The sequence below is a fragment of the Nonomuraea sp. NPDC059023 genome, assembly GCF_042740095.1.
Classification (GTDB): Bacteria; Actinomycetota; Actinomycetes; order Streptosporangiales; family Streptosporangiaceae; genus Nonomuraea.
On record NZ_JBHYIO010000051.1, the window covers coordinates 1 to 55,918 of the forward strand.

The window sequence follows — 55,918 nt, forward strand, 5'->3', positions numbered from 1 at the left end:
TAAGAGAGAGCCTCGCGGCGCCCGCGGCTTTCGCGCAAGCGGCGCCTGTCCCCCGGGCACGGGGAACAGGCGCCGGTAGTGACGGACCCTGGGGGTGGGGCCCGCCACCGGTCTTCCACCCCCGCCCCCGGCGGTGTGGCCGTCAAGGGCGGCGGAGGCCTAGAAGAGCAGGCCGGGCAGGTGCAGCAGGGAGTGCAGCGCCACGCGCCGCCCCAGCTGCGCGCCGGCGTCGTCGGCGTTGCGGGTGTGGATGCCCGACCAGACGCGGGCGTCCAGGTTCTCCTGGGTGAACTGCCGCCAGGAAGTGTAGGTGCGGTCCGCCCCGGGCGCCACCACGCTGGAGGCGGTGACGGGCCGCGCCGGGCGGGGACCGGTCAGCGCGGTGAGGACCTGCTCGGCGGCGCCGGCGTAGGCGGCGTGGCCGCTGACGTAGTCGGGGTGGGGCGGGGTCTCGTGCAGCGGCGTCCAGCCGGTGTACCCGGCGGCGCGCAGCGCGGTCACCGGCCGCCAGCGCACGTGCGCGTACTTGGCGTCGGAGACGGCGATCTGCGTGTCGACGGAGGCCACGTGGAAGGCGGCCACCAGGCCGGCGCGGGCCGCCAGCGGCCACGACGCCTTCTGCTCCAGCGCCCCCCGCAGCACCTGGGTGAAGATCGGCAGCGGGGTGGTGGCCCAGAACTGCGCCACCGCGGTCTGCTCGGGCGTGCGGGCGGTGGAGTCGGCGGCGCCGTAGAGGCGTACTTCCTCCATGTCGCGGCGGTAGCGCTCGGAGTCGAGGGGGTCGGGCGTGGGCCGGAACTGGCTGCCGCCGGCCAGCAGGAACGGCTTGGCCCGGCGCAGGCCGTACTGGATGCCGGGGGTGTGGGACGGAGGGGTGGGCTGCCAGACGCCCGGCGCGCCCGGCCGCGGGTGGTAGGGGGCGTCGACGGACGCCGGGTCCAGGCCGTCGCCGGCGCGCTCGGCCAGCAGGGCGGCGGTGGCGGCCTTGCCGGCGGCGATCCCGCGCTCCTTGTCCTGTCCCTCGGGGATGCGCGCCAGCGTGCCGGCCAGGACCGCGTCCAGCTGCGGCTTTCCGGGCGGCGCGAAGTCGAGCAGGGCCGCGTGCACGGCCGAGGCCAGCGCGGCCTGCTGGTAGGCGGCCGGGGCCAGCGGCTGGCGCACCAGCGCCCGGGTGGCCGCGGTCCAGCCGATCGCCCACACGCGCGAGTTGGTCGCCGCGGCGGAGGCGCCGCCGAGCTTGACGGTCAGGGCGGAGGCGTCGTACCACTCCAGGGCGACGTCGACCGCGCCGGCGGTGCGCGCGGCCGCGGAGGTCGAGGTGAGGGTGGTCGGCAGTACGGCCAGCACGAGCACGGCCGCTATGCGGGATAAGCGCGACATCGAGCCGGTGGTCCTTTCTGTGGGAGTGCCTGGGCGTAACGCTCGTGCCGGCGCCGATCAACGGCAACCCCTACCCGCGCCTTGGCCTGCGGCTCTGGGGTGTCGCAGGGGGTAAATCGGTGGACATGGTCGTTAGCGTGGCGGGCATGGACGTCATCGATATCGAGCGTTTCGCCGCGGACGGTTTCGCCAAAGTGGAGGCGGTCGTCGAGCCGCAGGTGGCCGATGAGGCCCGCATGCTGCTGTGGCGCCAGATCGGCCTGTCGCCCGACGAGCCGGCCTCCTGGCGCGAGCCGGTCGTGTGGGCGATGGACACCACGGGAGCGGGCCCGTTCGGGCAGATCATGAGGAACCCGCGGCTGCACGCGGCCTACGACGCCGTGGCCGGGCCGGGCGGCTGGCTGCCGCGCGGGGCGCTGGGCATGGTGCCCGTGCGCTTCCCGCGCCTGCCGCCGGCCGAGGACCGCGGCTGGCACATCGACGCCAACACCCAGCGTCGCGACGGCAGCTGGGGCGTCAGCGGCCGTTCGCAGACGATGTTGCTGCTGGTGCTGCTGTCGCACGTGAGGCCGGACGACGCGCCGACGCGGGTGCGGGTGGGTTCACACCGCGACGCCTTCGCCGTGCTGGGCGAGGAGGCGATGGACGCGATGGTGGCGGGGCCGCTGGTGGATGAGGCCAGCGCGCACCGGCCGACGGCGTATGCGACGGGGGCGCCGGGGGATGTGTACCTGCTGCACCCCTACACCGTGCACGCCGCCGACGAGCACCGCGGCGAGGAGCCCCGGTTCATGTCGCAGGGGCCCATCATGCTGAAGGAACCGGTCGACGGGCGGGGGGCGAACGTGCTGGCGCGGGCGCTGTCGGCGTCCTGAACGCCGGGAGGCTTTTGTTGGGTCCCCACAAGATGGGGGCCTCACCATGCGCGATGCGGACATTGGTATACCCGGCGGTGATCGAGCAGGGTATGGGGACAGGGTGCAGGCGACGCTCCGGGTTTCGGACGTCGCCTTCTGTGCGTGACGTCTTGGGGAGGCTCAGCCGGTGTTCAGTCGTGTGGCCATCGTCAACCGGGGAGAGGCCGCGATGCGGCTCATTCACGCGGTGCGGGATCTTTCAGCGGAGACCGGGCAGCGGATCGAGACGGTCGCCCTGTTCACCGACGCCGACCGCGGCGCGACCTTCGTGCGGGAGGCCGATCTGGCGGTGCCGCTGGGGCCCGCCTCGGCGCGGCCCTACCTCGACCATGCCGTGCTGGAGCGGGCGCTGGCCGCGTGCGGCGCCGACGCCGCGTGGGTGGGGTGGGGGTTCGTCGCCGAGGACCCGGCCTTCGCCGAGCTGTGCGAGAAGCTCGGCGTCACCTTCATCGGGCCCAGTGCCGAGGCGATGCGCAGGCTCGGCGACAAGATCGGCGCCAAGCTCCTGGCCGAGCAGGTGGGTGTGCCGGTGGCGCCGTGGAGCCGGGGCGAGGTCGCCACGCCGGCCGAGGCGCTGGCCGCCGGGCAGGAGATCGGCTACCCGCTGATGCTCAAGGCGAGCGCGGGCGGCGGCGGGCGCGGCATCCGCAAGGTCGCCTCCAGCCAGGAGCTGGCCGAGGCCTTTGAGCGCACCAGCCAGGAGGCGCTGCGCGCGTTCGGCTCCGGCGTGGTCTTCCTGGAGCGGCTGGTCACCGGCGCCCGGCACGTCGAGGTCCAGGTGATCGCCGACGGTCAGGGCGTGGCCTGGGCGCTGGGCGTGCGCGACTGCTCGGTGCAGCGCCGCAACCAGAAGATCATCGAGGAGTCGGCCTCGCCGGTGCTGTCGGCCGCGCAGAGCGCCGAGCTGAAGGCCTCGGCCGAACGGCTGGCCGTGGCCGTCGGCTACCGCGGCGCGTGCACGGTGGAGTTCCTCTACCACCCGGGTGAGAAGCTGTTCGCCTTCCTGGAGGTCAACACCCGGCTGCAGGTCGAGCACCCGATCACCGAGGTCACCACCGGTACCGACCTGGTCCGCCTGCAGTTGCACGTGGCCGCGGGCGGGCGGCTGGAAGGCGGGCAGCCGGCCGAGATCGGGCACGCCGTCGAGGCGCGGCTCAACGCCGAGGACCCCGACCGTGACTTCGCGCCCGCGCCCGGCCGCATCGCCCGCCTGGTGCTGCCGTCGGGGCCCGGCATCCGGGTCGACACCGGCGTCAGCGAGGGCGACACCATCCCCGCCGACTTCGACTCCATGATCGCGAAGATCATCGCCTACGGCAGCGACCGCGAGCAGGCGCTGGGCCGGTTGCGCCGCGCGATGGCCGACACCACGGTGATCATCGAGGGTGGCGCCACCAACAAGAGCTTCGTCCTGGACCTGCTGGAGCGGCCCGAGGTCGTCCAGGCCAGCGCCGACACCGGCTGGATCGACCGCGTGCGCGCCGAAGGCGGCCTGGTCAGCCACCGCCACTCCGCCATCGCCCTGGCCGCGGCCGCCATCGAGGCCTACCAGGATGAGGAGGAGGTCAGCCGGCAGCGGCTGCTGTCGACCGCCCACGGCGGCCGGCCCCAGGTCCAGCACGACCCAGGCCGTCCGCTGGACCTCAAACTGCGCGGCGTCGGCTACCGGGTGAGCGTCGCCCGCGTCGGGCACAACCGCTTCCGCGTCGCCGTGTCCGGGGGCGGCCGGCCGTACCCGGCCGACGTCGAGGTCGAGCGCTTCGACGAGCACTGCGGCCAGATCGTCGTCAACGGCCGCCGCTTCCGCCTGGTCTCGGCCACCCACGGCCCCATCCACCTGGTCGAGGTCGACGGCGTCACCCACCGCGTCAGCCGCGACGAGGGCGGCGTCGTGCGCTCGCCGGCGCCCGCGCTGGTCGTGGCCACGCCGCTGGCCGTCGGTGACGAGGTCGAGGCCGGGGCGCCGCTGCTGGTGCTGGAGAGCATGAAGATGGAGACCGTGCTGCGCGCGCCGTTCCGCGCCCGCGTGCGCGAATGCCCGGTCTCGGTCGGCAGCCAGGTCGAGACCGCCGCGCCGCTCATGCGGCTCGAACCGCTGTCGGACGACGCTCCCGGCCAGGAGCAGGCCGCCGGCGCCGACGTGGAGATCGAACTGCCCGCCGAGCCCGCCCCCGCCTCCCCCGCCGAGCGCGTCGAGCGCGGCCTGCAGGACCTGCGCAGCCTGCTGCTCGGCTTCGACGTCGACCCCCACGACGGCCAGCGGGTCCTGTCGGCCTACCTGTCGGCGCGCGCCGAGCTCGGCGGCCGGCTGCTGGAGGGCGAGCTGAACCTGCTCACCCTGTTCGCCGACCTGTGCGAGCTCAGCCGTAACAAGCCCGGTGTCGAACTCGACGCCGAACCCGACAGCGCCGTGCACAGCCCGCGCGAGTTCTTCCACAGCTACCTGCAAAGCCTCGACGCCGAACGCGCCGGCCTCACCGAGAGCTTCCAGGCCAAGCTCGCCACCGTCCTGGCCCACTACGGCATCACCGGCCTGGACCGCACCCCGGAGCTGGAGGCCGCGGTCTTCCGTATCTTCCTGGCCCAGCAGCGCATCAGCACCGACGTCGCCATCGTCTCGGAACTGCTGCGCCAGTGGCTGGGCGGCACGCCCCCGCTGGAGTCGCTGTACGAGCGGGCCGGGCTGGCCCTGGAGCACCTGGTCGAGGCCACCCAGGTGCGTTTCCCCACCGTCTCCGACCTGGCCCGCGGCGTGGTCTTCCGCTGGTTCGCCCAGCCGTTGCTGCGCCGCAACCGCGCCAAGGTGTACGCCGCCGTCCGCGACGAGCTGCGCTACCTCGACCACAACCCCGAGGCGCCCGACCGCGCCGACCGCATCCAGGTCATGGTCGCCAGCGCCGAGCCGCTGGTGCGCCTGATCGGCCAGCGCATGCGCCGCCCGGGACGCGACCACGCCCCCCTGCTGGAGGTGCTGACCCGCCGCTACTACGGCAACCGCGCCCTGTCGCAGGTGGGCCTCAGCCAGGCCGGCGGCAGCCGGTTCGTCACCGCCGAGCACAGCGGCCCCAACGGCCTGGCCCGCGTGGTCACCACCGCCGTCGACATCGCCGCCCTGCCCGGCGCCGTCACCGCGCTGGCCGCCTTCACCGAACCCGACACCGGCCAGGAGCAGGGCCTGCGGCGCGAACTGGTCGCCGACCTCTACCTCACCTGGGAGGACCAGCCCGACGCCGAGGCCATGGCGCAGCGGCTCGGCCGCGTCCTGGCCGAGCACGCCCGCCCCCACGGCGTGCGCCGCATCACCACCACCGTCGCCGGCACCGGCGGCGCCGTGATGCACCACCACTTCACCTTCCGGCCCGACGGCGCCGGCGGCTTCACCGAGGACCGGCTGATCCGCGGCCTGCACCCGCAGATCGCCCAGCGCCTGCAGCTGCAGCGCCTGCGCGCCTTCGACCTGACCCGGCTGCCGTCGGCCGACGAGGAGGTCTACCTGTTCAAGGCCGTGGCCAAGAGCAACCCGGCCGACGAACGGCTCATCGCCATGGGCCAGGTCCGCGACCTGACCCCGCTGCGCGAGGCCGACGGCCGCCTGGTGGCGCTGCCCGCGGTCGAGGACGCCATCACCGCCGGCCTGGACGCCATCCGCAACATCCAGGCCCAGCGCCCCCAGAACAAGCGCTTCGACACCAACCGCATCATGATGTACGTCTGGCCTTCGACGGAGATCTCCACCGACGAGCTCAACATGCTGGTCCAGCGCATTCTGCCCACCACCGCCGGCGCCGGGCTGGAGGAGGTCCAGTTCGTGGCCCGCCAGCGCACCGCCTCCGGCGAGCTGGCCGAGGTGTCGGTGCGCATCACGCTGGACGCCGGACGCGGCGCCCACGTGCACGTCGGCAAGCCCTCCACCGAGCCGCTACAGCCGCTGGACGACTACCGGCAGAAGGTCCTGCGCGCCGCCCGCCGCGGCACCGTCTACCCCTATGAGCTGACCGGCCTGCTGGCCGGGCCGCGCGGCGCCTTCACCGAGCACGACCTCGACGAGCACGGCGCGCTCGTGCCCGTGCGCCGGCCCCCGGGCAAGAACGCCGCGGCGCTCGTGGCGGGCGTGGTCACCACGATCACCGAGCGTCACCCCGAGGGCGTCACCCGCGTCGTCCTGCTGGGCGATCCGACCAAGGCGCTGGGCGCGCTGTCGGAGCCGGAGTGCGCGCGCGTCATCGCCGCCCTCGACCTGGCCGAGCGCATGCGGGTGCCGCTGGAGTGGTTCGCGCTGTCGGCCGGGGCGCGCATCTCGATGACGTCCGGCACCGAGAACATGGACTGGGTCGCGGCCGCGCTCAAGCGCATCGTCACCTTCACCCAGGCCGGCGGTGAGATCAACATCGTGGTCGCCGGGATCACCGTCGGGGCGCAGCCGTACTGGAACGCCGAGGCGACGATGCTCATGCACACCAAGGGCATCCTGGTGATGACGCCGGACTCGGCGATGGTGCTGACCGGCAAGCAGTCGCTCGACTTCTCCGGCGGCGTCTCGGCCGAGGACAACTTCGGCATCGGCGGCTACGACCGGGTGATGGGGCCCAACGGGCAGGCGCAGTACTGGGCGCCGAACCTGGCCGCGGCCCGCGAGGTGCTCATGGCGCACTACGACCACACCTATGTCGTGCCCGGCGAAAGCGGGCCGCGGCGGGCGTCCACGATCGACCCGGCGGGGCGCGACGTGCGCGCCTACCCGCACCAGATCGCCGGCAGCGACTTCACCACCGTCGGCGAGATCTTCTCCGCCGAGCACAACCCCGACCGCAAGAAGCCGTTCGACATCCGCACCGTGATGCGCGCGGTCTCCGACCAGGACCACCCGGTGCTGGAGCGGTGGGCGGGCATGGCCGACGCCGAGACCTCCGCCGTGCAGGACGCCCACATCGGCGGGTTCCCCGTCTGCCTGATCGGCATCGAGTCGCGCTCGGTGCCGCGGCGCGGCTTCCCGCCCACCGACGGCCCCGACACCTACACCGCCGGCACGCTGTTCCCGCGCTCGTCGAAGAAGACCGCGCGCGCGATCAACGCCGCCTCCGGCAACCGGCCGCTGGTGGTCCTGGCCAACCTGTCCGGCTTCGACGGCTCACCCGAATCGATGCGCAAGCTGCAACTGGAGTACGGGGCGGAGATCGGCCGGGCGATCGTCAACTTCGACGGCCCGATCGTGTTCTGCGTCATCTCCCGCTACCACGGCGGCGCGTTCGTGGTCTTCTCCAAGGCGCTCAACCCGAACATGACGGTGCTGGCGCTGGAGGGCTCGTTCGCCTCGGTGCTCGGCGGCGCCCCGGCGGCGGCCGTGGTCTTCTCCGGCGAGGTCAACAACCGCACCGCGACCGACCCGCGGGTCACCGAGCTGCAGGCGCGGGTCTCGGCGGCCAGCGGAGCCGAACGGGCGGCGCTGAACGCCCAGCTCGCCGAGGTGGCCTCCGCGGTGCGGGCGGAAAAGCTCGGCGAGGTCGCCGCGGAGTTCGACCGGGTGCACAGCATCCAGCGAGCCGTCGAGGTGGGGTCGGTCGATGCCATCATCGGCGCCGCCGAGCTGCGCCCGCGCATCATCGCCGCCATCGAGCAGGCCGCGACGCGGTGAGAGCTCACGCGTCGCCGCGGCCGAGGCGGCGCGCGCCCAGGGCGAGCGCGAGCGCGGTGTAGGCGGACAGCACCGCCAGCCCGGCCCAGCCCGGCAGCGGGAAGTAGCCCTCCTGCGGCAGCGCGCTACCCGGCACGTGCGGGTAGGCGGGGACGCTCTGCTGGACGGCGAAGCCGGCCGCCGGGCTCACCCGCAGCAGCCACTGCCCCACCGGCGGCGGCAGCAGCGAGGTGGTGGCCAGCACGTACGGCAGGACGACGGCCGCCACGGCGAGGATGACGGCCGGGGCGGCCCGGCGCAGCCACGCGCCGAGCCCCACCGCCAGCACCGCCGTCAACGCCACCAGCGCCGCCGTGCCGGCCAGCACCCCCGCCTGGGTGAGGGCGGGCACCGGCAGGACGAGGTTGCCGTTGGCGCGCAGCAGCGGCACGGCGACCAGCGCGCTCGCGACCAGCACCGCCAGCGCGCCGGCGAAGGTGACCGTGCCGGCGACCACGGCCTTGGCCGCCAGCACCCGGCCGCGGCGCGGGCTGGCCAGCAGGCTGACGGCGATCAGGCCGCGCCGGTACTCGGCGGTGACGAACACGGTGGCCACCACGATGACGGCGATGAGCGCCAGCACGACCCCGGTCAGCAGCTGCTGGAGCGTCGCGCCGCCGTGGGCGCCGACGGGGGCGATGTCGCCGCCGCCGCTCACCGTGTACACGCCCGCGGCCTCGGTCACGGCGCCCCCGTCCGGAGGGGTCCACGCCTGCCCGGGAGCATCCCCGTGCAGGGTGAGATGGTCGAAGACGCCGGTCGCCGCCGCCCCGCCCGGATCGGCCCCCTCCGGCGGCTGCTCCGGCGAGGCGACGAACATCCCCACCCGCACCCGCGCGCCGAGCCCCGCCGGACGGACGGTGCCGAGCGTGCGCCACTGGCGGCCGTCGGCGGACTCGGCGCCGGTCACGTCCTGGCCGGTGCGGGTCAGGCGCAGCCACCGGGGCGCCGCGCCGGGGCCGCCGGCGAGATCCTCGGTGAAGTCGTGCTGCAGGCGCACCCCGTGCCCGGCCGTCACCATCACCGCCGCGTACGACGCCCCCGGCCGCGTGCCGTCCTTGACCAGCAGGCCCGCCTTGGCCCACGGCGCCGCCCCGCGCAGCGAGGCCACCCGCACGGTGATGCTGCCGTCGCCGCGCAGTTCCCGGTGGACGAAGGAGGGCAGGTCCCGCACCGCCTGCCCGCCCGGCCCGATCGGCGGCGCCGGGCAGGCCACCACGGTGTCGTTCATCCCGCAGCTGGTCGTGCTGGCCGCCGCCGTCGCCACCGCCAGCGCGACGATGGCCAGCAGCCCGGCGGCCAGCCCCGCCGTCCAGGCGCGCACGGTGCGCAGCTTCGTCCACTCCGCCCGCACCATCCGGCCGAACGCCACGCTCACCGGGTCAGCTCCATGTAGGCCTCCTCCAGCGTGGCCCGATGGGCGGCGATCTCGGTGTACGGCACGGCGGCGCCGTCCAGCACCCGCGCCACCCGCTCGCGCCCGTCGAGCCCGCGGACGGTGAGACCCTCTGGCCCGCTGACCGCCACCGTCGCGCCCGCGCCCGCCAACGCCGCCATGGCCGCCTCCCGCGCGCCGGTGCGCACGGTGAAGCGCCCGCGTGAGGCGCCGGCGAGGAGCTCGTCCACGCCCAGATCGGCCACCACCCGCCCCCGCCCGGCCACGACCAGATGCCCGGCGGTGTCCTGCATCCGGCTCATCAGGCGGCCGGCGACCAGCACCGCGCGCCCTTGGCCGGCCAGGTCCCGCAGCATCCCGCCCATCCACCCGGCCTCCCGCTGGTCCAGGCCGGTGAACGGCTCGTCCAGCACCAGAATCGGCGGATCGCCCAGCAGCGCCGCCGCCAGCCCGAGCCGTTGCCGTTGCCCTTGCGCCAGCGTGCCCGCCCGCCGCCGGATCGCCGCCCCCAGCCCCACCAACTCGGCCACCTCATCCACCCGCCGCGCCCCGGCGCCCTGCGCGTGGGCCAGCCACAGCAGGTGGTCGCGGGCCGTGCGGCCCGGGTGCGGCGCGCCGGTGTCCAGCAGCGCGCCGACGTGCCGCAACGGCTCCCCCAGGCTCCGATACGGCCGGCCGCCCACCAGCGCCGTGCCCTCCTGCGCGACGTCCAGCCCGAGCACCACCCGCAACGTCGTGGACTTGCCCGCGCCGCCGGGGCCGACGAACCCGGTGACCCGCCCCGGCCGGGCGGTGAACGACATGCCGTCCAGTGCCGCCACCGCGCCGAACCGTTTGCGCAACCCGTCGACCTCGATACTCGCCTCCATGTCCGGCAGCGTAGGCGGCCCGGCCCGGTGGGTCGTCCCGCACACGAGCGATCCTCCCTGCCCGGGTGACTCCCTCCCAGGAGGGATGCCGGGCGCTCGGCGGGCAGGCCACAATGGCTAGCGTGAAACAGGGCGATGACCAGCGCCGACAGGGCGGCGGTGGGTGGTGGACGCGGGAGCGGGCGCAGCTGGCGGCGGGCGTGGCATTGGCGGTGCTGGCCGTGGGCGAGGCGCTGCTGCGGGCGCGTGGCCTGCCGGTGGACGGGTGGGGGCCGGTGAGCGACATCACCCCGGCCGGAACCCGCCCGCCCGCCGGCATGGGCCCGCCAGACCTGGGCCCCCCGGAGCTGGGCCCGGGCGGTCATGGGCTGGGCGGTCGGGGGCCGGGTGGGCCGGGGCTGGGTGGGCCGGAGCTGGGCGGTCTGGGGCCGGGATTGTCGCGGCTGGTTCCGCCGTTGCTGGCGCTGGCCACCACCGCGCCGCTCGTGCTGCTGCGCGGTCAGCGGGTGGCGGGCGCGGCGCTGGTGAGCGCCTCGGTGGTGCTGTCGCTGCTGGCCTTCCAGACGCTGACCGCCGCCGGGGCCGGGGCGCTGCTGCTGGCCTGCTACCTGGCCGGACGGGCCGGGCCCCCGGTGGCGGCCGTGGCGGTGGCGGCGCCGTACCCGGTGATGGCGATCATCGGCACGGCCGGCGCGGCCACCGCGACGCACACGCTCGTGCTGGCCTGCCTGGCGCCCGCCACGGCGCTGGCCGCCGTCGCCCGCCGCGCCCGCGCCGAGGCGCGCGAGCACACCGAGGCCCGGCAGGTCATCGCCGACTCGCTGCTGGAGCACACCGCGCGCGGTGAACGCGCCCGCATCGCCCGCGAACTGCACGACGTGGTCGCCCACCACATCTCCATGGTCGCCGTGCAGGCCGAGACCGCCCGCGTCAGCATCGCCGGAATGCCGCCCGCCGGGGCGCAGCGGCTGTCGGCCATCGGCGACACCGCCCGCGCGGCGCTGACCGAGATGCGGCGCCTGCTCGGGGTGCTGCGCGAGGACGCCGGAGCGAGCGCCGCGGCCCGCCGGCCACAGCCGGGGCTCGGCCTGGGCGAACTCAACGAGCTGCTGGACGAGGCCCGCCAGGCCTCCGGCACCGGCATGCGGCTCATCCTGCGGGGCACACCGGCGGCGCTGGACCCGGGGGTGGAGCTGGCGGCGTACCGGATCATCCAGGAGGCCCTCACCAACGCCCGCCGCCACGCGCCCGGCGCCGCCGTCGACGTGCGCCTGGACTACAGCGGCCAGGGCCTGCACCTGAGCGTGCGCGACAACGGACCGGGCCCCTCCGGCGGCGGCGACGGGCACGGGCTGGCGGGCATGCGCGAGCGTGCCGTCGCCGTCGGCGGACGCCTCAGCACCGCGGCCGCCCACGGCGGCGGCTTCCTCATCGAAGCCCACCTGCCCGGAAAGCAGACGCCATGAGCCAGGTGCGCATCGTGGTCGCCGACGACCATCCGGTCGTGCGCACCGGCTACGCGGAGATGCTCGGCACCCAGCCCGGCTTCACCGTCGTCGCCACCGCCGCCGACGGCGCCGAGGCGGTGCGGGTCTGCCGCGAGCACGCGCCGGACGTGGTCCTCATGGACGTGCGCATGCCCGGCATGGACGGCATCGAGGCCACCCGCCGCCTGGCCGCCGCCGGTGCGGGCCCGCGCGTGCTGATCCTGACGACGTTCGATCTCGACGAGTACGTCTACGACGCGCTGCGGGCCGGAGCCAGCGGCTTCCTGCTGAAGGACGTCACCGCCGAGCGCCTGTTCGAGGCGGTACGCGTCATCGCGGCCGGTGACGCCCTGCTGGCCCCGGCGGTCACCCGGCGCCTGATCAGCGAGTTCGCCCAGCTACGCCCCCAACAGGACCCGTCGGCCGCGGCGTCGCTGCGCGCGCTGACGCCACGCGAGACCGAGGTGCTGCGCCTGCTGGCCGAGGGCCTGTCCAACCCGGAGATCGCGCTGCGCCTGACGGTCACCGAGGAAACCGTCAAAACCCACGTCAGCCGCATCCTGACCAAGCTCGGCCTGCGCGACCGCACCCAGGCCGTGGTCACCGCCTACGAAAGCGGCCTGGTCATCCCCGGCACCCGCCCCAGCTAGCACAAAGCGCCTGGACACGGCTCTAGAACGTGAACCCGCCCGGCCGGCCGTTGCGGTCGGCGATCAGCCCGGCCAGGGTGGCCACGGCGATCTCCGGCGGCGTCTGGGAGCCGATGTTCAGGCCGATCGGCCGGTGCACGCGGGCGATCTGCGCGTCCTGCACGCCGAGCTCACGCAGCGCGCGCACGTGCGGGCCGGTGTGGCGGGGGCTGCCCATGATGCCGATCCAGCGCGCCGGTGTGGCCAGCAGGTCGCGCAGGAGCGGGCCGATCTCCTCGCGGTGATGGTCGGTGAGCACCACGTCGGTGCCGGCGTCGAGGTAGGGGCCGGGTGCGCGCTCGGCCGGGTGGCCGGGCAGGACGCGGGCGGGGTCGGGCTCCAGCAGGACCGTGCGGTAGCCGAGCTCGGCGCCGTAGCGCAGCAGGCAATCGGCCACCGGTGAGGCGAAGACCGCCACCAGGGTGCGCGCCTGCCGCTCGGCCGGGGCGTGGCCGTGGGCGGCCTCGCACGCCGGGTCGTGGTCGTGACCGTGCGTCATGACGGCAGTCTGCGTGGTGCGGGCGCCTCATGACAAGCGGCAGGTGACCTCCTGGGCCATCCCGTTCTGCGGCTGCTCGGCGACGGCGTTGCGGCCCGGGTACTTCCACTGGCAGACCGTCGAGGCGGAGATCTTGGCGTTCGAACCGCCCATGCACCACAGGTTGGCCCAGCCGCCGCCGGCCATGCTCGCGCCCTGCGTCTTGCAGTAGGCGTGGGCGTCGTCGAGGGTGATCGGCGCTTGGGAGGGCGCGGCCGGCTCGCTGCTCTTGGTGGGCGTGGGCTTCTGCGTGGGCTTCTGTGTGGGTTTGCGGGTGGGCGCGGCGTCGGTCGGCTCGACGGGCGCCTGGGTGCGGGGCGCCTTGCGGGTGGCGCTCGGGGTGGCGCGGTGCGGGGAAGTGCTGGGTGTGGGTACGGCCTTGGCCGACTGCGAGCGTTTCGTGGCCCCGGGCGCCGGGGTGCCGTGGACGGCCGGGGTGGCGCCCACGTGCGTGGACGGCGCGGGCGTGGACGACGGGAGCGTGGAGGGCGCGGGGGTGGAGCCGGGTGTGGAGGGTCCGGCGGCCGGGACGGAGGCCTTCGCGGCGGCCGGGGTGGTCAGGGCGGTGTGGTTGCCAGCGGCGCCCGGCGCCAGCACGAAGTAGCCGGTGACCGCGGCGGCCAGCAGGACGGCGCCCGCCGTACCGAGGACCAGGCCGCGGCGCGCCCCCGCCCGCGCCGGCGCGACGGCCACCGGCGTCGTGGGGGCGCCCGCGGCGGCGGGAAGGCCGGGAACGTCGGGGGCGGCGAAGCCGGTGGCGGCGGTGCGGCGGACCGGGACGGTGTCCCACGCGGGCGGCGGCAGCGCCCGCAGACGCTCGATCACCTGGGCCGCGGTGGGCCGCCGCGCGGGCTCCTTGGCCAGGCACTCCCCCAGCAGCAGGCGCAGCGGGCCGTCCAGCTCGCCGAGGTCGGGATCGCCCTGCAGGATGAGGTGCAGGATGCCCGGGATGGAGTCGCCGACGAAGGCCCGCTGGCCGGTGGCGGCGTAGACCATGGTCGCGCCCCAGGCGAAGATGTCGGCGGCGGCGCCGATGTCGCCGCCGGCGATCTGCTCGGGCGCCATGTAGGCGGGGCTGCCGATGGGCTGGCTGCTGACCACCGACTGGCTGAGGTCCAGGGCGCGGGCGATGCCGAAGTCGATGACGACGGGCCCGTCGGGTCCCAGCAGCACGTTGCCGGGCTTGAAGTCGCGGTGCACGACCCCGGCCTCGTGGATGGCGGCCAGCGCGGTCGCGGTGTTGACGGCCAGGCGCTGCAGCGCGGCGGCGCCGCGGGCGCCGTTGTCGCGCACGGAGGCCTGCAGCGACGGCCCCTGGACGTACTCGCTGACGATGTACGGCCGCGCCCCCACGAACCCGGAGTCCAGCACGTGCGCGGTGCAGAAGGGCGCCACCCGCTTGGCGGTCTCCACCTCGCGCAGGAAGCGCTGCTGTTCGCGCAGGTCGGCGATCAGATGCGGGTGCAGCAGCTTGATCGCGACCGGTGCGCCTTTGCCGGTGCGCCCGATGTAGACGGTGCCCTGCCCGCCCGCGCCCAGCCGCCCTTCCAGGCGGTAGGGCCCCACCGCCCGGGGGTCCTCGTCCAACAGGGCTAACACCTCGGGCACCCAGCCTCCAGCCAGTAACGTGGGCCAAGATCGTACCAAAGCAGGAGCGATGCCAGTTGAGGGACGAGTCAGAGCGTTAAGCAACCCAGGTTGCTCAATCTGGCTTAGTCAACTACAGTTGCTCGCATGTCCGCTGAAGAGATCCCTGCTCCCTCCGACCCCGCCGACGGCCTGGCCGCGGTGGCGGCCCTGCGGCGGCTGGCCGACCAGCTGGAGGACTCCGCCGTCGAGCAGGCGATGCGGGCGGGCTGGAGCTGGCCGCAGGTCGCCGAGGCACTCGGAGTGACGCGCCAGGCGGTCCACAAGAAGCACGCCAAGCGGCTCATCGCCGCGGGCGTCCAGCTGAGGAGGCGCTGAGCCGTGACCCCCTTCGACCACTACTTCCACACGATCATGACCCAGGGAGAATACGAGGCCCACCAGGACCACTCGGCCACCGTCGAGGCCCACCACCTGCTGCTGGCCATCGCCGGCTACGAGGGCACCACCGCCCACCGGCTCCTGACCGAGGTGGGCCTGGACCGCGGCGGCGTTCGCGCGGCGCTGGATCGCGAGTTCGAGCACAGCCTCAACGCCGTCGGCATCTCCGCCGCCGCCTACCACCTGCCCCCGGCCGGCGGGGCGCCCAAGTCCCCGGGCATGGGCGCCTCGGCCAAACTCGCGCTCGAGCGCGCCTTCACCACCGTCCGCAAGAAGGACCTCGACTCCGCCCACCTGCTCGCCGGCATCCTGCGGGCGCAGGTCGGCACGGTGCCGCGCGCCCTGGCCCTGGCCGGCGTCGACCGCGAGGCCCTGCTGAACCGCGCCCAGGCCCTCTGACCCGGACCCATCTGACCCGGACGATCCAACCCGGTCCCGTCTGACCCGCGGCCCGCCTCCCGTTTCGCCGCATCACCGCGGAACGGTCCTGCCGCCATGGGTTAGTAAGCACTCACTCACCTCACAGGGAGAATTCCGCCATGCCCTCCGGCACCAACGTGCTGGACGTCGACGGCCTGCGCATGCGCTACGGCAGCACCGACGTCCTGCACGATGTCACCTTCCAGGCCCGCCACGGCGAGGTCCTGGCCCTGCTCGGCCCCAACGGCGCCGGCAAGACCACCACCATCGAGATCCTCGAAGGCTTCCGCAGCCGCTCGGCCGGCCGCGTCCAGGTCCTCGGCGCCGACCCCGCCGACGGCGGCGAACGCTGGCGCGCCCGCGTCGGCGTGGTCCTGCAGTCCTGGCGCGACCACGGCAAATGGCGCGTCCGCGAACTGCTGGCCCACCTCGCCACCCACTACACCGCCTACACCCGCCCCTGGGACCCCGACGAGCTCATCGCGGCGGTCGGCCTCACCCCGCACGCCGGCAATAAGATCAAAACGCTCTCCGGCGGCCAGCGCCGCAGGCTCGACGTGGCCATCGGCATCGTCGGCCGGCCCGAGCTGCTGTTCCTGGACGAGCCCACCGCCGCCTTCGACCCCGCCGCCCGCCACGACTTCCACGAACTCGTGCGCGGCCTGGCCGGCGACCAGCACACCACGATCCTGCTGACCACCCACGACCTGGCCGAGGCCGAGAAACTCGCCGACCGCATCGTCATCCTGGACGGCGGCCGCGTCATCGCCGACGGCAGCGCCGCCGAACTGGCCCGCCGCATCGCCGGCCAGGACGAGGTCCGCTGGGTGCACGAAGGCCGCCGCCACACGCACACGACCGCCGACTCCACCGGCTTCGCGCGCGAGTTGTTCGCCCGCCACGGCGCCGCCGTACAGGAACTGGAGGTGCAGCGCGCCTCCCTGGAGCAGACCTACCTCGCGCTGGTACGCCACGCCGAACAGGAGAACCGATGAACGCCGTGGTCCTGCGCGCCGGGTGGCGGCGCGGCGTGATCGAGCTGCGCCAGTCCTTCACCAACGGGCCCGACCTGTTCAGCCACCTGCTGTGGCCGGTGCTGATGCTCGTCGTCATGTACTTCCTGCGCGAGAGCTCCTTCGGCGCCTCCGGGCTGCTGCTGGGCACCCTCGCCCTGCCGAGCGTCCTGGGCATGAACGCCGCGCTCGGCCTGGTCAGCCTCAGCCAGCAGCTCACCTACGAACGCGAGGACGGCACGCTGCTGCGCGCCAAGGCCACCCCGCACGGCATCCAGAGCTACCTGGTGGGCAAGGTCGTGTCGGTCTCCGGCGGCCTGCTGGCCGACCTGGCGATCTTCCTCGTGCCCGGCCTGCTGATCGTCAAGGGCCTGGACCCCGGCGCGGCCTCCTGGCCGGCGCTGCTGTGGGTGCTGGCGCTGGGCATGGTGGCCACGCTGCCGATCGGCGCGGTGCTGGGCTCGGTCTTCCCCAGCGCCCGCGGCCAGGGACTGCTGCAGCTGCCGATCCTCGGCATGATCGCGATCTCCGGCATCTTCTACCCCATCACCGCGCTGCCGGAGTGGGTGCAGTGGATCGCCCAGGCCTTCCCCTTCTACTGGCTGGGCCTGGGAATGCGTTCGGCGCTGCTGCCGGACGCGGCGGTCATGGTCGAGATCGGCCAGTCCTGGCGGCACCTGGAGACGACCGGCGTGCTGGCCGCCTGGGCGGTGCTCGGCCTGCTGCTGGCTCCGGTGGTGCTGCGCAGGATGGCGCGCAAGGAGTCCGGTTCGAGCGTGGCCGCGCGCCGCGACAAGGCCCTGCGGCGCGCGATGTGACCTACAGCGAACGCAGGCCGCGCATCGCCAGCTCGGCCGCCCCGGCGCCGGCCTTGCGCCGCTCCGGTTCCGAGTGGCCGAGCTCGTGGCTGACCAGCGAGGCGGCCTGCAGCGCGCCCATGAGAGCGCCTATCGCGGCCGCCGCGGTGACCTCGTCGATCTCCTCGGGGAAGGTCTCGGCGAACGCGGCCGCGATCTTGCGCTGCAGGTCGAGCAGCACCATCAGCGCCCTGGCCTGCACGGAGGGCACGGTCATGACCAGTGTGCGGTAGGGCGCGGCCCACCCCGGCTCGTCGCTGAGCGGGCCGTGGTCGAGGAACCGGGCCACGACCTCCTCGTAGGTGCGCAGCAGCAGGTCGGCGATGGACTCGTCGGGGCGGCGGCCGGCCAGCACCTCCAGCGTCACCTCGTAGTAGTCGCCGGCGGCGAAGAAGACCACGTCCTCCTTGCTCGGGAAGTGGTTGAAGAACGTCTTGGTGGCCACGTCGGCCGCGGCGGCGATCTGGGCGACCGTGGTCTGCTCGAAACCCCGCTCGGCGAACAGCCGGAAGGCCGCCTCGGCGATGAGCTCCCTGGTCTGCCGCTTCTTGCGCGCGCGGCGCGTCTCCTCCATACGCAAACCTTACACCATCAGTATATTTACATCGGTTGTAACTTTACTTCGAGTGGTGTTATCTGGAGGCATGATGCCTCTGCAACCCCCGGCGGGCCGCCCCTTCGACCCGCCCGACGAACTGGCCCGGCTGCGCGGCGAATGCCCCGTCAGCCCGATGACCTACCCCGACGGGCACGAGGGCTGGCTGGTCACCAGCCACGAGCTGGTCCGCACCGTCCTGGCCGACCGGCGCTTCAGCCACCGCGCCGACCTCGTGCACACGCCCATGCCCGGCGCGGGCGCCCGCGCCCCGCTGCAGCCGGCCCCGCCCGGCGCGTTCCTGGCCATGGACCCGCCCGAGCACACCCGCTACCGTCACCTGCTCACCGGCGAGTTCACGGTACGGCGCATGCGGCAGCTGAGCGGCAGCATCGAAGCCGTGGTGGCCGACCACCTGGACGCCATGCAGGCCAAGGGCCCGCCCGCCGACCTCGTCGCCGACTTCGCCCAGCCGATCCCCGGCGTGGTGATCTGCGAACTGCTCGGCGTGCCCGACGACGAACGCGAGCGCTTCCGCCACCACATGCCCGTCTTCGGCAGCACCCGCGCCAGCGCCGAGGACAAGGCCGCCGCCTTCGCCGCCGCCACCGGCTCCATCGCCGAGCTGATCGCCGCCAAACGCGCCCACCCCACCGACGACCTGCTCAGCGGCCTGGTCACCGGCGGCGAACTCACCGACGAAGAGCTCGTCACCATCGCCTTCGTGCTCATGGGCGGCGGCTTCGACACCACCGCCAACATGCTCGCCCTGGGCGCCTGGACGCTGATGCGCGAGCCCGGAAGCGTCGAGAAGCTGATGCGCGCGCCCGGCCCGGCGGTGGAGGAACTGCTGCGCTACCTCAGCATCATCCCCGCCACCGCGCGGGCCGCGCTGCAGGACGTCGAGCTCGGCGGCGAGCTCATCCGCCGGGGGCAGACGGTCACCGTCTCCATCCCGGCCGCCAACCGCGACCCCGCGCACTTCCCCGACCCCGACCGGCTCGACCTGGACCGCTCGACCTCCGGGCACGTCGCCTTCGGGCACGGCATCCACCAGTGCCTCGGCCAGCAACTGGCCCGGGTCGAGATGACGGCCGGGCTGCCAGCGCTGTTCGCGCGCCTGCCGGGGTTGCGGCCGGCCGTACCGGATGAGGAGGTGCCGCTGCGCACGGACATGATGATCTACGGCCTGCACGCGCTGCCGGTCACCTGGCAGGCGGGCTAGCCGATGCGTGTCGTCGCCGACCGGGACCGGTGCGTGGGGGCCGGGATGTGTGCCCTGAGCGCGCCGGAGATCTTCGACCAGGACGAGCGGGACGGGCGGGTGGAGCTGCTGCAACCGCTGCCCACCGGCCCCGGCCAGGCCGCGGCGCGCCGCGTGGCGGGCCTGTGCCCGTCGGGGGCGATCACGCTCACGCCGTGAACGGCGGGGCTAGGATGCACCCCCGTGATCGAAGCCGACTTCCTGACCCGCACCCGCACCTCCTACGACGCCATCGCCGTCGGGTACGGGGAGCTGGCCCGTGACGAGATGGACCGCAAGCCCCTCGACCGCGCCATGGCCGGCGCCTTCGCCGATCTCGTGCGCGGCCGGGGACCGGTGGCCGACGTGGGATCTGGTACTCCACCATCCACATCCCCGACGAGCTGCTGCCCCGGGCGCTGGCGGAATTCCACCGGGTCCTGGCGCCCGGCGGGTACGCGCTGCTGGCCTTCCAGGTCGGCGACGAGCCGCTGCACCTGAGCGACGCGCTCGGCCACCCGATCGACCTGCTCTTCCACCGCCGCCGCGCCGAGCAGGTGGCGCGGCTGCTGCGCGCGGCCGGGCTGCCCACGCACGCCCGGCTGGAGCGCGAGCCGGAGGACGAGCGGGCGCCTCAGGCCTTCCTGCTGGCCAGGAAGGCGTTCACGGACTGAGGTAGGGCGTGGTCGTCGCCAGCGCCGCGAACCCCAGCCTGGCCAGGATGGGCCGGCTGGTCGGCGCCGCGTCGACCTGCAGGAAGTGGTACCCGCGCGCGGCCGCCAGCCGGGCGCGGTAGGCCACCAGCGCCCGGTACAGGCCCCGCCCGCGCCAGCTCTCGACGGTGCCGCCGCTCCACAGGCTGGCGAAGTCGGTACCCGGATGCAGCTGCATGCGCGCCGCGCTGACCGGCTGCCCGTCCGCCATCGCCACCACCGCCTCGACCTCCTGCGGCCGCTCGGCCAGCTGGGTCAGCAACTGGTGGCGCACCCGCGAGGAGTCCCCGCCGAAAGCCTGCTCGTGCACGGCGCTCATCAGCTCCACCCCGGCCGCGTCCCGCACCGGCCGCAGCTCCACCCCGCCCGGCACCTGCTCACTCAGGCTCAGCTCGCCGATGCGGCCCACCATGAGCGTCTCGGCCTCATCGGCGACGAACCCCGCCGCGTCCAGCCGCCGCGCGAGGTCTGCGGGGCGGTCGTGGCTGTAGAGCTTCCATTCGAAGGTACGGCCCAGCCCGCCGTAGAAGGCGAGCTGCTCGGCGATGACGGCGTCGGCCCCGGCGGCGTCCAGGTCGGACCACAGGATGCCGTTCCAGTCCTCGGGCCCGCCCACCTGGCGTACCACCGAGCCGGTCCACTCCACCCGGACGCCCGGGGCGTCGGGCCGCGCCTGCCGGCGCATCTGCAGGTCGAAAAGCGGCAACGTCACGCGCCCCACCCTAGTGCCCGATTCCTGCGCGATCACGACGGCGGTCTCCCCCGCGGGTTGAGGGTTGGCCGCCTGTCGGCCCTGCTGGAGGCGGGCCAGGGTTCCGGGAGGCGTTCAACGTAACGCTGGAAGACATGGATCTCGCACATCGGCGGACACTGGCGGCCGTCAGCGCCGCCCAGCTCCTCGTCGTCCTGGACGGCACCATCGTCAACATCGCCCTGCCCACCGCCCAGCAGGCGCTCGGCCTGACCGACGCCAACCGGCAATGGGCGATCACCGCCTACGCGCTGGCCTTCGGCGGGCTGCTGCTGATCGGCGGCCGGGTCAGCGGCGCGCTCGGGCACCGGCGCGCCTTCGTCATCGGCCTGGCCGGGTTCGCCGCCGCCTCGGCGCTGGGCGGGGCGGCCTCGGGCCCGGCCATGCTGTTCGCGGCGCGGGCGCTGCAAGGGGTCTTCGCCGCCCTGCTCGCACCCGCCGGGCTGTCGCTGCTGGCGACCACGTTCACCGACCCGCGCGAGCGGGGGCGGGCCTTCGGCGCCTTCGCCGCGGTCGGCGCCGCCGGGTCGGCGATCGGCCTGGTGGTCGGCGGGCTGCTGACGGAGTACACGAGCTGGCGCTGGTGCCTGTACATCAACGTGCCGATCGCGCTGCTGGCCGCGGCGGCCATGGCCGGGACCGGCCGCGAGCGGCGCCCCGCGGCGCGCGGGCGGATGGACGTGCCGGGCGGGCTGCTGAGCGTGGCGGGCTTCGCCGCCCTGGTCTACGCCTTCAACGAGGCCGAACCGCTCGGCTGGGGCGCGCCCAAGGTGCTCGGGCTGCTGGCGGGCGGGGTCGTGCTGCTGGCGGCGTTCGTCGTGGTGGAGACGCGGGCGCCCGAACCGCTGCTGCCGATGCGGGTGCTGCTGGACCGCGCGCGGGCCGGGGCGTTCGTGGCGATCACCCTGATGTTCGTGGCCATGTTCGGCTTCTACCTGTTCATGAGCTACTACACCCAGGCCACGCTCGGCTACACGCCCGTCCAGGCCGGGCTGGCGCTGATCGTCAACGCGGTCGCGGCCCTGGCCGGAGCCTCGCTCATCGCCGGGCGGCTGCACGGGCGGGTGCCGCCCGGGGTGCTGATCGTGGCGGGCCTGCTGGCGGCCGCCGCCGGGATGTTCGTGCTGACCCGGCTGGAGGCGGGCACCACGGGCGTGCTCGGCGGGTACCTGCTGCCGGCGCTCGTGCTCACCGGGCTCGGGCTCGGCTGCGTGCTGCCCCCGACCGCGGCGCTGGCCACGGCGGGGCTGCGCGGGCACGACGTCGGCGCCGCCTCGGCCGCCTACAACGCCGCCCAGCAGGTGGGCGCGGCGCTCGGGGTCGCGCTGCTCAACACCGTGGCCGCCGCGCACACCGCCGCGGTGCCCGGGTACGTCGCCGCGCTGGGGCTGGCGATGGCGATCTTGCTGGCCGCCGCCCTGCTCACGGCGCTGCTGCTGCGCCCGCGCCGGGCGCCGAGCCGTCCGGCCCCTGACCCGGACGGCTCGGCTCTGCGGCGCTAGGGCGCGGGCGCGTACCGGCCGGCCGGGCGGGGCAGGCCGTAGTGCTCGCGCAGCGTGGCGCCGCCGTACTCGCTCCTGAACAGCCCGCGCGAGCGCAGCAGGGGCAGGACGTGGTCGGCGAAGACCTCGAAACCGCCGTTGAGGTAGGGCGGCATGACGTTGAAGCCGTCGGCCGCCCCGCCGGTGAACCACTGCTCGATGCGGTCGGCGATCTGTTCCGGCGTGCCCGCGGTCACCCAGTGGCCGCGGGCGCCGGCCAGGCGGTGCAGGAGCTCGCGGATGGTGGGGTTCTCGCGCTCGATGATGTCGAGCACGACGCCGAAGCGGCTGCCGTAGCCGCGTTGCTCGTGGGTGGGCAGCCTCTCGCGCGGCACCGGCCCGTCCAGGTCGTGGCCCGCGAGGTCGATGCCGAGGAACTGGCGCAGCTGCCGCAGGGAGTACTCGGGCTGGGTGAGCTCGTTGAACTCCCGCTCCAGCGCTTGGGCCTCGGCCTCGGTGGAGCCGATGAACGGGCTGATGCCGGGCAGCACCTTGACCAGGTCGGGGTCGCGGCCGGCGGCCTTGACCCGGGACTTGACGTCGGCGTAGAAGTCGCGGGCGTTGTCCAGCGTCTGGTGGGCGGTGAAGATCGCCTCGGCGTGGTGGGCGGCGAAGGCCTTGCCGTCCTCGCTGGAGCCGGCCTGGACGTAGACGGGGCGGCCCTGCGGGGTGCGCGGGGTGTTCAGCGGGCCGCGTACGCGCAGCCGTTCCCCCGCGTGCTCGATCGCGTGGATCTTGGCGGTGTCGGCGAAGACGCCGGAGGCCGGGTCGATGACCAGCGCGTCGTCCTCCCAGCTGTCCCACAGCGCGCTGACCACCTCCAGGAACTCGTGCGCCCGCGCGTAGCGCTCGGCGTGCACCGGATGCTCGTCCAGGCCGAAGTTCTGGGCGGCCTGCGGGGCGCCGGTGGTGACGATGTTCCAGCCGGCCCGCCCGCCCGACAGGTGGTCCAGCGAGGCGAACAGCCGGGCCAGGTTGTAGGGCTCCAGGTAGGTCGTGGAGGCGGTGGCGATGAGGCCGATGCGCTCGGTCACCGCCGCGATGGCCGACAGCCACGTGAACGGCTCCAGCCGGAAGCGGCTGGCGTAGCGCACGTTGTCGGGCAGCGAGGGCCCGTCGGCGAAGAAGACGGCGTCCATCTTGGCCTGCTCGGCGAGCTGGGCCAGCTCCTGGTAGTAGGTGATGTCCAGGACCCGCTCCGGCCTGGCCTCGCGGTGGCGCCAGGCGGCCTCGTGGTGGCCGCCCGGGTAGACGAACAGGTTCAGGTTGAGCTGTCTCATCGGGCCTGTCCCCTCACGCCGAGCGCGCGCAGCAGCTCGGACCTGATCTCGCTGTGGCTCCTGGAGCCGTCCAGGCGCTGCTCGGCGGCGATCCGGCCGCGGGTGAGCACCAGGATCCGGTCGGCCAGGGCGATGGCCTCGTCCACGTCGTGGGTCACCAGCAGGACGGCCGGGCGGTGCTGCTCGTACAGGCGGCGCAGCAGCGCGTGCATCTTCAGCCGGGTCAGCGCGTCCAGCGCGCCGAACGGCTCGTCGGCCAGCAGCAGGCGCGGCTCGCGCACCAGCGAGCGGGCCAGCGCGACCCGCTGCTGCTCGCCGCCGGACAGCTCGTTGGGCCAGGCGCGCTCGCGCCCGCCGAGCCCGACCTCCGCAAGGCCGGCGCGGCCCTTGGCCTCGGCCCCGTCCAGGCCCAGGATCACGTTGTCCAGCACCCGCTGCCAGGGCAGCAGGCGGGCGTCCTGGAAGACGACCGAGACCTGCTCGGGCACCTGCACGCGGCCGGTGCCTGCCACGTCGTAGTCGAGCCCGGCCAGGGCGCGCAGCAGCGTGCTCTTGCCCGAGCCGCTCTGGCCGAGCAGCGCGACGAACTGCCCTGCGGGGATCTCCAGGTCGAGGGCGTCCAGGATGACGCGCTCGCCGTAGGAGCGGGTCAGCCCCTCGATGCGTACGGCTGCCGCCGTCAGCCGGCCAGTGTCCGTCGCCATGACAGCGCCCTCCTTTCCACCAGGCGCACGGCGGCGTCGGAGAACAGGCCGAGCAGCCCGTACAGGACGATGCCGACGAGGATCACGTCGGTCTGGCCGTAGGTGCGGGCCAGGTCCATCATGTAGCCGATGCCGCCGGTGGAGTTGATCAGCTCGGCGACCACGAGGAACAGCCAGGCGGTGGTGACCGCGAAGCGCATGCCGAGCAGGAAGCCGGGCAGCGCGCCGGGCAGCACGACTTTGCGGATGAACGCGGTCCGGCCGAGCTCCACGGTCTCGGCCAGCTCGACGTAGCGGGCGTCGATGCCGCGCAGCCCGTTGTGGGTGTGGATGTAGATGGGGACGACGACGCCGAGCGCGATGACGGTGATCTTCATGCCTTCGCCGATGCCGAGCCACAGGATGAGCAGCGGCATCAGGGCCAGCGCGGGTACGGCGCGTTTGATCTGGACGGGCCCGTCGATGAGGGCCTCGCCCCAGCGGCTCAGGCCGGAGGCGAGGGCGAGCAGGGTGCCGGCGGGGATGCCGAAGGCCAGGCCGAGCCCGACCCGCTGGACGGAGGACAGGAGGTTGTCCTGCAGCCGGCCGCTGGCGATGAGCTCGCCGGTGGTGGTCACGACGGTCCAGGGGGCCGACAGGAAGCGGGGGTCGAGCAGGCCGGTGGCCGAGCCGGCCGCCCAGGCGGCCACCAGCAGGAGCGGGCCGTACAGGAAGCCGAGGCGCAGGGGGCGGCCGGGGCGCAGGCTGCGGCGGGCGCGGGCCTGGACGAGGGTGTCGGGCGGGGTGGCGAGGAGCATCAGGCACCGTCCCTGACGGTCTGGAAGCGCAGGTCGTAGAGGTCGGCGGCCTTCAGCGGCCGGTTGCCGGTCTCGGCGGCCAGGATGTCGATGGTCTCCTGGTGGCGGGCGACGGCCTGGCTCCAGTCGGTGGGCAGGTCGGGTTCGCCGGCCAGGTCGACCAGGTACCGGCCGTCTTCCGGGGTGAGTCCCTGGTCCTTGACGTAGTAGCCGGCGATCCACTCCTCGGGGTGCTCGTAGACCCAGCGGGAGGCGCGGATCCAGGCCGCGACGTACTCGCGCAGCGCCGCCGCCTTGGCCGGGTCTTTCAGGGTTTCGGTGCGCACGTACAGGTGGCTGGGGTCGTCGCGCAGCTCGTGGCGGAGGGTGGTGGCGCCGTCCTTGCCGAACTTGGCCGTGTAGCGCTTGATGTTGACGCCGCCGATGGGCGCGACGTCGACCTGCTTGCCGGCCAGGGCGTTGGGGTAGACGTCGCCGGTGCTGGGCAACTCGACGAGGGTGACGTCCTTTTTGGTGAGGCCGGCCTTCTTCAGCACCTTGAGCACCAGCGCGCCCTGGGCCTGGCCGGGGCTGTAGGCGATCTTCTTGCCGCGCAGGTCCGCCAGGGTCTTGACGGGTACGCCGGGGGCGATGCCGAGCTCGTAGGTGGGGTGGGCGAGCGGGTCCTTCCTGAACCGCGAGGCGATGATCTTCACGGGGAGCCCGGTCCAGGTGGCGTGGATGGCCGGGATCTCGGCGACCGCGCCCACGTCGAGGGCGTCGGCGCGGAAGGCCTCGGAGGTCTGCGGGCCGCCGCTGAGGTTGGCCCATTCGATCGGGAAGGAGAACGTGCCGATCTCGCCGGACAACTCCAGCGCGATCTTGGTCGACGGGTCGCCGATGATCAGCTTGGTTCCCTGGGGCACGGTGGTGGGCAGCGGCGCGTCGGGGGCGAGGGCCTGCTGGGTGCTGCCGTCCGCCTGGCCGCAGGCGGCCAGTAGCACGGAGACGAGGAGTACGGCCAGCAGAGGGCGGGGATGTGCGGGCATGCGGAAGCGTCCTTCGACGGAAGAGCAGACAGACGGGTTACGGCATGCGGCGGATCGGGTCCGGCGCTAGGACCGGCGACACTGTGCGCTGGCGACGCGGCAGTAGTCGATGTGCGCGCGACGGGTCAGGCCTGGACTCACGATCTTCACGATAGGCGGGCCCGCCCGTAATGGCAATATTTCCTACCTGATTTCTAGGAAATATACGCTGACGTCCATGAAGATCAGGACAGGCGGGCCACGGGACGTGGCGGCGGTACTCGGGATGTTCGACAGCGCGGTGGCCTGGCTGGTGGCCCAGGGGCGTGCCGGCCAATGGGGCAGCGAGCCGTTCAGCGCCAACCCCCTGCGCCACGAGCAGGTGCGCGGGTGGGCCGAGGGCGAGGGGATGCGGATCGCGGAGGTGGAGGGCGAGCCGGCCGGGTGCGTGGTGGTCGGCGCGGCCAACCCGTACGTGGACGCGGCTCCCGAACCGGAGCTGTACGTGCAGGCCTTGGTGATCGACCGGCGCTTCTCCGGTCACGGGGTGGGCCGGGCGCTGCTGGACCGGTCGCTGCGTGAGGCCCGCGAGCGGCAGGTGAAACTGCTGCGCGTGGACTGCTACGCCGGTGACGACGGCCGGTTGATCGCCTACTACGAGCGCTGGGGCTTCACCCGGGAGAAGCCGATCAGCGTGGGCGCCTGGCCGGGCATGGTCCTGCGCCGCGAGGTCGCCTGAGACTCACTCGCACCCTTCGAACTGCGGCACCGAGGTGGTCAGCCGCAGGCCCGTCGAACCGAAGCGCGCCCGCAGGAGCGTGGCCGCCGCGCCGCTCTGGTACATGGCGGTCAGGGCCCGGTTGACCTCCTCGCACCCGGCCACGTCGCCGCGCGGCAGCGCGATGCCGTAGCGCTCCTCGGTGAAGGGCGCGTTCACGATGGCGAACGCGCCCTTGTCGGCGGCGGCGAAGCCCGCGAGGATCAGGTCCCCGGTGGAGACGGCGTCCACCCGGCCCGCGCGCAGCATCTCCACGCACGCGCTGTAGGTGGCGGCCGGGACGAGGTCGGCCGTCACCCGGCGCCCCTCGACGATGCGCGAGGCCGAGATCGACCCCTTGGCCTGGCACAGCCTGCGCCCGCGCAGGTCACGCACCCCGCGGATGTCCGTGGTCCGCGCGCGCACGAGGATGTCCTGGTGGGAGACGTAGTACGGCCCGGCGAAGGTCACCTCGGCCTTGCGCTGCGGGCTGATGGAGAAGGTGGCGATCACCATGTCCACCTCGCCGGAGTTCAGCTTGTCCTCGCGCCCCTCGGAGGTGGTCGGGACGAAGGTGACCTTCTTCCCCAGATGGGCCGCCACGTAGGAGGCCACATCCACGTCGAACCCCTCGAACCTGCCGCCCGCCGTCTTGAACCCGAGGCCGGGCTGGTCCGGTTTCACCGCGACGACCAGCTCGTCCTTGTCCAGGATCGACGCCGGGCCGCCCGTCTGCGTCCCGCATCCGGCCATCGTCAGCGCCGCGGCGAGCAGGACGATCTTGCCTCTCATCTCACCGGAGCGTAGGCATCGGCCGTGAACGCCGCGTGAACGCCCGGTGGCGCCTACGGCACCGCTGCGGGTATGGCGGCGATCACGCCTTGCCGTGCAGGGCGCTGCCCTTCTTCCACTGCTTGAACGACATCTGCCAGTAGCCCCAGCCGTTGTTCCACTCCAGCTGGCGGTTGGTGCCGACGATGTCGACGACGTCACCGCGCTGCATCTTGTCGTGGAACCACCTGGCCTGGTCGGGCCGGGAGTTGATGCAGCCGTGGCTGACGTTGCGCACGCCCTGCGCCCAGACGTTGTTCTTGGCGTGGACGTACTCGCCGGAGTTGGAGATGCGCACCGCGTGGTTGATCATCACGTCGTAGTAGCCCGGGTCGCCCTTCTTGCGGCCGGGGGAGATCATGCGCACCGGATTGCCACGCTCCATCGTCAGATGGATGCCCGAGGTGGTCGTGTACTCGCGGGTGGTGGCCATGCCGGCGCTGATGCGCATGGTCTGCTTGCGCTTGCCGTCGACGTAGACGTACATCATCTTCTTGCGGGTGTCGATCTTGCTGATCTGCTTGGCGCCGATCCGCAGCGTGGTCTCGTGGTCCTTGCCGCCGTACAGGCCCTTGCCGCCCTTGATGCCCTCGATGTCGGCGTGGAACGTGATCTTCTGGTGCGCCGGCCAGTACTTGGCGGTGCGGTAGATCACGTAGGTGTCGTCGATCCAGCGCCAGGCGCCCTCGACGGGCTTTTCCGCCTCGACCTTCAGCGCGGCCTCGACGCTCGCCTTGTCCTTGATCGGCTGGTCGAAGCGGACCATGATCGGCGCCCCCACGCCGATCTTCTCGCCCTTGGCGTTGGGCGTGACGTCCACGACCTTGAACACCCGCTCCGGCTTCAGCGTCTTGAACGCGCTGGCGGCCTGCGTGACCCCCGACTTGGCGGTGACGTTGTAGTCGGTGGACGGCTTGAGCGGGCTCTTGGACACCCAGCGCGTCTTGTCGGCGCTGAACTTGCCCTCGACCTGCTCGGTCCCGGCCTGCACCACGACCTCGTCCAGCACGCCGCCGGCCGCTTCGACGACGACCTTCTTGTCCGGGCTCACCTTGGCGCTGCCCTGCTCGGGCGTGATCTTGATGACCGGCGCCTGCGGCGTCGTCGCCGCCTGACCGGGCTTGCCCTCCTGTCCCGGGCCGGCCGGAGCGCCCCCCGAACACGACACCGTCAACGCGGCGGCTGCCAGCAGCGCCACGCCCGCCGCGGGTCTCCTCCAACCGGGCACAGTACTCACAACGGACCTCTCCCCCATTTACCTAAAACAACTCTCAAAACCTTAATGCTCCTGCATGTATGACGCAGATTCATTCGGGAGAGTTCGGTCACATTTCGATCACTCAGTGACGTCAAGCGCAGGTCAAGAACAGGTCAAGCCCGCTGGTACGACGTACCCTGGCCGGATGCTCTCCCCCGGACCGCAAAGGATTGGCAAACGGCTCGCCTGGCTCGACGCGCTGCGCGGGCTGGCCGCCGTCCTGGTGGTCTACGAACACGCCGTCGCCGGCCTGTCGCCCTCCGTGCACGCCGTCAGCGGCGCCTGGTTCGCCGCCGGCTGGTGCGGCGTCATGGTGTTCTTCCTGGCCAGCGGCTACATCGTGCCCGCCTCGCTGGAACGCCGCGGTGAGGTGCGCGCGTTCTGGATCGGCCGTGCCTTCCGCCTCTACCCGCTGTGGGCGCTGTGCATGGCCGGCGCCCTGCTCCTTCTGCCCGTCACCGGCTCCCCGCTGGCCCACCTCAGCATGCTGCAGGACCTGCTCGGCACCCCGAGCGCGGTCAGCGTGCTCTGGACGCTCTCCTACGAGATGGCCTTCTACCTGCTGGTCACCGCCCTGTTCACGCTCGGCGCGCACCGCCGCAGCGCCGAGATCGCGCTGGGGCTGGCCGCCGTCGCGCTGGCCGGCGCCGCGCTGCTGCCCACCGGCGCCCTCACGGGCGCCTCCCTGCTCGCGCTGGCCGTCATCGCCGCGGGCCTGGCCGCCGTCCTGGGCGGCGATGGTCCGGTACGGCAGGCCGGCGCGGCCGTCCTCCTCGTCGCGGTCACCGCCCTGCTGGCCTTCAACGGCCGGTTGCCCGCCTGGCAGAGCCTCATCGTCGTGGCCACGATGTTCTCCGGAACCGCCCTGTACCGCGCCGAGCAGGGGCAGATCACCTGGGCTCGGGCGTGCATCGTGCTGGCCGTACCGGTCACAGGGGTGCTGTTGTCGCCGGGCACCAACCTCAAGACCGCCTTCGTGGCCGCCTGGGCGATCTTCCTGGCCGGGATGGCGCTGCGCGGGCGGGGCGTGCCGTACGTGCTGAGCTGGCTTGGACTGGTCAGCTACTCGGTCTACCTGCTGCACCCGCTGCTGCTGCGGGTGATGCCGGCGCTGTGGGCGGTGCCGGCCACGTTCGCGCTCAGCGCGCTCACCTGGCGCTGGGTGGAAGCGCCCGCCCAGCGTCTGGGCCGGCGGCTGGTGACAGCCGATGGGTGAGCCCGGTGTGGCGCCGGCCCGCCCCGCGGGTACGCACCGCCTGGGCCAGCGCCCGGCGTGAGCCCACGATGACCACGAGCTTCTTGGCCCGGGTGATGGCGGTGTAGAGCAGGTTGCGCTGCAACATCATCCACGCGCTGGTCGCCAGCGGCACCACCACGCACGGGTACTCGCTGCCCTGCGAGCGGTGGATGGAGACCGCGTAGGCGTGGGCGAGCTCGTCCAGCTCGTCGAAGGAGTAGTCGACGCTCTCGTCCTCGTCGGTGAGCACGCTCAGCTGATGCTCATCCGGCGAGATCGCCTCCACGATGCCGACCGTGCCGTTGAACACCCCCGCGGCGCCCTTGTCGTAGTTGTTGCGCAACTGGGTGACCTTGTCGCCGACGCGGAAGACCCGGCCGCCGTAACGGCGTTCGGGCAGGTCCTCGCGCGAGGGCGTCAGCGCCTCCTGCAGGGCGATGTTGAGCGCGCCCGCGCCGGCGGCGCCGCGGTGCATGGGCGCCAGGACCTGCACGTCGCGGCGCGGGTTGAGGCCGAACTTGCGCGGGATGCGCCGGGCCACCACGTCCACGGTGAGCTGGGCGATCTCCTCGGGCTCCTCGCAGGGGAACAGGAAGAAGTCCTTCATGCCCTCCAGGACCGGGTGCCGGCCGGAGTTGACCCGGTGGGCGTTGACGACCACGCCGGACTCGGCGGCCTGGCGGAAGATCTGCGTCAGCCGTACGCGCGGGATGTCCTCGGCGGCGAGCAGGTCCTTGAGCACCTCGCCCGCGCCGACCGAGGGCAACTGGTCCACGTCGCCGACGAACAGCAGGTGCGCGCCCGGCGCGATCGCCTTGACGAGCTTGTTGGCCAGCAGCAGGTCCAGCATCGAGGCCTCGTCGACCACCACCAGGTCCGCGTCGAGCGGGTTGTCGCGGTCATAGGTGGCCTCGCCGCCCGGACGCAGCTGCAGCAGCCGGTGGACGGTGGTGGCCTCGTGGCCGGTCAGTTCGGCCAGGCGCTTGGCGGCGCGGCCGGTCGGGGCGGCCAGGATGACGCGGGCGCGCTTGGCCCGAGCCAGCAGCACGATGGAGCGCACGGTGAAGCTCTTGCCGCAGCCGGGGCCGCCGGTCAGCACCGCGACCTTCTCCGTCAGCGCCAGCCGTACCGCCTGACGTTGCTCGGCGGCCAGCTCCGCGCCGGTCTGGCCGTGCAGCCACTGCTCGGCGCGTTCCCAATCGACGTCGGCGAAGGTCTTGAGCCGGTCGTGGCCGCCCCGCAGCAGCGAGGTCAGGCCGCCGGCCAGGGACAGCTCGGCGCGGTGGAAGGGCACCAGGTAGATCGCCGGGACGGTGTTGTCGCCGGCCGGGATCTCCTCGCGCACCACCTCCTCGGCGGCCACCGACTCCTCCAGGCAGGCGGCGACCAGCTCGGCGGGCACATCGAGGATCTTGACGGCGTCGCCGACGAGGTTGGGGGCGGGCAGGTAACAGTGCCCGTCGTCGGCGGCCTGGGACAGGGTGTAGCGCAGGCCCGCCTTGACGCGTTCCGGGCTGTCATGGGGGATGCCGACCGCCTGCGCGATGGTGTCGGCAGTCTTGAACCCAATGCCCCACACATCATCCGCCAACCGATACGGCTGACTCTTCACCACTTCCACCGATTTATCGCCATATTGCTTGAAGATGCGGACGGCGATCGAGGTGGAGACCCCGACTCCCTGCAGGAAGATCATCACTTCCTTGATGACCTTCTGCTCCTCCCAGGCGGCGCCGATCATCTTGGTCCGCTTGGGCCCGAGCCCCGGCACCTCGACCAGCCGCTCCGGCTCGTTCTCGATCACGTCCAGCGTGCCGGTGCCGAAGTGCCCGACGATCCGCTCGGCCATCTTGGGCCCGATCCCCTTGATCAGCCCGGACCCCAGATACCGCTGGATCCCCTGGATCGTGGCCGGCAGGACCGTACTGTAGGACCAGACCTCGAACTGCTTGCCGTAGCGCGGATGCGATGTCCACCGCCCGGTCAGGCGCAGCGACTCCCCGACCTGCGCCCCCAGCAGCGGCCCCACCACGGTCAGCAACTCACTGCCCGACCGCTCGGTCACCACCCGCGCGATGGTGTAGCCCGTTTCCTCATTCGCATATGTCACCCTTTCCAGCACGGCTTCAAGGACGCTGCCGGGCGGACGATCAGGTGCCATGCGGGTATTCTGCCGGAGCCCCACCCCTCCCCGCCGCGCACCCGCACCCGCCGGGCGCACACCTGAGCATCGCCCACTACATCGGGTCTCAGCGGATCCTCAACAGGTTCTCAACATCGGCCGCCCTACCTTCCCTTCATCAACGGAGAGGAAGGCGACATGAGAGTGGGCGACATGAGAGTGAAGGTGTTCGGGTCGCTCGCGGCCACCTCCATCGTCGTGGGACTGCTCGCCGGCGCGCCGGCGCACGCCGCGAGCGTCTCTGGCGCGGGATCCGCCGCGACGCAAGCCACCACGGCGGTGCTGGGTACGGCCCCGGCCTGCGTCGCGCGCTACGTCAGCCAGGCCCAGAAAGCGATCATCCTGCGCAACACGTGCAAGAAGAAGATGTGGGTCAAGGTGATCATCAAGCGCGGCCCCGACAGCCCCTGCTTCGGCATGGGCAAGGGCAGCATCAGGGCCTGGAAGTGGGGCACGCCGCTGTCCGGCTACGACAAGACCGTCACCTGCTGAAATGGGGGAAGTCATGAACAGAAGGTTCCGTATCGGCGCGGCCGCGTTCGTCGCCGTCGCCGCCCTCGGGCTCAGCGCGCCCGCGGCGGTCCAGGCCGCTCCGCAGCCGGCGGCCGCGGCCGCGGCCTCCGTCCAGAGGGCCCGCTGGGTCACCTACGGGCACTACCCGACGAAGTGGCAGTGCAAGGCCGCCGGGAAGTTCTACACGACCGGCAAGAAGCTCGCCAAGGAGTACCGGTGCGTGCGGAAGGTCAAGATCGGTCCCTTCAAGACCTACCGTCTTGATCTGCTGATCACCTGGCTCTGATCTTGCCGGCGCGCCCATGGACCTGTGGTGATATCTCACTGGATATGGGCGCGCCGACGATATCGCTATTGGACAGGGCGACGCCTTGCCTGTTTGGCTCCTGCCGTTCAGTCAAGCGATCAGCAAGGAAATCACGCCCTATGCGCATCACTCGTATCCCAGCCGGTCTCGCGTTGGCCGCCGCGCTCCTGGTCGGCGGTGTGACGACGGCGCCGGCCGTACAGGCGAAGCAGTCGCCGGAGGCCACCGCGCGCAAGGAACTGCGCGCGCTGGAGGTGGCCTTCGGCGGCCGCATCGGCGCCTATGCGATCGACACGGGCAGCGGCGAGACGTTCGGGTACCGGGCGGGTGAGAAGTTCCCGCTGCTGTCGACGTTCAAGGCGCCGTTGTGCGGGGCGGCGCTGCACCGGGCGCGTACGGTCGAACCCGGGCTGATGGAGAAGGTGGTGAAGTGGACGAAGGCGGATCTGAAGCCCAACTCCCCCACCACCGAGAAGCATGTCGAGGACGGGCTGACGGTCGCGCAGCTGTGCGAGGCGACCATCACGCTGAGCGACAACACCGCCGGCAACATGGTGCTCAAGCAGATCGGCGGCCCGTCCGGCATGACCCGGTACTTCCGCACGCTGAAGGACCCGATCTCCCGCCTGGACCGCTGGGAGACCGAGCTCAACGACTGGAACCCGAAGGAGCGGCGCGACACCACCACGCCCGCGGCCATCTCGCGCGACATGGTCAAGCTCACCGCGGGCAAGGCGCTGCACCCCAAGGACCGCGAGCGGCTGAACGGCTGGCTGATCGCGAGCAAGACGGGTGACGAGCGCATCCGCGCGGGCCTGCCGAAGACCTGGCTCGTCGGCGACAAGACCGGCACCAACACCGAGATCGGCGCCGGCAACGACATCGCGGTCGCCTGGCCGGGCAAGTCGGGCGCGCCGATCATCATCTCCGTCTACACCAACCGCGACCAGCCCTCGGTCGACAACACGGTGATCGCGAAGACCGCGACCATCCTGGCCCGCGCGCTGGGCAGGCTCTGACCGCTCACGTGCCGGGGTCGCCCGGCAGGAGTGTGGCCAGGGCGGCCGCGCAGAAGAGCGCGGCCAGGATCGCCCACGTCAGCCCGCCCAGGGCCTGCAGCAGGCCGGTGACCAGGAGCGGGCCGAGCACGTAGCGGCCGAAGGAGCGGCCCATGCCGAACGCGGCGAGGTACTCCGCGCGCCGTTCGCCGGGGGCCAGCGCGTACGACAGGGTCCAGGCCGCGGCCACCACCGCGATCTCGCCGAACGTCAGCACCACGATCGCCACCGGAAACCAGGACGCCCAGAACGCCAGGCAGGCGGCGGCCAGCGCGACGGCGCCCGCCACTTGGCAGCGCCTGGCCGCCTTGACCGAGGCGGTGAACCGGGCCGAAGGCACCATGAGCGCCACGCCCAGCACCGTGTTGATCGCGTACAGCGGCCCGATCCAGGCCCGCGGCACCTGCCCGTCGGCGATCAGCCACAGCGGGAATCCCAGGTTCAGCACCGGCAGCCACAGTTGCAGCAGCGTGTCGATGCCGGCGAAGGCCAGCAACCGGCGCTCGCGCAGAGCGCGCGAGCGCCGGACGGGCGAGGGGCCGGGCGCGGTCGCGGGGGCGCCGCGCCGGCCGATCGTGCGGACCAGCAGCCCGGTCAGCAGGTACGCCGCCGCGTTGACCAGCAAGATCACCTGAAAGGCCGAGCGCCCGGAGGCCCCGGTCAGCAACCCGCCGAGCGGCCCGCCGACGCTGATCCCGATGTTGGCGATCGTGCGGTAGGCGGCCATGACGCGCCCCCGCCGTTCCTCCCCGGCCAGCTCGGCCACGAACGCCTGGGTCAGTGCCGCGATCGCCTGGTCGGCCACGGTCACCGCGGTCACGGCGGCCAGGAATCCCCAGAACTCCCCTACGACCGCGTAGGCGGCGGTGCCGCCGGCCCGCACCAGGTGCAGCGCCACCAGCATGCGGCGTACCCCGACCCGGTCGGCCAGCCGTCCGAGCGGCGTCGCCCCGGCCATGGCCACGCATCCGGCCGCCCCCATACCGAGGCCGACCTGGGCGATGGTCAGGCCGACGAGCTGGGTGAAGTACACGGCGGAGAAGGCCAGGAACAACCCGGCGCCCAGGTAGTCGACCAGCCCCGACACAAGTAACCGGCGGATGGATGCACTATATTGCGCCATAGACGCAATATACTGTGTGCATGGATCCCGCAGAGCCGGTCGGCCGCGCGCTCGCCGCCAACCTCCGCGCCGCCCGGCAGGCCCGCGGCTGGCGCCTGGAGGACCTGGCCGCACGTTCGGGGGTCAGCCGCGGCATGCTCCAGCAGATCGAGACCGGCCGGACCAATCCGAGCATCGCCACCCTCGCCCGGATCTGTTCCACGCTGGGCGTCTCCATCGGCCGCCTCGTCGAGCCGCCGGAGGAACTGGGCCATGTGGTGCGCGCCGCCGAGGTGGCGATCCGCCCCGCCGGAGCGGGCGGGCAGGCGCGGCTGCTCATCAACGACGGGCGGGCCGAGCTGTGGGACTTCGTCATCGCGCCGGGCGAGGAGGTGCGCTCGCCCGGCCATCCCGAGGGCACCGGCGAGCTCCTGCACGTCAACACGGGTGAGCTGGCGGTGACGGTGGGCGGAGCGGCGTTCTCGCTCGGGCCCGGCGACGCGCTGCGGATGCGCGGGGACCGGCCGCACGCCTACGCCAACCCGGGCGCCGAACCGGTCCGCTTCACGATGACGGTCATCTACGGCGGCAGGCAGGACCCCCGATATGCCATGTGATGATCGGTGGATGGTGAGACGGGTCCTTCGCGCGCTGCCGGCCGTACTCCTGACGGCTGCCTGCACGAGCAGCCCCACCCCGCCCGCACGCACCGCCAAGGCCGAGTGCGCGCTGAAGCCGGGACGGCACAGCCTGCGATTCGCCGGCGAGGAACGCACCTACCTGCTGTCCCTGCCCGGGAAGGGCAAGGGTCCCTGGCCGATGGTGCTGAACCTGCACGGCCTCGGCTCCAACGCGGGCCGCCAGGCGGAGAAGAGCCGCCTGCCCGAGGTGGGCGCCGCGCGCGGGTACGCGGTCGTCACCCCGCAGGTGGCCCGCTACCGCATGGCCTGGACGCTGCCCGGCTACTACGGCCCCGACGACACCGGCTACCTGACCGCGCTGCTCGACAAGCTCGTCGCCGCCGGATGCGCGGACGAGGACCGGCAGTTCGCCGCCGGCATGAGCTACGGCGCCGGGATGACCATGGCGCTGGTCTGCGCGATGAAGGGCCGGCTGGCCGCCGTCGCGCCGGTGGGCGGGCTCAACATCGTGCCGCCGTGCGAGGAGGCGGCGCCCACCACGATCGTGGCCTTCCACGGCACCGGCGACGGCACCGTCCCCTACCGGGGCGGGCATCCGTTCTCGCGGGCGACCTCGCGCCTGCGGACGCTGGCCAAGCTGGTACGGCTGGCCTCGGTGGAAGGCACCGCCCGCAGGTGGGCCCGCATCATGGGCTGCGCCAAGCCGGCCACCTCCAAGGTCAGGACCGGCGTACGGCTGCGCACCTGGAAGAACTGCCGCCACCGGGCGAGCCTGCGGCTGTACACGATCGGCGGAACCGGCCACGTGTGGCCACGCCCGGACGGCGGCCGGCGCATCGACGCGGCCGGGCTGATCCTGGACGCCTTCGACGCCGTCAGCGTCCGGCGGGGCGGGTGATGAGGGCGTCGATCAGGCCGGGGAAGGCGTCGTCCAGGTCGGCCCTGCGCAGGGTGTTCATGCGCGAGGTGCCGACGTAGTACTGCCGGATCAGGCCGGCCTCGCGCAGCACGTTGAAGTGGTGGGTGGCGGTGGACTTGCTGACCGGGATGTCGAACGCGCCGCATTTGATGTCCTGGCCGGAGGCGTCGAGCTGGGTGACGATGCTGCGCCGTACCGGATCGACGAGGGCTTCGAGCACCTGCTGGAGGTCGAAGGTGTCGGGGTGGGGCGGGGTGCGGGCCATGGTCCCATAGTACGACAGGCATCGAAGTTTGACACTCGTCGTACTTCTGGCCCACAGTGGTGGCCATGACGAGGACGGTGCGTTTCCACGAGATCGGCGGCCCCGAGGTGATGCGGCTGGAGGACGTCGATCCCGGCCGGCCGGGGCCCGGCAAGGTGCTCCTGCGAGTGGAGGCGATCGGGATCAACCGGGCGGAGGCGTTGTTCCGCGGCGGCCACTACATCGAGCCGGTCAAGGAACTGCCCGCGCGGCTCGGGGCCGAGGCCGCCGGAGTGATCGAGGCAGCCGGGCCACAGGTGGCGGGGTTCGCCGCCGGTCAGGCGGTCAGCGTGGTGCCCGCCTTCTCCGCCAACGACTACGGCGTCTACGCCGAGCGGGCGATCGTGCCCGCCGCGGCGCTGGTCCACCGCCCCGCGGACGTGGACGCGATCTCCGGCGCGGCCGTCTGGATGCCCTACGTCACCGCCTACGGCGCCCTGGTCGAGGTGGGCGGCCTGCGGGCCGGCGACACGGTGGTGATCAACGCCGCCGCCGGCAGCGTCGGGCTGGCCGCCATCCACACCGCGCTGCGCGTCGGCGCCGTCCCCATCGCCGTGACCCGCACCGGAGACAAGCGGGGACGGCTGACCGAGGAGGGCGCGGCCGAGGTGATCGCCTCCGACGAGCAGGACGTGGCCGGGCGTGTACTGGAGCTGACCGCGGGCCGCGGCGCCGAGTACGTCTTCGACGCCGTCGCCGGCCCCGGCGTCACCGACCTGGCCAGAGCCGTCGCCCCCGGCGGCACCCACTTCCTGTACGGCGCCCTGAGCGGCCTGCCCACGCCCTACCCGGGCTTCGACCTGGGCATGCCCGCCCTGAACCTGCGCACGTACACGATGATGGAGACGACCAGGGACCCGCGGCGGCTCGCCAGGGCCGTCGCCTTCGTCACCGCGGGCCTGCGCGCCGGCGCCTTCCGCCCCATCGTCGACCGCGTCTTCCCGCTGGAGGAGATCGTGGCCGCGCACCGCCACATGGAGTCCGGAACCCGGTTCGGCAAGATCGTGGTGACCACCGGCTGATGGGCCTTCCGGCGTGACGATCGGGGCGGTATGAACACCTCGGGGAGATTTCTCATCTTCGACGGGGAGAGTCCATGAGCGACGAGGTTCGCGTCATCATCGAGGCCGTTGCCCGCCCCGGCCTGTCGGCCGAGCGCGTCCGCCAGATCGTGGCCGAGCATCCCGGGATCCTGGCCGAGCTGGAGGTGGCCGAACCCGGCCGCCTGCTGGTCAGCGGCGCCGAGGCCCTCGGCCACGACCCGGGAGACGACGCGCCCTTCCGCGCCACCGTCTTCGACCCGGTCGGCAACCGCGGCCTGGAGCTCAGCGGCACCCTCGACCGGCTCGACCACACCGAGGTCACGCCCACCGCCGCCCGCCCCGAACCCGGCAGGGACGAACTCGCCGCGGCCGCCGCCGTCCTGCGCGCCCACCCGGCCTTCCCCGCGGGCGAGGACGTCGTGGTCTACCGGCCCATGCCGCCCCTGGCCGACCTGGACAACCCCGACGGCACCACCACCCGCCGCCCCGCCCTCGGCCTCTACACCCCGAGCGACCCCACCGGCCTGCGCCACCGCATCGTCGCCGTCGACGTCCACGCCCGCACCGTCGACTGGACCCCGGCCGGCATCAACGTGCGGATGCACCACGACTGCGAGGACACCGTCCCGGAGGAGGTCGACGCGCTCGCCGACCGCGGCGGCCCCGACCAGGTGCGGGTACGCGTCGTACGCGGCGAGAGCGAGCTGTGGAACCTCATCGTCGTACGGCCGCGCGCCTCCTCACCCCAGGACGGAGCCGGATCCGGCGTCGAACTGCGCAACGTCCGCTACAAGGGCCGCCTGCTGCTGCGCCAGGCCCACGTGCCCATCCTCAACGTCGAGTACGAGGAGGGCACGACCTTCCGCGACGGCGTCAGCTTCGAGACCCGCTTCTCGGCCACCGGCAGCGACCCGGTCGGCTGGGGCTGGCGCCTGTGCGCCACCGCGCCGCGCACCATCATCGAGCGCCCCTCCACCGACGCCGGCAACTTCCAGGGCGTCGCCTTCCACCACGACGGCGAGCAACTGCGCATCGTCAGCGAGCTGGCCGCCGGCTGGTACCGCTACGCCTCCGACTGGCGCCTGGGCGACGACGGCACCATCCGGCCGCGCTTCGGCTTCGCCGCCACCCGCAACCCGATGACCTGCAAGGTCCACCGCCACCACGCGTACTGGCGCTTCGACTTCGACCTCGACGGCGCCGAGAACGACGTCGTCGAGCAGATCAACGACACCGGCTCGATCATCCCCGAACCGGTGCCGATCATCCGCGAGACCTCCCGCAAACGCCGCCACCCCGCCCTGTACTGGCAGGTACGCGACAAGTCCTCCGGCCGCGGCCTGCAACTGCACCCCGGCCCCTTCGACGGCACCGCCGACGCGTTCGGCATCTCCGACCTGTGGTTCCTGCGCCACCACCCCGGCGAGCTCTACGACGGCGACCCCGACCCCCGCAACCGCGCCATGCTCAACCGCTTCGTCAACGGCGAATCCATCAACGGCGCCAACCTCGTCCTCTGGTACGCCGGCCACTACTACCACGACCAGGCCCACCCGCAGCCGCACCAAGGGGAGCTGATCGGCCCCGAACTGATCCCCATCCCCTGACGGATACCCTGGTCTGCCATGAGTCAGGTTGAGGAGACGACGGCGCGGGCCCTGCTGCGCAGGCTCGCCGTCGAGCAGAGTGAGTGCCGGGTCCCTTCGCTCGCGGCGGCGATCGTGCGCGACGGACAGATGGCCTGGTTCGGCGCCCGCGGGCAGGTCGAGGGCGCCGCGCCGACGGCCGACACCCAGTACCGCCTCGGCTCGATCACCAAGAGCATGGTCGCCGTCCTGGTCATGCGGCTGCGTGACGAGGGCCTGGTGGGCCTGCTCGACCCGGTCGGCGGGCATGTGCCGGGCACGCCGTTCGACGACGTGACGATCGCCCAGTTGCTCTCGCACACCGGCGGCCTGACGGCCGAACCGCCGACCACGTGGTGGGAGCGCACGCCCGGCCTCGCCGCCGAGGACCTGTTCGCCCGGATCGGCCCGGCCGAGGCCAAGCACCGCCCCGGCCGCACCTTCCACTACTCCAACGTCGGCTACGCGCTGCTCGGCCGGCTGATCGCCAAGCACCGCGGCATGACCTGGTACGAGGCGCTGCGCCGGGAGGTGCTGGAGCCGCTCGGCATGACCCGCACCACCCTGCGCCCGGCCGCCCCGCACGCCACCGGCTTCGCCGTCCACCCGTGGGCCGACGTGCTGCTGGAGGAGCCCGAGCACGACCACGGCGCGATGGGACCGGCGGGCCAGCTGTGGTCCACCGCAGCCGACCTGGCCAGATGGTCGGCGTTCCTGGGCGGCCACAGCGACGGCGTGCTGTCTCAGGAGACGCTGGCCGAGATGGGCGAGACCGCCGTGGTGGCCGACGGCGACGCGTGGGTGGCCGGGTTCGGACTCGGCCTGCAACTGGCCCGGATCGACGGCCGCCGCCTGAGCGGGCACGGCGGCTCCATGCCCGGCTTCCTGGCCGGCGTCTGGGCCGACGCGAACGCGGGCACCGGCGTGCTGTTCCTGGCCAACACCACCTCCGGCGTGCGCTACCAGCTGCTCAACGAGCTGCTGGCCATCCTCGACGAGCACGAGCCGCGCCTGCCGGAGGAGTGGCGGCCGGTCCCCACCGACCCGGCGCTGCTGGCGGTGACCGGGCTGTGGCACTGGGGCCCGACCCCCTTCCACCTGCGGGTGCTGCCCGACGGCAAGCTGTCGCTGAACGCCGTCGCCAACTCCAGCCGCGGCTCGCGCTTCGCCCCCCAGGCCGACGGCACCTGGCTCGGCCTCGACGGCTACTACGCCGGCGAGACCCTGCGAGTGCTGGCCGACCACCTGGACCTCAACACCTTCATCCTGACGCGCGAGCCGTACGAGCAGGGGCCGCCGATCCCGGGTGGCGCCGGCGAGTGGCACGCTTGACCGGGTGCGCATAGCGATCCTCGGCCCGCTCGCGGCCGGGTCCGCCACCATCGGCGGGACCCGGCTGCGATGGCTGCTGGTCCGTTTGGCCCTGGCCGGCGGTCGCGCCGTCACGCTCGAAGAGCTCACCGACGCTCTGTGGCCGGGCGCCGTCCCCGCCGATCCGGCCAACGCCGTGCAGTCGCTCGTCTCCCGCCTGCGCCGCGCGCTGCCCTCGCCGTCGGCGCTGGAGTCGGTCCCCGGTGGTTACCGCCTGACGGCCGTGACCGACGCCGCCGAGTTCGAGCAGCTGGTACGGCAGGCCGCCGCCACCCCCGACCCCGCCGCGTCGGCGTCCTTGCTGCGCCGGGCACTGGGGTTGTGGCGCGGACCGGCGCTCGCGGACGTCACCGCCGCCCCCTTCGCCACCGGCCACGCCGCCCGCCTGGAGGAATCGCGCCTGTCGGCCATCGAAGACCTCGCCGAAGCCGACCTCACCCTGGCCGATCTGCGCGGCGCCCCCGGACTGTCGGAGGTGGTGGCGCGGCTCAGCGAGCTCACCGTCCGCCACCCCCTGCGCGAACGCCTGCACGCCATCCGCATCCGGGCCCTGCACGCCGCGGGCCGCACCGCCGAGGCCCTGGCCGCCTACGAACACCTGCGCCACGCCCTGGCCGACGAGCTGGGCGCCGACCCCGGCCCCGACCTGCGGGCCCTGCACCTGGACCTGCTGCGCGCCACCCCGCCCCCACCCCGGCGCACCAACCTGCGCACCCCGCTGACCAGCTTCGTCGGCCGCACCACCGAGATCGACCGCATCCTCGGCCAGCTGCGCGACCACCGCCTGGTCACCCTCGTCGGGCCGGGCGGCGCGGGCAAGACCCGCCTGGCCACCACGGTCGCCGCCCTCGTCCTCGACCCGGACGCCACACCCGTGGACGACGTGCGCGAGGGGGTGTGGCTGGTGGAGCTGGCCGCGGTCAGCGATCCGGGCGACGTGGCGCAGGCCGTCCAGGCGGTGCTGGGCGCGGCGCCACCCCGGCGGCCGCCGAGCGACACCACGGGACGGCTGGCAGAGGCGCTGTCCGGCGGCCCCGTGCTGCTGGTGCTGGACAACTGCGAGCACCTCGTCGACGCCGCCGCCCGGCTGGCCGACGACCTGCTCGGCCGCTGTCCCGAGCTGACCGTCCTGGCCACGAGCCGGGAGCCGCTGGGCATCGCCGGCGAGGCGCTCTCCCCGGTCGGGCCGCTGCCGCTCGATCTGGCGGTGCGGCTGTTCGAGGAGCGGGCGGTCGCGGCGGACCCGTCGTTCGAGCCCGGAGCGCAGGTCGCCGAGATCTGCCGCCGCCTCGACGGGCTGCCGCTGGCCATCGAGCTGGCCGCGGCCCGGCTGCGCTCGCTGACCCTGAGCCAGGTGGCCGAGCGGCTCGACGACCGCTTCGCGCTGCTGACCGGCGGCAGCCGTACCTCGTTGCCCAGGCACCAGACGTTGCGTGCGGTCGTGGCGTGGAGCTGGGACCTCGCCGAGGACGGCGAGCGGGCGCTGGCCGAGCGGCTGTCGGTGTTCGCCGGCACGTTCGACGCCGGTGCGGCGGGTTGTGTGGGCACCTCGCTGGACGCCTTGGCCGCGCTGGTGGACAAGTCGTTGCTGCAGCAGGCGCCGGGCGGGCGCTACCGGATGCTGGAGACGATCAGGGAGTTCGCCCTGGAGCGCCTGGTCGCCGGCGGTGGCGCGGAGGCGGCCCGGGACGCGCACGCCGCGTACTTCCTGCGCCTGGCCGAGATCGCGGAGCCGCACCTGCGCGGCGGCGCCCAGCGCGAGTGGATCAACCGGCTGATCGGCGAGCACGACAACCTGCTCGCCGCGCTGCACCACGCCGCCGCCCGCGAGGACGCCGACACCGCGGTACGGCTGGCCGCGGCCCTGGGCCAGTTCTGGATGACGTGGGGCAACAACAGCGATTCGGTCGGCTGGCTGAAGACGGCGCTGGCGGTGCCCGGTCCGGCGCCGGTGCGAGCCCGGACCATCGCCACGGCCGTCATGCTGACCAACAGCGCGTTCGGCGGCGCGCCGAACAACCCCGGCCAGTCGGTGGAGGGGGTCCAGGAGCTGATCGACGCGATCGACCCCGACGACGACCACCCGCTGCTGGCGCTGATCGAGCCGGCGCTCGGCCTGTTCACCGACGACGACGCGCTCGGGCTGGCGGCGGTGGAGCGCCATCTGGACCACCCCGACCCGTGGACCCGCGCGGTCCTGCGCATGGCCAGGGGCGCGCTGCTGGAGAACCGCGGCGACTCTCTCGGCATGCGCGCCGACCTGCTGGTGGCCGAGGCCGAACTGGCGGCGCTCGGCGAGCATTGGGCACGCTCACAGGCGCTGACGATTCTGGCCGGCTCGCATGTGCTGCTGGGTGAGTTCGATCGGGCGGTGACGGCGCTGGAGACCGCGATCGAGCTGATCCGCGCCCTCGATGCGGCCAACACCACCGGCCACCAGCGGGTCTGGCTGGCCGGCGCCCGCATCTTGCGGGGCGATGCCGCGCGCGGCCGGGCCGAGCTGGAGGCACTGGCCGCCGAGCCGCCGCGCGGCTGGAACGCCAGCAGCGTGGCCTTCGCCCAGCTGGAGCTCGGCGACCTGGCCAGACGCGCGGGCGACCTGACCGAGGCGGGCCGCCTTTACGCGATCTCCTCGCGTACGATCGAGCGGCTGCCGGTGGTCGCACCGCAGTTCCACGCGCTGATCCTGGCGCAGCGGGCCCACCTGTCGGCGGCGCTCGGCGACGTCGCCGACGCCGCGCGGCGGGTGCGCGGCGCGGTCGAGCGGGCGCTGTCGGTCAAGGACATGCCGGTGCTGGCCACGATCGGGGTGGCCGCGGCCGCGGTGTGGGCGGCCAGGGGCGAGCCCGCCCGCGCGGCGCGCGTGCTGGGCGCCACCGAGCAACTGCGCGGCCTGCCCGCCGTCCACCACCCCGACGTGATCGCGCTGACGGCGCGGCTGCGGGCGGAGCTGGGCGAGGCCGCCTTCGGCAAGGAGTACGCCGAGGGGAGCGGCCTCACCCGCGAACAAGCCGTCAGCCAGGTCCGCGACCTCGACTGACCGTCAGTCGGTGCCGACCTCCATGGCGGCGTGGTCGAGCAGCTCGTCGGCGTCGGGGCCCTCGGGGCGGGCGGCGATCACGTCGGCGCCGCCCTCGGGCATCGCGCCGATCAGCCCGCTGGCCGCCGCCTGCGTGACGCCGATGAGCGTCGGGTGCGCGCTGCCGACCATGCCGAGCCTGGCGTACTGCTCCAGCTTGGCGCGCGAGTCGGCGATGTCGAGGTTACGCATGGTCAGCTGGCCGATCCGGTCGACCGGGCCGAACGCGGGCTCCTCGACGCGTTCCATGGACAGCTTGTCCGGGTGGTAGCTGAAGGCCGGGCCCGCGGTGTTGAGAACGGAGTAGTCCTCGCCGCGCCGCAGCCGTAGCGTGACCTCGCCGGTGACGGCGGTGCCCACCCAGCGCTGCAGCGCCTCGCGCAGCATCAGCGCCTGCGGGTCCAGCCAGCGGCCCTCGTACAGCAGCCGGCCCAGCCGGCGGCCGTCGTTGTGGTAGGCGGCGAGGGTGTCCTCGTTGTGGATCGCGTTGACCAGCCGCTCGTAGGCCGCGTGCAGCAGCGCCATGCCGGGCGCCTCGTAGATGCCGCGGCTCTTGGCCTCGATGACCCGGTTCTCGATCTGGTCGGACATGCCCAGGCCGTGCCGGCCGCCGATGGTGTTGGCCTCCAGCACCAGGTCGACCGAGGAGGCGAACTCCTTGCCGTTGATGGACACCGGCCGGCCCTGCTCGAAGCCGATCGTCACGTCCTCGGCGGGGATCTCGACGGCCGCGTCCCAGAACCGCACGCCCATGATCGGGTCGACGATCTCGATGCCAGTGTCGAGGTGCTCCAGCGACTTCGCCTCGTGGGTGGCGCCCCAGATGTTGGCGTCCGTGGAGTACGCCTTCTCCGTGCTGTCGCGGTACGGCAGCGCGTGCGCGACCAGCCACTCCGACATCTCCTTGCGGCCGCCGAGCTCGTGCACGAAGTCGGCGTCCAGCCACGGCTTGTAGATGCGCAGGGAGGGGTTGGCGAGCAGGCCGTACCGGTAGAACCGCTCGATGTCGTTGCCCTTGAAGGTGGAGCCGTCGCCCCAGATCTGCACGCCGTCCTCGAGCATGGCGCGCACCAGCAGCGTGCCGGTGACGGCCCGGCCGAGCGGGGTGGTGTTGAAGTAGGTGCGCCCGCCGGAGCGGATGTGGAACGCGCCGCACGCGAGCGCCGCGAGCCCTTCCTCGACGAGCGTCTCCCGGCAGTCGACCAGGCGGGCGATCTCGGCGCCGTAGGCGGTGGCGCGGCCGGGGACCGACGCGATGTCGGGCTCGTCGGCCTGGCCGACGTCAGCGGTGTACGTGCATGGGATTGCACCCTTGTCGCGCATCCACGCGACCGCTACTGAGGTGTCGAGGCCGCCTGAAAAGGCGATCCCGACTCTTTCGCCGACTGGCAGGGAGGTGAGAACCTTGGACACGAGCAAAAATATATACACACCACTGCATGTCCATGCAAGCCTTTCCAGTCTCTGAGACGGGACCATGTCGAAAAAGTCCCCGGGGTTTCGACTTCTGGATGAAGCCGGTGATCCGAGGGGAGCCCTTGATGAAGTACCTGATCCTGATCTACAGCGGCCCGGACAGCGCGGACGGCGCGGAACGGCCGGATCTGGCCGACGAGGTGACCGAGCCCGGCGAGCTGGTCGCGGGCGGGGTCTTGGCCGATCCGGTGAACACCGTGACCGTGCGCGTGGCGCGCGGGGCCGCGCTGGAGGAGCAGCTGTCCGGCTACCTGGTGGTCGACTGCGACTCGGGGCACAGGGCCGCCGAGATCGCCGCCCGGGTACCCGGCGCCCGCACCTCCACGGTGGAGGTACGCCCGATCATGGACCTGTCCGGCCAGGAGATGTGACCGGGCACCCGGGTCACGCAAGCCTGCCCAGCAGCCGCCAGAGCGCGGTGTTCAGGCGCCGCCTGGCCTCGGCCGTGGACAAACTTCACCCCAGAACGCCGCGGCCACCACGTCACGCGGCTGAGGCCGCTCCCGCTGATACATCCCGCGTGCCTGCTGGAAACGCCGATCTTGCCCATGACCGACGAGATTCCCGGTGCGGTTGCTTCGCTGGGAACCGGAGAACGCCGGGCGCCCGCCGTTCAGCCGCGCAGTCGAGCGTTGAGCCGGGCGGCCTGTCGCGTGAGGTGCTCGCGTTCGGGGAGGCTGGACGCCGACCGGGCGGCATCGGCGTAGAGCCGCGCCGCGGTCGCCGCGTCACCGTCACGCTCGTGCAGGTACGCCAGGACGGCGGTATGGCGGGGCAGCGCGGGGTCGAGCCCGGCCAGGGCGGCCAGGCCGGCCCGCGGGCCGTCGGCCTCGCCGACCGCGACGGCCCGGTTGAGGCGGGCCACCGGGCTGCCGGTGAGGCGCACCAGTTCGTCGTACCACTCGACGATCTGCACCCAGTCGGTCTCCCCCGCCGTCCGGGCGTCGGCGTGCAACGCGGCGATGGCGGCCTGGGCCTGGAACTCGCCCAGACGGTCGCGGGCGAGGGCCGCCTGGAGCACGTCGACGCCCTCGGCGATCAGGCGGGTGTCCCACAGGCAGCGGTCCTGCTCGGCGAGCGGCACGAGCCGGCCGCCGGCGCCGGTGCGTGCCGCTCGCCGGGCGTGGTGCAGCAGCATGAGCGCGAGCAGGCCCGCGACCTCCTCGTGGTGGGTCTTGTTCGCGAGCTGGCGGGTGAGCCGGATCGCCTCGGCGGCGAGGTCGACGTCGCCGGAGTAGCCCTCGTTGAAGACGAGGTAGAGCACGCGCAGCACGGTGGCGACGTCACCGGGCTGGTTGAACCGGACCTCGGAGACGGTGCGCTTGGCCCGGCTGATGCGCTGGGCCATGGTCGCCTCCGGCACCAGGTAGGCCTGCGCGATCTGACGCGTGGTCAGGCCGCCGAGCGCGCGCAGCGTGAGCGCCACCGCCGAAGCCGGTGTCAGGGACGGGTGCGCGCACAGGAAGTACAGCTGGAGCGTGTCGTCCACCGCCTCGCCCTGGCCGGGCGCGGGCTCGGCATCGACGCGTACCTCGCGGTGGCGCCGGGAGGCGTCGGCACGGGCGGCGTCGAGAAACTTGCGCCAGGCCACGGTGACCAGCCAGCCCTTGGGGTCTCGCGGCGGGTCGTCCGGCCACACGCGTACGGCCTCGGCCAGGGCGTCCTGCACGGCGTCCTCGGCCGCCGCGAAGTCGGCTCCGCGACGGACGAGGACGCCGATCACCGCGGGCACCAGCTCCCGCAGCAGCGACTCGTTCACTCGGTTACCACGCACGGCTCGCCGTAGAACGGCCGCACCTCGAGCCACTCGTGGATCGGCTTGCCACCCGCGCCCGGGGCCGCGGACAGCTCGCCGGCCAGCTCGAGCGCCCGCTCGTAGCTCTCGACGTCGATCACCATCCAACCGGCGATCAGGTCCTTGGTCTCGGCGAACGGTCCGTCGGTGACCGGCGGCCGCCCCTCGCCGTCGTAGCGGACGAACGTGCCCTCCGGCGAGAGCGCCTGCTCGCCGACGAACTCGCCGGTGCTCTCCAGCCGGGCGGCGAAGTCACGCATGTACTGCAGGTGGGCCGAAACCTCCTCCGGCGTCCACTGCTCCATCGGCACGTCGTTGACCGCTGCCGGCGCGCCACGGTAGTGCTTGAGCAGCAGGTACTTGGCCATGGTGTTTCTCCTTGGTGTGTTCTGGGCCCATTGTGGCCGTGTTCACTCCGGGGACGGAGCCGCGGGCGGGTTCTCGACATCCGTTCGCGACATTTCCCGGCGGACTTTCATTCGCCCAGGTCGGAGTCACGACGATCCGGACCATGCCGTCGTGGTAGAGCGAACGCACCTGCGCCTCCCACTCGACCCACTGCTCGGGCGTCATCTCGTAGGTGCTGGTCGTCTCGGTCGTTCCTCCAAGTCACGGTCTGGTCAGCCGAGTTCCTCGGCCAGGGCGATCACGATGCCCTCGGGGCCGCGGACGTAGCAGAGCCGGTAGCTGTCCTCGTACTGCGCCACCTCGCCGACGAGTTCGGCGCCGTGGGTACGCAGGCGGGCGAGGACGCCGTCGATGTCGTCGACCGCGAACATGATGCGGCGAATGCCCAGCGTGTTGGCCGGGGCGTCCTGCGGCACGCCGCCGATCGCCTCCGGCGTGTGGTACTTCGCCAGCTCGATCCGCCCATGGCCGTCCGGGGTCCGCATCATCGCGATGTCGACCCGCTGCTCGTCGAGCCCGACGACACGTGCCGCCCAGAGCCCCTCGATGAGCGCCTTGTTCTCCAGCTCCATACCGAGTTCCGTGAAGAACGCGATCACGACGTCGAGGTCGTCGACGACGATGCCGATGTTGTCCATCCGCTTGATCGTCATGGTGGTTCTCCTTCTTCGTTACGCGGCCCGTCGTGGCCACTGGTGTACCTGGGACGGAGCCACCACCACATTCTCGACACCCGGACGAGCTGTGCTTCATCGCCAACTCGGTCAACTTCAAGATCGGCCTCTCGCCGGTTTTCCCGGCCTGAGACGTTCGGTCTCCTCCAGCCGCCCCCGCAGGTAGGCGCGGTCGGCGTCGGTCGGCGCCAGAACCAGCGCCTCACGGTACGCCCGCGCCGCCCGCCCGTAGGAGCCCTGCCTGCGCAGCAGGTCGGCCCGCGTGGCAGGGAGCAGATGGTAGCCGGCGAGCTCGCCCGCGGCGGCGAGCTCCTCGACCAGGACGAGCCCGGCCTCGGGGCCGTCGGCCATCGCGACGGCGACCGCGCGGTTGAGCCGGACGACGGGCGCGGGCACCAGTTCCAGCAGGTCATCGTAGAGCCGGACGATCTCCGGCCAGTCGGTCGCCTCGACGCTCGGGGCCGTCGCGTGGCAGGCCGCGATCGCCGCCTGGAGCTGGTACGGGCCGGGGGTGCCGGGCAGCAGCCGGACCCCTTCAGTGATCTTGGCCCGGTCCCAGCGGGATCGATCCTGGTGCTCCAGCGGGACCAGCACGCCCGCCTCGTCGACCCGGGCCGGGCGCCGCGCGTCGTGCAGCAGCATCAGCGCGAGCAGGCTCCGCGCCTCCGGCTCGGGCAGCAGCCGGACGAGCAGGCGGGCCAGCCGGATCGCCTCGGCGCTCAGGTCCTGCCGGACGAGGCGGTCGCCGGCGCTGGCCGCGTACCCCTCGTTGAACAGCAGGTAGATCACCGCGAGGACGGCCCGCAGGCGGCCGGGCAGCAGCTGCGCGGGCGGGACCCGGTACGGGATGCCCGCTTCGCGGATCTTCTTCTTCGCCCTGGTCAGCCGCTGGTACATGGCCGGCTCCGCCGCCAGGAACGCCCGCGCGATCTCCGCCGTCGTCAGCCCGGCCAGTGTCCGCAGCGTCAGCGCGACCCGCGCGTCGAACGGCAGCGCCGGATGGCAGCAGGTGAAGATCAGCCGGAGCCGGTCGTCGGGAACCTCGTCCGGCTCCCCCGGCTCCTCGGCGGCGCGGGCCAGCACGGCGGCCTGGCGCACCTTGGCGGCGCCGACGGCTTCGCGCCGGAGCAGGTCCATGGCCCGGTTACGCGCCGTCGTGGTGAGCCAGGCGCCCGGGTTGTCGGGAATGCCGTCGTGCCGCCACCGATCGAGGGCCGTCGCGAACGCGTCAGCGGCGCAGTCCTCGGCCAGATCCCAGTCACCGGTCACCCGGATCAGCGTCGCGACGACCTGTCCCCACTCCGCCGCGAACGCCGCGGCCACCGCCGATTCGACCGCATCGCTCACTCCCACACCGGCCGCACCTCGACGGTGCCGAAAGCGGCGAACGGGTGCCCCGCCGCGATCTCGATCGCCTCGTCCAGATGCTCGCACTCGACCACGAGGAAGCCGCCGATCAGGTCCTTGGTCTCCGCGTACGGGCCGTCCGAGATCAGCGTCTCACCGTCGCGCACCCGCACCTTCGTGGTGGCCGCCGGTCGCAGGCGGTGGCCGCCCCGGTAGACCCCGCGTGCCTCGAGGTCGGCGAACCAGGCCTCGTGCTCCGGCCACGCATGGATCTCCTGCGGCGATTCCGAGTGTTCCTCACCGTGCCAGATCACCAGTGCGTACTTCATCTACAGCACTATGGCACGCCCACCCGCACGATCAAGGCGCGGTGGTGAGGTCGTCGGAGCGTCCGGCTTCGATGCGCGACCACTGGGAGAGCGGGCGTCCGTCGATCCGCCAGTACTCCGTGGGTGCCTCCTCCCGCCACGCCTGCGGCCAGCCGGGAGGCGAGTCCTCGCCCGGGTGCTGGCGGCCGTACACGGTGAGGTCCATGAGCGCGAGGCTGTAGTCCATCGCCTCCACGCCGCGGCCGGTCGTCCAGTACGTCTCGAAGACGCGCTCGCCGTCGCGCAGGTAGCTCACCAGTTGCATCGAGCCCTCCTGCCCGGCGAGCAGCGTGCCGAGGGAGGCCTTCGCCGAGTACCACGGCATGTCCCAGCCCATGAAGTCGCGATAACGGCGGCTTTCCTGGTACGGGCCCTGGCAGAAGACGGCGTAGGTGATGTCGCGCGAGTGCAGGTAGGACAGCTCCGAGATCTGGCCGCCGCACCAGGTGCAGCCTTCGCACTGCTCGGCGGCGGGACGGCCGTCGCGCCACATGAAGTAGTAGGCGAGCAGTTGCCGCCGTCCCTCGAACGTCTCCAGCAGGCTGACCGGCCCGTCAGGCCCGATCAGCTCGGTCGTGGGATCCACCTCGACCATGGGCAGCCGGCGCCGGGCCGCGGCGATCGCGTCGCCTTCGCGCGTGTGCGCCTTCTCCCGGGCCCGCAACTCGTCCACCTGGGCGTGGAAAGTGGCCCGGTCGACGGCTTCGGGCATGCTGGGTGCGTTGCGGGCGAGGGCTGTCGCCTCGTTGAGGTTGTCGTTCATGGTCAGTCTCCTCCTTTGGTACGTGGCTTCGCCCACCGACGAACGGGGCACCGGGGGATTCGACATCGCCGGGAAAGAATCTTCAGGTCACGACACGGCGTTTCTGTCGTCCCTACCCCGAAGACGCGCAGGCCATCCGGAAAGCGACAGCGTTCACGGGCAGGTCGTCCTGCGGGTGCTGGGCCGGGTGTCATGAGCGGCCACGCGCTGTGGCCGGGGTTCACGGTCTGTGTCGTCTCACGCAGGCGGGTCGTGTTGGTCGGTGGGCTTGCGTTGTTGCCGGGCCACCGGGGCCGCCCGAGAGGGCGTCGTGTCGGTGGCGTGCGGTTTCCAGGACGGCTTGGCCAGGCGTTCGATGACCAGTGGCGCTCCGGTGAAGATGATCGCGCCGGCGGCGACGAGTCCCACGTACAGGGCGGGGCTGCCGATGGGTAGCTGGGAGGGCGGGACGAAGGCCAGGACGAACGCGAACGCGACGGCCAGGAAGCCGATCCCGGCCACCAGCCACATGCCGGTCATGCCGCCCGGGACGCGGAAGGAGCGCGGCAGGTCGGGCTGGGTGTAGCGCAGCCGGATCGCCGAGGCGTAGATGAGCATGTAGACGATGATGTACAGGCTGACGGCCATCGCCGAGATCAGGAAGAACACCGTGTTGACGTTGTCCATCAGCAGGTAGAGCAGCGCGAAGACCGAGACGATCACGGCTTGGATGAGCAGGATGTTGCGCTGCACACCGGCCTTGTTGGTCTTCTGCATGACCGGCGGGAGCAGCCCGTCCTTGGCGGTGGCCAGCACGCCGCGGCTGGGCCCGGTGATCCAGGCCAGCACACCGCCGAGCGCGCCGTAACAGATCAGCACGGCGAGCACCTGCACCGGCCACGACATGCTCATCAACGTCGTGAAGGCTGTGCTCAGCGCGTCGAACACGCCGGTGGTCACATCGATCTGCCGGTACGGCAGGATGCCGGCCACGGCCAGCGCGCCGAGGGTGAAGATGGTGAATGCGACGGCGGCGGCGATCATGATGACGATCGGGTAGCCGCGCTTGGGGTCCTTGAGCTCGCTGGCGTGCACGGCCTGGGACTCCACGCCGGCGAAGTTCAGCAGGATCCCGGACAGGAACGCCAGCCCGGCCAGGCCGGTGATGTAGGGGAACCAGCGCGGGTGCGGGTGGCCGTCGGTGACGGTGGCCACGGCCTGGTTGGTCGCCTCGTTCCAGCCGGCGCCGTGGCCGGTGACGATCCAGGCGACGAACAGGGCGATCAGGATGACGCCCGGTACGACGGTGCCGGCCATGAACCCGTATTTGGCCACCTTGGTGGCGAAGTGGTTGCTGACCAGCGCCACGGCCGTGCACAGCCAGAACGCCACGACGATGAAGACCCCGATGAAGACGTGGTTGCCCGCCAGGTCGGGCTTGCCGATGGCGAAGGCGGCCGCGACCGCGGCGAAGGTCAGGCCGGTCGGGTACCAGACGATGTTCTGCACCCAGGTCAGGAAGATCGCCACGAAGCCGGTGCGCTTGCCGAACGCCTCGCCGACCCACACATACAGGCCGCCCTCCCGCTTGCCGAACGCGCCGCCGAGTTCGGCTGCCACGAGCCCGACCGGGATCAGGAACAGAAAGGTGGAAAAGCCGATGTAGGCGAACATCGTCAGCTCTTCCTTGGCCATCATCGCCAGCCCGCGCAGCGAGGTGACGATGGAGGCGGCGGTCACCAGCCCCAGGGTGGAGACCGCCATGTATCTGGCGCTCTGCCCCCGCGCCGGGCCTCGGGTGTCGCTCATGACGGATTCCCCCCTGCCAACACAAGTGATCAGAAGAGCGACAGCCCGCTCGTCTTCGCGAAGGTCTCCAGCGCGATCGTCGCCGAGACCGAGTTCCCGTGCGGGTCCAGGCCCGGCCCCCAGGCCGCGACACTGCACCTGCCCGGCACGATCGCCAGGATCCCGCCGCCGACCCCGCTCTTGCACGGCAGGCCGACCCGGTAGGCGAAGTCTCCCGCTTCGTCGTAGGTGCCGCAGGTCAGCGTGATCGCGGTGATCCTGCGTGCGTCCTGTTGGCTGATCAGGCGGGTGCCGTCGGCGCGCAGTCCGTGCCCGGCCACCAGCAGCCCGGCCCTGGCCAGCTCGGCGCAGGTGATCATGATCGAGCACTGGCTGAAGTAGTGGTCGAGCGTGTCGGGAACCGGGTTGGTCATGTTCTCGAAGTCGGCCATCAGGTAGGCCAGCGCCCGGTTTCGGTTGCCGGTGCGGGCCTCGGAGCGGGCGGTGACGCCGTCCTCGTGCAACTGCGGATTGCCGCTCTCCTCGCGCAGCAGGGTGCGGATCGCGGCGAACGCGTCGCCGGTGTAGGTCAGGAGCTGGTCGGTGACCACGATCGCGCCGGGGTTGATGAACGGGTTGCGCGGGATGCCCTTCTCGAGCTCCAGCAAGATCAGGTCGTTGAACGGCTCGCCTGACGGCTCCCGCCGTACCCGCTGCCACAGAGCGCCGTCATCGCGCGACAGCACCAGAGACAGGGCGAACAGCTTGGAGATGCTCTCGATCGCGAACGGCACGTCGGCCTGCCCGCCGGTGTGCATCTGCCCGTCGAGGGTGGCTACGGCGAAGCCGAACTGGCCGGGGTCGACCTTGGCCAGGTCCGGGATGTAGTCGGCGACCTTGCCCTCGCCGATGTGCGGGGTGGCGGCGGCCACCGCCTGTTCGACGATCGCGGCAAGGTCGAGATCGGCGGGCACGCCGGGAGCCTCAGGCGCGGCGGGTGTGGTCATCAGTGGTGGAATCCGATCCGGGACACGTCCTCGGGCAGCTCGGCCGGCTTGCCCGCGGTCAGGCGGTGCAGGGCGCGGCGCATGTCCTCGGCCAGCAGCGCCATCTCGTCCCTGCCGATGCCGTGCCGGATGAGGATGCGCTGGATGACGGTGTCCTGCTGCTCGGCGGGCAGCGGGTAGGCGGGCACCTGCCAGCCGCGCATGCGCAGCTGGTCGGTCAGGTCGTAGAGCGTGAAGCCCGCGCCGTCCGGGTCCTTGAGCTTGTAGGAGATGGCGGGCAGCGCGCCCCGCCCGTCGTAGAGCAGCTCGAAGGGGCCCATGGCGGCGACCTCCTTGCCCAGGTACTGGGCGGTGGCCGCGCAGGCTTCGTACACCTCGCGGTAGCCCTGCCTGCCCAGCCGCTGGAACAGGTAGTACTGCGCGATGATCTCCCCGCCGGGGCGGGAGAAGTTCAGCGCGAAGGTCGGCATGTCGCCGCCGAGGTAGTCGACGCGGAAGATCAGGTCCTCGGGCAGCAGGGCGGGCTCGCGCCACACCACCCAGCCGACGCCGAGCGGGGCCATGCCGTACTTGTGGCCGGAGGCGTTGATGGAGGCGACCCGCTCGACGCGGAAGTCCCACACCAGCTCCGGATACAGGAACGGGGCGATGAACCCGCCGCTGGCCGCGTCCACGTGGATCGGGATGTCCAGGCCGGTCTCGGCCTGGATCCGGTCCAGCTCGGCCGACAGCTCGGCCACCGGCTCGAAGTCGCAGGTGAAGGTGACCCCGAGGATCGCGACCACACCGATCGTGTTCTCATCGACGTACTGGGCCAGTTGGTGCGGCCGCAGACCGGTCGCGCCCTTCTCCAGGGGCACCTGGCGGATCTCGACGTCGAAGTAGCGGGCGAACTTGTCCCAGCAGATCTGCACGGGGCCCGCCACGATGTTCGGCCTGTCGGCCGGCTTGCCCTCGGCCAGGCGCTTTTGCCGCCAGCGCCACTTCAGCGCCAGCCCGCCGAGCATCGCCGCCTCGCTGGAACCGGTCGTGGAGCAACCCATCGGCGACGCGCCGGCCGGGGCGTTCCACAGGTCGGCCAGGATGTTCACGCACCGCGCCTCGATCTCGGCGGTCTGCGGGTACTCATCCTTGTCGATCATGTTCTTGTCGAGGCACTCGTTCATCAGCCGATGCACCTCGTCCTCGGACCAGGTGGTGCAGAACGTGGCCAGGTTCTGCGAGGCGTTGCCGTCCAGCAGCAGCTCGTTGCGGAGCATCTGGTAGACGGCCTCCGGCCGCGACGTCTGCTCCGGCATGCGGTTCTTGGCCGCGACGCGCACGCCCACCGGACCGGCGAACAGGTCGGTGGCGTCGTCGACCTGCTTGTGATCGGTGGCCTTGTGCAACGCCATGATCCATTCCCCCATCCATCCGCCTGAGCATCTTGATCAGGGGAGACTTGCCCGACGACGCATCAACACAGCGGCACAACCGGCCCATGAACCCACCAACAGGCTCCTGGGCGGCACGGGTTGCGGGATAACTGTTGTCATAGCGATCACGGACCGGGCGCGAGCTGGGCGGAACGCGTCCGGCGACCGGTCTTCGTTTCCCGGAGGACGACGGCTGTGCGTAGGTTCCTCAGCCCCGGTTCAGGCGCGACGCCGATAGGCCCGTACGGCCAGCGGCGCGAACACCGCCGCGATCCCCAGACCCCATGCCAGCGAAGCCAGCACCGGACCACCCGCCGGGCCGCCGAGCATGAGCGCCCGCGAGGCGTCCATCACCCGCTCGACCGGATTGACGTTCAGCCACATCTGCAGCCAGCCCGGCATGGTGCCCTTGGGCGCGGTCATGCTCGTGCCGAACGTCAGCGGGAAGATCACCAGGAACGACAGCCCCTGCACCGCCCCCGGCGTCCTGGCGATCATCCCGAACAGGACGAACACCCAGCTCACACAGAACGCGAAGAACATCGTCAGCAGGCACGCGGCCAGCACGCCCAGCAGCCCGGTCTGCGCCCGGAACCCCAGCAGCGTGCCGAAGCCCAGCATCGAGGCGGTCGCCACTACATACCTGATCACATCCCCCAGCACCGACCCCAGCAACGGCGCCGAGCGGCCGATGGGCAGCGCGCGGAACCGGTCGAAGACGCCCTTGTCGATGTCGGTGCTGAGGTTCACCCCGGTGGACATGGCGGCTATCAGC

The 55,918-nt window shown here is 72.6% G+C and carries 51 protein-coding genes (1 of these 51 cut by a window edge); 24 read left to right on the forward strand and 27 right to left on the reverse strand.

Translation table 11 applies throughout. The features are described from left to right. Positions 1–159 precede the first annotated feature (159 nt). Positions 160–1,380 (reverse strand): vanadium-dependent haloperoxidase, encoded by a 1,221-nt coding sequence (locus ACFWYW_RS51205; protein ID WP_379622925.1) that lies wholly within the window; start codon positions 1,378–1,380, stop codon positions 160–162. 146 nt (positions 1,381–1,526) lie between these two features. On the opposite strand from ACFWYW_RS51205, the gene ACFWYW_RS51210 reads away from it, so the two are divergent. After that, on the forward strand, positions 1,527–2,255 hold the full coding sequence (locus tag ACFWYW_RS51210) for a phytanoyl-CoA dioxygenase family protein (protein WP_379622923.1): 729 nt from the start codon (positions 1,527–1,529) through the stop codon (positions 2,253–2,255). A gap of 169 nt (positions 2,256–2,424) precedes the next feature. After that, positions 2,425–7,929, forward strand: coding sequence for a carboxyl transferase domain-containing protein (locus ACFWYW_RS51215; RefSeq protein ID WP_379622921.1), 5,505 nt, complete (start codon positions 2,425–2,427; stop codon positions 7,927–7,929). Positions 7,930–7,933: 4 nt separating this feature from the next. On the opposite strand, the gene ACFWYW_RS51220 is transcribed toward ACFWYW_RS51215, so the two are convergent. Both ACFWYW_RS51220 and ACFWYW_RS51225 read right to left on the reverse strand, forming a co-directional pair. After that, positions 7,934–9,346: an ABC transporter permease subunit gene (locus ACFWYW_RS51220; RefSeq protein WP_379622919.1), complete on the reverse strand. Its 1,413-nt coding sequence runs from the start codon at positions 9,344–9,346 to the stop codon at positions 7,934–7,936. Further along, a complete protein-coding gene (locus ACFWYW_RS51225; RefSeq protein ID WP_379622917.1) occupies positions 9,343–10,233 on the reverse strand; it encodes an ABC transporter ATP-binding protein in 891 nt (296 codons plus the stop codon). Before ACFWYW_RS51225 ends, ACFWYW_RS51220 begins: the two co-directional genes overlap by 4 nt. Before the next feature lie 122 nt (positions 10,234–10,355). On the opposite strand from ACFWYW_RS51225, the gene ACFWYW_RS51230 reads away from it, so the two are divergent. Together ACFWYW_RS51230 and ACFWYW_RS51235 are read left to right on the forward strand one after the other, a co-directional pair. Further along, a complete protein-coding gene (locus ACFWYW_RS51230; RefSeq protein ID WP_379622915.1) occupies positions 10,356–11,699 on the forward strand; it encodes a sensor histidine kinase in 1,344 nt (447 codons plus the stop codon). Then, positions 11,696–12,370: a response regulator gene (locus ACFWYW_RS51235; protein WP_379622913.1), complete on the forward strand. Its 675-nt coding sequence runs from the start codon at positions 11,696–11,698 to the stop codon at positions 12,368–12,370. The genes ACFWYW_RS51230 and ACFWYW_RS51235 overlap by 4 nt, the downstream gene beginning before the upstream one ends. Before the next feature lie 22 nt (positions 12,371–12,392). On the opposite strand, the gene ACFWYW_RS51240 is transcribed toward ACFWYW_RS51235, so the two are convergent. Both ACFWYW_RS51240 and ACFWYW_RS51245 read right to left on the reverse strand, forming a co-directional pair. Then, positions 12,393–12,908: an XdhC family protein gene (locus tag ACFWYW_RS51240; protein WP_379622911.1), complete on the reverse strand. Its 516-nt coding sequence runs from the start codon at positions 12,906–12,908 to the stop codon at positions 12,393–12,395. 27 nt (positions 12,909–12,935) lie between these two features. After that, positions 12,936–14,555, reverse strand: a complete 1,620-nt coding sequence (locus ACFWYW_RS51245) for a serine/threonine protein kinase (RefSeq protein ID WP_379622909.1) — start codon at positions 14,553–14,555, stop codon at positions 12,936–12,938. A gap of 126 nt (positions 14,556–14,681) precedes the next feature. On the opposite strand from ACFWYW_RS51245, the gene ACFWYW_RS51250 reads away from it, so the two are divergent. The 4 genes from ACFWYW_RS51250 to ACFWYW_RS51265 all read left to right on the forward strand — a co-directional run bounded on the left by ACFWYW_RS51250 (position 14,682) and on the right by ACFWYW_RS51265 (position 17,226). Beyond that, positions 14,682–14,912, forward strand: a complete 231-nt coding sequence (locus ACFWYW_RS51250; RefSeq protein ID WP_379622907.1) for a hypothetical protein — start codon at positions 14,682–14,684, stop codon at positions 14,910–14,912. 3 nt (positions 14,913–14,915) lie between these two features. Continuing rightward, entirely contained in the window at positions 14,916–15,374 is a 459-nt protein-coding gene (locus ACFWYW_RS51255) for a Clp protease N-terminal domain-containing protein (protein WP_379622905.1), read from the forward strand. 140 nt (positions 15,375–15,514) lie between these two features. Then, positions 15,515–16,390 carry an ABC transporter ATP-binding protein gene (locus ACFWYW_RS51260; RefSeq protein ID WP_379622903.1) on the forward strand — a complete coding sequence of 292 codons (876 nt, stop codon included), beginning with the start codon at positions 15,515–15,517 and terminating at the stop codon, positions 16,388–16,390. Further along, the gene (locus ACFWYW_RS51265) at positions 16,387–17,226 is read left to right on the forward strand and encodes an ABC transporter permease (RefSeq protein WP_379622901.1); all 840 of its coding nucleotides are present in this window, start codon (positions 16,387–16,389) and stop codon (positions 17,224–17,226) included. Before ACFWYW_RS51260 ends, ACFWYW_RS51265 begins: the two co-directional genes overlap by 4 nt. A gap of 1 nt (position 17,227) precedes the next feature. On the opposite strand, the gene ACFWYW_RS51270 is transcribed toward ACFWYW_RS51265, so the two are convergent. Continuing rightward, positions 17,228–17,839 (reverse strand): TetR/AcrR family transcriptional regulator, encoded by a 612-nt coding sequence (locus ACFWYW_RS51270; RefSeq protein WP_379622899.1) that lies wholly within the window; start codon positions 17,837–17,839, stop codon positions 17,228–17,230. A gap of 70 nt (positions 17,840–17,909) precedes the next feature. Here ACFWYW_RS51270 and ACFWYW_RS51275 point away from each other — a divergent pair, with 70 nt between their 5' ends. From ACFWYW_RS51275 to ACFWYW_RS51285, 3 genes are read left to right on the forward strand one after another with little or no spacing between them, the layout of a single operon-like run. Then, entirely contained in the window at positions 17,910–19,085 is a 1,176-nt protein-coding gene (locus ACFWYW_RS51275; protein WP_379622897.1) for a cytochrome P450, read from the forward strand. 3 nt (positions 19,086–19,088) lie between these two features. Next, positions 19,089–19,283: a ferredoxin gene (locus tag ACFWYW_RS51280; protein ID WP_379622895.1), complete on the forward strand. Its 195-nt coding sequence runs from the start codon at positions 19,089–19,091 to the stop codon at positions 19,281–19,283. Between the two features lie 24 nt (positions 19,284–19,307). Then, complete coding sequence (locus ACFWYW_RS51285) at positions 19,308–19,604, forward strand: hypothetical protein (protein ID WP_379622893.1); 297 nt, start codon at positions 19,308–19,310, stop codon at positions 19,602–19,604. Positions 19,605–19,766: 162 nt separating this feature from the next. On the opposite strand, the gene ACFWYW_RS51290 is transcribed toward ACFWYW_RS51285, so the two are convergent. After that, positions 19,767–20,528, reverse strand: coding sequence for a GNAT family N-acetyltransferase (locus ACFWYW_RS51290; protein WP_379622891.1), 762 nt, complete (start codon positions 20,526–20,528; stop codon positions 19,767–19,769). A gap of 134 nt (positions 20,529–20,662) precedes the next feature. Between ACFWYW_RS51290 and ACFWYW_RS51295 the strand changes: the two genes are divergently transcribed. Beyond that, positions 20,663–22,069 carry an MFS transporter gene (locus tag ACFWYW_RS51295; protein ID WP_379622889.1) on the forward strand — a complete coding sequence of 469 codons (1,407 nt, stop codon included), beginning with the start codon at positions 20,663–20,665 and terminating at the stop codon, positions 22,067–22,069. On the opposite strand, the gene ACFWYW_RS51300 is transcribed toward ACFWYW_RS51295, so the two are convergent. The 4 genes from ACFWYW_RS51300 to ACFWYW_RS51315 are packed head-to-tail and all read right to left on the reverse strand — an operon-like array spanning position 22,066 to position 25,917. Next, positions 22,066–23,388, reverse strand: coding sequence for an LLM class flavin-dependent oxidoreductase (locus tag ACFWYW_RS51300; protein ID WP_379622887.1), 1,323 nt, complete (start codon positions 23,386–23,388; stop codon positions 22,066–22,068). The genes ACFWYW_RS51295 and ACFWYW_RS51300 overlap by 4 nt on opposite strands. Continuing rightward, positions 23,385–24,092 (reverse strand): ABC transporter ATP-binding protein, encoded by a 708-nt coding sequence (locus ACFWYW_RS51305; RefSeq protein WP_379622885.1) that lies wholly within the window; start codon positions 24,090–24,092, stop codon positions 23,385–23,387. Before ACFWYW_RS51305 ends, ACFWYW_RS51300 begins: the two co-directional genes overlap by 4 nt. Further along, positions 24,068–24,889, reverse strand: a complete 822-nt coding sequence (locus ACFWYW_RS51310) for an ABC transporter permease (protein WP_379622883.1) — start codon at positions 24,887–24,889, stop codon at positions 24,068–24,070. Before ACFWYW_RS51310 ends, ACFWYW_RS51305 begins: the two co-directional genes overlap by 25 nt. Next, entirely contained in the window at positions 24,889–25,917 is a 1,029-nt protein-coding gene (locus ACFWYW_RS51315) for an ABC transporter substrate-binding protein (protein ID WP_379622881.1), read from the reverse strand. The genes ACFWYW_RS51310 and ACFWYW_RS51315 overlap by 1 nt, the downstream gene beginning before the upstream one ends. Positions 25,918–26,134: 217 nt before the next feature. Here ACFWYW_RS51315 and ACFWYW_RS51320 point away from each other — a divergent pair, with 217 nt between their 5' ends. After that, positions 26,135–26,635 (forward strand): GNAT family N-acetyltransferase, encoded by a 501-nt coding sequence (locus ACFWYW_RS51320; RefSeq protein ID WP_379622879.1) that lies wholly within the window; start codon positions 26,135–26,137, stop codon positions 26,633–26,635. Between the two features lie 3 nt (positions 26,636–26,638). On the opposite strand, the gene ACFWYW_RS51325 is transcribed toward ACFWYW_RS51320, so the two are convergent. Then, positions 26,639–27,445 (reverse strand): glutamate ABC transporter substrate-binding protein, encoded by an 807-nt coding sequence (locus ACFWYW_RS51325; RefSeq protein WP_379622877.1) that lies wholly within the window; start codon positions 27,443–27,445, stop codon positions 26,639–26,641. A gap of 82 nt (positions 27,446–27,527) precedes the next feature. Then, complete coding sequence (locus ACFWYW_RS51330) at positions 27,528–28,682, reverse strand: Ig-like domain-containing protein (RefSeq protein ID WP_379622875.1); 1,155 nt, start codon at positions 28,680–28,682, stop codon at positions 27,528–27,530. A 205-nt stretch (positions 28,683–28,887) separates the two neighbouring features. On the opposite strand from ACFWYW_RS51330, the gene ACFWYW_RS51335 reads away from it, so the two are divergent. Continuing rightward, on the forward strand, positions 28,888–29,958 hold the full coding sequence (locus ACFWYW_RS51335; RefSeq protein WP_379622873.1) for an acyltransferase family protein: 1,071 nt from the start codon (positions 28,888–28,890) through the stop codon (positions 29,956–29,958). Here the strand turns inward: ACFWYW_RS51335 and ACFWYW_RS51340 are convergent. Next, the gene (locus ACFWYW_RS51340; protein ID WP_379622871.1) at positions 29,891–32,140 is read right to left on the reverse strand and encodes an ATP-dependent RecD-like DNA helicase; all 2,250 of its coding nucleotides are present in this window, start codon (positions 32,138–32,140) and stop codon (positions 29,891–29,893) included. The two genes, ACFWYW_RS51335 and ACFWYW_RS51340, sit on opposite strands and share 68 nt — an antisense overlap. 174 nt (positions 32,141–32,314) lie before the next feature. Here ACFWYW_RS51340 and ACFWYW_RS51345 point away from each other — a divergent pair, with 174 nt between their 5' ends. The 3 genes from ACFWYW_RS51345 to bla all read left to right on the forward strand — a co-directional run bounded on the left by ACFWYW_RS51345 (position 32,315) and on the right by bla (position 34,000). Then, a complete protein-coding gene (locus ACFWYW_RS51345; protein WP_379622869.1) occupies positions 32,315–32,653 on the forward strand; it encodes a hypothetical protein in 339 nt (112 codons plus the stop codon). Between the two features lie 13 nt (positions 32,654–32,666). After that, entirely contained in the window at positions 32,667–32,960 is a 294-nt protein-coding gene (locus ACFWYW_RS51350; protein WP_379622867.1) for a hypothetical protein, read from the forward strand. Between the two features lie 140 nt (positions 32,961–33,100). Beyond that, the gene (bla, locus tag ACFWYW_RS51355; RefSeq protein WP_379622865.1) at positions 33,101–34,000 is read left to right on the forward strand and encodes a class A beta-lactamase; all 900 of its coding nucleotides are present in this window, start codon (positions 33,101–33,103) and stop codon (positions 33,998–34,000) included. A gap of 4 nt (positions 34,001–34,004) precedes the next feature. On the opposite strand, the gene ACFWYW_RS51360 is transcribed toward bla, so the two are convergent. Beyond that, positions 34,005–35,162: an MFS transporter gene (locus tag ACFWYW_RS51360; RefSeq protein ID WP_379622863.1), complete on the reverse strand. Its 1,158-nt coding sequence runs from the start codon at positions 35,160–35,162 to the stop codon at positions 34,005–34,007. A 20-nt stretch (positions 35,163–35,182) separates the two neighbouring features. Here ACFWYW_RS51360 and ACFWYW_RS51365 point away from each other — a divergent pair, with 20 nt between their 5' ends. Continuing rightward, a complete protein-coding gene (locus ACFWYW_RS51365; RefSeq protein WP_379622861.1) occupies positions 35,183–35,758 on the forward strand; it encodes a helix-turn-helix domain-containing protein in 576 nt (191 codons plus the stop codon). 10 nt (positions 35,759–35,768) lie between these two features. Continuing rightward, the gene (locus tag ACFWYW_RS51370; RefSeq protein WP_379622859.1) at positions 35,769–36,680 is read left to right on the forward strand and encodes an alpha/beta hydrolase family esterase; all 912 of its coding nucleotides are present in this window, start codon (positions 35,769–35,771) and stop codon (positions 36,678–36,680) included. On the opposite strand, the gene ACFWYW_RS51375 is transcribed toward ACFWYW_RS51370, so the two are convergent. After that, entirely contained in the window at positions 36,658–36,966 is a 309-nt protein-coding gene (locus tag ACFWYW_RS51375) for an ArsR/SmtB family transcription factor (RefSeq protein WP_379622857.1), read from the reverse strand. The genes ACFWYW_RS51370 and ACFWYW_RS51375 overlap by 23 nt on opposite strands. 65 nt (positions 36,967–37,031) lie before the next feature. On the opposite strand from ACFWYW_RS51375, the gene ACFWYW_RS51380 reads away from it, so the two are divergent. The 4 genes from ACFWYW_RS51380 (at position 37,032) to ACFWYW_RS51395 (ending at position 44,084) form a co-directional block, all read left to right on the forward strand. Further along, entirely contained in the window at positions 37,032–38,027 is a 996-nt protein-coding gene (locus ACFWYW_RS51380) for a zinc-dependent alcohol dehydrogenase family protein (RefSeq protein WP_379622855.1), read from the forward strand. 74 nt (positions 38,028–38,101) lie between these two features. Beyond that, the gene (locus ACFWYW_RS51385; protein ID WP_379622853.1) at positions 38,102–39,655 is read left to right on the forward strand and encodes a hypothetical protein; all 1,554 of its coding nucleotides are present in this window, start codon (positions 38,102–38,104) and stop codon (positions 39,653–39,655) included. Positions 39,656–39,673: 18 nt separating this feature from the next. Further along, positions 39,674–41,005: a serine hydrolase domain-containing protein gene (locus tag ACFWYW_RS51390; RefSeq protein ID WP_379622851.1), complete on the forward strand. Its 1,332-nt coding sequence runs from the start codon at positions 39,674–39,676 to the stop codon at positions 41,003–41,005. 4 nt (positions 41,006–41,009) lie between these two features. Further along, complete coding sequence (locus tag ACFWYW_RS51395) at positions 41,010–44,084, forward strand: BTAD domain-containing putative transcriptional regulator (protein ID WP_379639122.1); 3,075 nt, start codon at positions 41,010–41,012, stop codon at positions 44,082–44,084. A gap of 3 nt (positions 44,085–44,087) precedes the next feature. Here the strand turns inward: ACFWYW_RS51395 and argG are convergent, their stop codons facing one another. Continuing rightward, positions 44,088–45,536, reverse strand: coding sequence for an argininosuccinate synthase (argG, locus tag ACFWYW_RS51400; protein ID WP_379622845.1), 1,449 nt, complete (start codon positions 45,534–45,536; stop codon positions 44,088–44,090). Between the two features lie 128 nt (positions 45,537–45,664). Here argG and ACFWYW_RS51405 point away from each other — a divergent pair, with 128 nt between their 5' ends. Continuing rightward, positions 45,665–45,970, forward strand: coding sequence for a YciI family protein (locus ACFWYW_RS51405; protein WP_379622843.1), 306 nt, complete (start codon positions 45,665–45,667; stop codon positions 45,968–45,970). Between the two features lie 242 nt (positions 45,971–46,212). On the opposite strand, the gene ACFWYW_RS51410 is transcribed toward ACFWYW_RS51405, so the two are convergent. The 10 genes from ACFWYW_RS51410 to ACFWYW_RS51455 all read right to left on the reverse strand — a co-directional run. Continuing rightward, complete coding sequence (locus ACFWYW_RS51410; RefSeq protein ID WP_379622841.1) at positions 46,213–47,358, reverse strand: RNA polymerase sigma factor; 1,146 nt, start codon at positions 47,356–47,358, stop codon at positions 46,213–46,215. Beyond that, positions 47,355–47,762: a YciI family protein gene (locus ACFWYW_RS51415; protein WP_379622839.1), complete on the reverse strand. Its 408-nt coding sequence runs from the start codon at positions 47,760–47,762 to the stop codon at positions 47,355–47,357. The genes ACFWYW_RS51410 and ACFWYW_RS51415 overlap by 4 nt, the downstream gene beginning before the upstream one ends. A gap of 252 nt (positions 47,763–48,014) precedes the next feature. Further along, positions 48,015–48,455 carry a VOC family protein gene (locus ACFWYW_RS51420; protein WP_379622837.1) on the reverse strand — a complete coding sequence of 147 codons (441 nt, stop codon included), beginning with the start codon at positions 48,453–48,455 and terminating at the stop codon, positions 48,015–48,017. Between the two features lie 117 nt (positions 48,456–48,572). Next, positions 48,573–49,829 carry an RNA polymerase sigma factor gene (locus tag ACFWYW_RS51425; RefSeq protein ID WP_379622835.1) on the reverse strand — a complete coding sequence of 419 codons (1,257 nt, stop codon included), beginning with the start codon at positions 49,827–49,829 and terminating at the stop codon, positions 48,573–48,575. Further along, positions 49,820–50,152, reverse strand: a complete 333-nt coding sequence (locus ACFWYW_RS51430; RefSeq protein ID WP_379622833.1) for a YciI family protein — start codon at positions 50,150–50,152, stop codon at positions 49,820–49,822. The genes ACFWYW_RS51425 and ACFWYW_RS51430 overlap by 10 nt, the downstream gene beginning before the upstream one ends. Positions 50,153–50,183: 31 nt before the next feature. Then, positions 50,184–50,954: a DUF899 family protein gene (locus ACFWYW_RS51435; RefSeq protein ID WP_379622831.1), complete on the reverse strand. Its 771-nt coding sequence runs from the start codon at positions 50,952–50,954 to the stop codon at positions 50,184–50,186. A 237-nt stretch (positions 50,955–51,191) separates the two neighbouring features. Beyond that, positions 51,192–52,742, reverse strand: a complete 1,551-nt coding sequence (locus ACFWYW_RS51440) for an amino acid permease (protein ID WP_379622829.1) — start codon at positions 52,740–52,742, stop codon at positions 51,192–51,194. A gap of 29 nt (positions 52,743–52,771) precedes the next feature. Continuing rightward, entirely contained in the window at positions 52,772–53,728 is a 957-nt protein-coding gene (locus ACFWYW_RS51445) for a glutaminase (RefSeq protein ID WP_379622827.1), read from the reverse strand. Then, positions 53,728–55,122 (reverse strand): glutamate decarboxylase, encoded by a 1,395-nt coding sequence (locus ACFWYW_RS51450; protein ID WP_379622825.1) that lies wholly within the window; start codon positions 55,120–55,122, stop codon positions 53,728–53,730. The genes ACFWYW_RS51445 and ACFWYW_RS51450 overlap by 1 nt, the downstream gene beginning before the upstream one ends. 240 nt (positions 55,123–55,362) lie before the next feature. Next, positions 55,363–55,918, reverse strand: partial view of an ABC transporter permease gene (locus tag ACFWYW_RS51455; RefSeq protein ID WP_379622823.1) — the 3' portion only. It continues 251 nt past the right edge of the window; only the last 556 of its 807 coding nucleotides appear in the window; its start codon lies off the right edge, out of view — the gene reads right to left on this strand; it ends in the stop codon at positions 55,363–55,365.

Bases quoted from the DNA above. Each gene is read 5' to 3' on its own strand.
- ACFWYW_RS51205 (WP_379622925.1), bottom strand. From the start codon at position 1,380: ATGTCGCGCTTATCCCGCATAGCGGCCGTGCTCGTGCTGGCCGTACTG.
- ACFWYW_RS51210 (WP_379622923.1), top strand. From the start codon at position 1,527: ATGGACGTCATCGATATCGAGCGTTTCGCCGCGGACGGTTTCGCCAAA.
- ACFWYW_RS51225 (WP_379622917.1), bottom strand. From the start codon at position 10,233: ATGGAGGCGAGTATCGAGGTCGACGGGTTGCGCAAACGGTTCGGCGCG.
- ACFWYW_RS51235 (WP_379622913.1), top strand. From the start codon at position 11,696: ATGAGCCAGGTGCGCATCGTGGTCGCCGACGACCATCCGGTCGTGCGC.
- ACFWYW_RS51240 (WP_379622911.1), bottom strand. From the start codon at position 12,908: ATGACGCACGGTCACGACCACGACCCGGCGTGCGAGGCCGCCCACGGC.
- ACFWYW_RS51250 (WP_379622907.1), top strand. From the start codon at position 14,682: ATGTCCGCTGAAGAGATCCCTGCTCCCTCCGACCCCGCCGACGGCCTG.
- ACFWYW_RS51260 (WP_379622903.1), top strand. From the start codon at position 15,515: ATGCCCTCCGGCACCAACGTGCTGGACGTCGACGGCCTGCGCATGCGC.
- ACFWYW_RS51265 (WP_379622901.1), top strand. From the start codon at position 16,387: ATGAACGCCGTGGTCCTGCGCGCCGGGTGGCGGCGCGGCGTGATCGAG.
- ACFWYW_RS51270 (WP_379622899.1), bottom strand. From the start codon at position 17,839: ATGGAGGAGACGCGCCGCGCGCGCAAGAAGCGGCAGACCAGGGAGCTC.
- ACFWYW_RS51275 (WP_379622897.1), top strand. From the start codon at position 17,910: ATGATGCCTCTGCAACCCCCGGCGGGCCGCCCCTTCGACCCGCCCGAC.
- ACFWYW_RS51280 (WP_379622895.1), top strand. From the start codon at position 19,089: ATGCGTGTCGTCGCCGACCGGGACCGGTGCGTGGGGGCCGGGATGTGT.
- ACFWYW_RS51295 (WP_379622889.1), top strand. From the start codon at position 20,663: ATGGATCTCGCACATCGGCGGACACTGGCGGCCGTCAGCGCCGCCCAG.
- ACFWYW_RS51300 (WP_379622887.1), bottom strand. From the start codon at position 23,388: ATGAGACAGCTCAACCTGAACCTGTTCGTCTACCCGGGCGGCCACCAC.
- ACFWYW_RS51305 (WP_379622885.1), bottom strand. From the start codon at position 24,092: ATGGCGACGGACACTGGCCGGCTGACGGCGGCAGCCGTACGCATCGAG.
- ACFWYW_RS51310 (WP_379622883.1), bottom strand. From the start codon at position 24,889: ATGCTCCTCGCCACCCCGCCCGACACCCTCGTCCAGGCCCGCGCCCGC.
- ACFWYW_RS51315 (WP_379622881.1), bottom strand. From the start codon at position 25,917: ATGCCCGCACATCCCCGCCCTCTGCTGGCCGTACTCCTCGTCTCCGTG.
- ACFWYW_RS51320 (WP_379622879.1), top strand. From the start codon at position 26,135: ATGAAGATCAGGACAGGCGGGCCACGGGACGTGGCGGCGGTACTCGGG.
- ACFWYW_RS51325 (WP_379622877.1), bottom strand. From the start codon at position 27,445: ATGAGAGGCAAGATCGTCCTGCTCGCCGCGGCGCTGACGATGGCCGGA.
- ACFWYW_RS51335 (WP_379622873.1), top strand. From the start codon at position 28,888: ATGCTCTCCCCCGGACCGCAAAGGATTGGCAAACGGCTCGCCTGGCTC.
- ACFWYW_RS51340 (WP_379622871.1), bottom strand. From the start codon at position 32,140: ATGGCACCTGATCGTCCGCCCGGCAGCGTCCTTGAAGCCGTGCTGGAA.
- ACFWYW_RS51345 (WP_379622869.1), top strand. From the start codon at position 32,315: ATGAGAGTGAAGGTGTTCGGGTCGCTCGCGGCCACCTCCATCGTCGTG.
- ACFWYW_RS51350 (WP_379622867.1), top strand. From the start codon at position 32,667: ATGAACAGAAGGTTCCGTATCGGCGCGGCCGCGTTCGTCGCCGTCGCC.
- bla (WP_379622865.1), top strand. From the start codon at position 33,101: ATGCGCATCACTCGTATCCCAGCCGGTCTCGCGTTGGCCGCCGCGCTC.
- ACFWYW_RS51360 (WP_379622863.1), bottom strand. From the start codon at position 35,162: ATGGCGCAATATAGTGCATCCATCCGCCGGTTACTTGTGTCGGGGCTG.
- ACFWYW_RS51365 (WP_379622861.1), top strand. From the start codon at position 35,183: ATGGATCCCGCAGAGCCGGTCGGCCGCGCGCTCGCCGCCAACCTCCGC.
- ACFWYW_RS51370 (WP_379622859.1), top strand. From the start codon at position 35,769: ATGGTGAGACGGGTCCTTCGCGCGCTGCCGGCCGTACTCCTGACGGCT.
- ACFWYW_RS51375 (WP_379622857.1), bottom strand. From the start codon at position 36,966: ATGGCCCGCACCCCGCCCCACCCCGACACCTTCGACCTCCAGCAGGTG.
- ACFWYW_RS51380 (WP_379622855.1), top strand. From the start codon at position 37,032: ATGACGAGGACGGTGCGTTTCCACGAGATCGGCGGCCCCGAGGTGATG.
- ACFWYW_RS51385 (WP_379622853.1), top strand. From the start codon at position 38,102: ATGAGCGACGAGGTTCGCGTCATCATCGAGGCCGTTGCCCGCCCCGGC.
- ACFWYW_RS51390 (WP_379622851.1), top strand. From the start codon at position 39,674: ATGAGTCAGGTTGAGGAGACGACGGCGCGGGCCCTGCTGCGCAGGCTC.
- ACFWYW_RS51405 (WP_379622843.1), top strand. From the start codon at position 45,665: ATGAAGTACCTGATCCTGATCTACAGCGGCCCGGACAGCGCGGACGGC.
- ACFWYW_RS51415 (WP_379622839.1), bottom strand. From the start codon at position 47,762: ATGGCCAAGTACCTGCTGCTCAAGCACTACCGTGGCGCGCCGGCAGCG.
- ACFWYW_RS51420 (WP_379622837.1), bottom strand. From the start codon at position 48,455: ATGACGATCAAGCGGATGGACAACATCGGCATCGTCGTCGACGACCTC.
- ACFWYW_RS51430 (WP_379622833.1), bottom strand. From the start codon at position 50,152: ATGAAGTACGCACTGGTGATCTGGCACGGTGAGGAACACTCGGAATCG.
- ACFWYW_RS51435 (WP_379622831.1), bottom strand. From the start codon at position 50,954: ATGAACGACAACCTCAACGAGGCGACAGCCCTCGCCCGCAACGCACCC.
- ACFWYW_RS51440 (WP_379622829.1), bottom strand. From the start codon at position 52,742: ATGAGCGACACCCGAGGCCCGGCGCGGGGGCAGAGCGCCAGATACATG.
- ACFWYW_RS51445 (WP_379622827.1), bottom strand. From the start codon at position 53,728: ATGACCACACCCGCCGCGCCTGAGGCTCCCGGCGTGCCCGCCGATCTC.
- ACFWYW_RS51450 (WP_379622825.1), bottom strand. From the start codon at position 55,122: ATGGCGTTGCACAAGGCCACCGATCACAAGCAGGTCGACGACGCCACC.